At 67.4% G+C, this 57,201-nt stretch carries 49 protein-coding genes (1 of these 49 cut by a window edge); 29 read left to right on the forward strand and 20 right to left on the reverse strand.

The genetic code is table 11. From position 1 onward, the window contains the following. The 6 genes from AC5P7E_RS14975 to AC5P7E_RS15000 all read left to right on the forward strand — a co-directional run. Positions 1-2,294, forward strand: partial view of a GH92 family glycosyl hydrolase gene (locus AC5P7E_RS14975; protein WP_065183914.1) — the 3' portion only. Its footprint begins 172 nt before the window's first position; the window shows 2,294 of its 2,466 coding nt (coding positions 173-2,466); the start codon falls outside the window, past its left edge; the stop codon is at positions 2,292-2,294. A gap of 96 nt (positions 2,295-2,390) precedes the next feature. Then, positions 2,391-3,440: a LacI family DNA-binding transcriptional regulator gene (locus AC5P7E_RS14980; protein ID WP_005413180.1), complete on the forward strand. Its 1,050-nt coding sequence runs from the start codon at positions 2,391-2,393 to the stop codon at positions 3,438-3,440. Between the two features lie 60 nt (positions 3,441-3,500). Further along, entirely contained in the window at positions 3,501-4,814 is a 1,314-nt protein-coding gene (fucP, locus tag AC5P7E_RS14985; RefSeq protein ID WP_062605907.1) for an L-fucose:H+ symporter permease, read from the forward strand. A 7-nt stretch (positions 4,815-4,821) separates the two neighbouring features. Next, on the forward strand, positions 4,822-5,817 hold the full coding sequence (locus AC5P7E_RS14990) for a carbohydrate kinase family protein (protein WP_043035615.1): 996 nt from the start codon (positions 4,822-4,824) through the stop codon (positions 5,815-5,817). Beyond that, entirely contained in the window at positions 5,814-7,040 is a 1,227-nt protein-coding gene (locus tag AC5P7E_RS14995; protein ID WP_495222853.1) for an AGE family epimerase/isomerase, read from the forward strand. The genes AC5P7E_RS14990 and AC5P7E_RS14995 overlap by 4 nt, the downstream gene beginning before the upstream one ends. Positions 7,041-7,131: 91 nt before the next feature. Continuing rightward, positions 7,132-9,750, forward strand: a complete 2,619-nt coding sequence (locus AC5P7E_RS15000) for a beta-mannosidase (RefSeq protein WP_114618761.1) — start codon at positions 7,132-7,134, stop codon at positions 9,748-9,750. Positions 9,751-10,140: 390 nt separating this feature from the next. Here the strand turns inward: AC5P7E_RS15000 and mtnC are convergent, their stop codons facing one another. The 3 genes from mtnC to AC5P7E_RS15015 form a co-directional block, all read right to left on the reverse strand. Next, positions 10,141-10,836: an acireductone synthase gene (mtnC, locus tag AC5P7E_RS15005; protein ID WP_099497644.1), complete on the reverse strand. Its 696-nt coding sequence runs from the start codon at positions 10,834-10,836 to the stop codon at positions 10,141-10,143. Between the two features lie 3 nt (positions 10,837-10,839). After that, a complete protein-coding gene (locus AC5P7E_RS15010) occupies positions 10,840-11,397 on the reverse strand; it encodes a 1,2-dihydroxy-3-keto-5-methylthiopentene dioxygenase (RefSeq protein WP_005409451.1) in 558 nt (185 codons plus the stop codon). Positions 11,398-11,489: 92 nt separating this feature from the next. Then, complete coding sequence (locus tag AC5P7E_RS15015; protein WP_032966041.1) at positions 11,490-12,131, reverse strand: methylthioribulose 1-phosphate dehydratase; 642 nt, start codon at positions 12,129-12,131, stop codon at positions 11,490-11,492. A 252-nt stretch (positions 12,132-12,383) separates the two neighbouring features. Here AC5P7E_RS15015 and AC5P7E_RS15020 point away from each other — a divergent pair, with 252 nt between their 5' ends. Both AC5P7E_RS15020 and AC5P7E_RS15025 read left to right on the forward strand, forming a co-directional pair. Next, on the forward strand, positions 12,384-12,758 hold the full coding sequence (locus tag AC5P7E_RS15020) for a hypothetical protein (protein WP_005413186.1): 375 nt from the start codon (positions 12,384-12,386) through the stop codon (positions 12,756-12,758). Between the two features lie 198 nt (positions 12,759-12,956). After that, positions 12,957-13,451, forward strand: coding sequence for a hypothetical protein (locus AC5P7E_RS15025; RefSeq protein ID WP_227415210.1), 495 nt, complete (start codon positions 12,957-12,959; stop codon positions 13,449-13,451). A 152-nt stretch (positions 13,452-13,603) separates the two neighbouring features. Here AC5P7E_RS15025 and AC5P7E_RS15030 read toward each other — a convergent pair whose 3' ends face one another. After that, on the reverse strand, positions 13,604-15,031 hold the full coding sequence (locus tag AC5P7E_RS15030; protein WP_005409455.1) for an amino acid permease: 1,428 nt from the start codon (positions 15,029-15,031) through the stop codon (positions 13,604-13,606). Between the two features lie 82 nt (positions 15,032-15,113). After that, positions 15,114-16,589, reverse strand: a complete 1,476-nt coding sequence (locus tag AC5P7E_RS15035) for an amino acid permease (protein WP_005409456.1) — start codon at positions 16,587-16,589, stop codon at positions 15,114-15,116. Between the two features lie 133 nt (positions 16,590-16,722). Between AC5P7E_RS15035 and AC5P7E_RS15040 the strand changes: the two genes are divergently transcribed. Further along, positions 16,723-17,337: an NUDIX hydrolase gene (locus AC5P7E_RS15040; RefSeq protein WP_080356525.1), complete on the forward strand. Its 615-nt coding sequence runs from the start codon at positions 16,723-16,725 to the stop codon at positions 17,335-17,337. A gap of 79 nt (positions 17,338-17,416) precedes the next feature. On the opposite strand, the gene serA is transcribed toward AC5P7E_RS15040, so the two are convergent. After that, positions 17,417-18,658: a phosphoglycerate dehydrogenase gene (gene serA, locus AC5P7E_RS15045; protein WP_033833465.1), complete on the reverse strand. Its 1,242-nt coding sequence runs from the start codon at positions 18,656-18,658 to the stop codon at positions 17,417-17,419. Between the two features lie 169 nt (positions 18,659-18,827). On the opposite strand from serA, the gene AC5P7E_RS15050 reads away from it, so the two are divergent. The 3 genes from AC5P7E_RS15050 to AC5P7E_RS15060 all read left to right on the forward strand — a co-directional run bounded on the left by AC5P7E_RS15050 (position 18,828) and on the right by AC5P7E_RS15060 (position 22,409). Beyond that, a complete protein-coding gene (locus tag AC5P7E_RS15050; protein ID WP_024958330.1) occupies positions 18,828-20,216 on the forward strand; it encodes an FAD-binding oxidoreductase in 1,389 nt (462 codons plus the stop codon). 62 nt (positions 20,217-20,278) lie between these two features. Beyond that, complete coding sequence (locus tag AC5P7E_RS15055; RefSeq protein ID WP_005409460.1) at positions 20,279-20,578, forward strand: DUF2388 domain-containing protein; 300 nt, start codon at positions 20,279-20,281, stop codon at positions 20,576-20,578. A 34-nt stretch (positions 20,579-20,612) separates the two neighbouring features. After that, positions 20,613-22,409, forward strand: coding sequence for an Lnb N-terminal periplasmic domain-containing protein (locus AC5P7E_RS15060; RefSeq protein WP_062605893.1), 1,797 nt, complete (start codon positions 20,613-20,615; stop codon positions 22,407-22,409). Here the strand turns inward: AC5P7E_RS15060 and AC5P7E_RS15065 are convergent. Both AC5P7E_RS15065 and AC5P7E_RS15070 read right to left on the reverse strand, forming a co-directional pair. Then, positions 22,387-23,463, reverse strand: coding sequence for an ATP-binding protein (locus tag AC5P7E_RS15065; RefSeq protein ID WP_005409462.1), 1,077 nt, complete (start codon positions 23,461-23,463; stop codon positions 22,387-22,389). The genes AC5P7E_RS15060 and AC5P7E_RS15065 overlap by 23 nt on opposite strands. Beyond that, complete coding sequence (locus AC5P7E_RS15070) at positions 23,463-24,179, reverse strand: response regulator (RefSeq protein WP_005413196.1); 717 nt, start codon at positions 24,177-24,179, stop codon at positions 23,463-23,465. The genes AC5P7E_RS15065 and AC5P7E_RS15070 overlap by 1 nt, the downstream gene beginning before the upstream one ends. A gap of 129 nt (positions 24,180-24,308) precedes the next feature. Here AC5P7E_RS15070 and AC5P7E_RS15075 point away from each other — a divergent pair, with 129 nt between their 5' ends. From AC5P7E_RS15075 to AC5P7E_RS15090, 4 genes are all read left to right on the forward strand, one after another. Further along, positions 24,309-25,454 (forward strand): efflux RND transporter periplasmic adaptor subunit, encoded by a 1,146-nt coding sequence (locus tag AC5P7E_RS15075; RefSeq protein ID WP_114618763.1) that lies wholly within the window; start codon positions 24,309-24,311, stop codon positions 25,452-25,454. A gap of 36 nt (positions 25,455-25,490) precedes the next feature. After that, on the forward strand, positions 25,491-28,640 hold the full coding sequence (locus AC5P7E_RS15080; protein WP_062605891.1) for a multidrug efflux RND transporter permease subunit: 3,150 nt from the start codon (positions 25,491-25,493) through the stop codon (positions 28,638-28,640). Then, positions 28,621-29,013, forward strand: coding sequence for a nuclear transport factor 2 family protein (locus tag AC5P7E_RS15085; protein ID WP_087803366.1), 393 nt, complete (start codon positions 28,621-28,623; stop codon positions 29,011-29,013). Before AC5P7E_RS15080 ends, AC5P7E_RS15085 begins: the two co-directional genes overlap by 20 nt. Before the next feature lie 83 nt (positions 29,014-29,096). Continuing rightward, positions 29,097-29,789 (forward strand): COG3650 family protein, encoded by a 693-nt coding sequence (locus AC5P7E_RS15090; protein ID WP_005413200.1) that lies wholly within the window; start codon positions 29,097-29,099, stop codon positions 29,787-29,789. Between the two features lie 154 nt (positions 29,790-29,943). Here the strand turns inward: AC5P7E_RS15090 and yeiP are convergent, their stop codons facing one another. The 5 genes from yeiP to AC5P7E_RS15115 form a co-directional block, all read right to left on the reverse strand. Then, positions 29,944-30,510, reverse strand: coding sequence for an elongation factor P-like protein YeiP (gene yeiP, locus AC5P7E_RS15095; protein ID WP_005409468.1), 567 nt, complete (start codon positions 30,508-30,510; stop codon positions 29,944-29,946). A gap of 49 nt (positions 30,511-30,559) precedes the next feature. Further along, entirely contained in the window at positions 30,560-31,330 is a 771-nt protein-coding gene (locus AC5P7E_RS15100) for an SDR family oxidoreductase (RefSeq protein ID WP_005409469.1), read from the reverse strand. A gap of 100 nt (positions 31,331-31,430) precedes the next feature. Next, complete coding sequence (locus AC5P7E_RS15105; protein ID WP_012480063.1) at positions 31,431-32,327, reverse strand: hydroxymethylglutaryl-CoA lyase; 897 nt, start codon at positions 32,325-32,327, stop codon at positions 31,431-31,433. After that, positions 32,324-32,725: a VOC family protein gene (locus AC5P7E_RS15110; protein ID WP_114618765.1), complete on the reverse strand. Its 402-nt coding sequence runs from the start codon at positions 32,723-32,725 to the stop codon at positions 32,324-32,326. The genes AC5P7E_RS15105 and AC5P7E_RS15110 overlap by 4 nt, the downstream gene beginning before the upstream one ends. A 2-nt stretch (positions 32,726-32,727) precedes the next feature. After that, positions 32,728-33,516 (reverse strand): enoyl-CoA hydratase/isomerase family protein, encoded by a 789-nt coding sequence (locus AC5P7E_RS15115; RefSeq protein WP_087803362.1) that lies wholly within the window; start codon positions 33,514-33,516, stop codon positions 32,728-32,730. A 129-nt stretch (positions 33,517-33,645) separates the two neighbouring features. Here AC5P7E_RS15115 and AC5P7E_RS15120 point away from each other — a divergent pair, with 129 nt between their 5' ends. The 3 genes from AC5P7E_RS15120 to AC5P7E_RS15130 are packed head-to-tail and all read left to right on the forward strand — an operon-like array spanning position 33,646 to position 36,016. Next, positions 33,646-33,900 (forward strand): FeoA family protein, encoded by a 255-nt coding sequence (locus tag AC5P7E_RS15120; protein ID WP_005409473.1) that lies wholly within the window; start codon positions 33,646-33,648, stop codon positions 33,898-33,900. Next, complete coding sequence (gene feoB, locus AC5P7E_RS15125; protein WP_005413205.1) at positions 33,897-35,762, forward strand: ferrous iron transport protein B; 1,866 nt, start codon at positions 33,897-33,899, stop codon at positions 35,760-35,762. Before AC5P7E_RS15120 ends, feoB begins: the two co-directional genes overlap by 4 nt. Then, the gene (locus tag AC5P7E_RS15130; protein WP_099523818.1) at positions 35,762-36,016 is read left to right on the forward strand and encodes a DUF6587 family protein; all 255 of its coding nucleotides are present in this window, start codon (positions 35,762-35,764) and stop codon (positions 36,014-36,016) included. Before feoB ends, AC5P7E_RS15130 begins: the two co-directional genes overlap by 1 nt. A 54-nt stretch (positions 36,017-36,070) precedes the next feature. Here AC5P7E_RS15130 and AC5P7E_RS15135 read toward each other — a convergent pair whose 3' ends face one another. The 4 genes from AC5P7E_RS15135 to AC5P7E_RS15150 all read right to left on the reverse strand — a co-directional run bounded on the left by AC5P7E_RS15135 (position 36,071) and on the right by AC5P7E_RS15150 (position 38,478). Further along, positions 36,071-36,532, reverse strand: coding sequence for a DUF4304 domain-containing protein (locus AC5P7E_RS15135; RefSeq protein WP_012480065.1), 462 nt, complete (start codon positions 36,530-36,532; stop codon positions 36,071-36,073). A 147-nt stretch (positions 36,533-36,679) separates the two neighbouring features. Continuing rightward, positions 36,680-37,261 carry an NAD(P)H-dependent oxidoreductase gene (locus AC5P7E_RS15140; protein ID WP_099479816.1) on the reverse strand — a complete coding sequence of 194 codons (582 nt, stop codon included), beginning with the start codon at positions 37,259-37,261 and terminating at the stop codon, positions 36,680-36,682. 55 nt (positions 37,262-37,316) lie between these two features. Beyond that, positions 37,317-37,712: a MerR family transcriptional regulator gene (locus AC5P7E_RS15145; protein WP_059034362.1), complete on the reverse strand. Its 396-nt coding sequence runs from the start codon at positions 37,710-37,712 to the stop codon at positions 37,317-37,319. A gap of 4 nt (positions 37,713-37,716) precedes the next feature. Continuing rightward, a complete protein-coding gene (locus AC5P7E_RS15150) occupies positions 37,717-38,478 on the reverse strand; it encodes a 3-oxoacyl-ACP reductase (RefSeq protein ID WP_087803352.1) in 762 nt (253 codons plus the stop codon). 89 nt (positions 38,479-38,567) lie between these two features. Between AC5P7E_RS15150 and dapB the strand changes: the two genes are divergently transcribed. From dapB to AC5P7E_RS15175, 5 genes are all read left to right on the forward strand, one after another. Continuing rightward, complete coding sequence (gene dapB / locus AC5P7E_RS15155; RefSeq protein ID WP_099523820.1) at positions 38,568-39,287, forward strand: 4-hydroxy-tetrahydrodipicolinate reductase; 720 nt, start codon at positions 38,568-38,570, stop codon at positions 39,285-39,287. A 309-nt stretch (positions 39,288-39,596) separates the two neighbouring features. Then, on the forward strand, positions 39,597-40,724 hold the full coding sequence (carA, locus tag AC5P7E_RS15160) for a glutamine-hydrolyzing carbamoyl-phosphate synthase small subunit (RefSeq protein WP_005413213.1): 1,128 nt from the start codon (positions 39,597-39,599) through the stop codon (positions 40,722-40,724). 149 nt (positions 40,725-40,873) lie between these two features. After that, on the forward strand, positions 40,874-44,116 hold the full coding sequence (carB, locus tag AC5P7E_RS15165; protein ID WP_114618766.1) for a carbamoyl-phosphate synthase large subunit: 3,243 nt from the start codon (positions 40,874-40,876) through the stop codon (positions 44,114-44,116). A gap of 8 nt (positions 44,117-44,124) precedes the next feature. After that, positions 44,125-44,589 (forward strand): transcription elongation factor GreA, encoded by a 465-nt coding sequence (greA, locus tag AC5P7E_RS15170; protein ID WP_181453298.1) that lies wholly within the window; start codon positions 44,125-44,127, stop codon positions 44,587-44,589. Between the two features lie 4 nt (positions 44,590-44,593). Beyond that, a complete protein-coding gene (locus AC5P7E_RS15175; RefSeq protein WP_114618767.1) occupies positions 44,594-45,511 on the forward strand; it encodes a phosphoglycerate mutase in 918 nt (305 codons plus the stop codon). 113 nt (positions 45,512-45,624) lie between these two features. Here AC5P7E_RS15175 and AC5P7E_RS15180 read toward each other — a convergent pair whose 3' ends face one another. Then, on the reverse strand, positions 45,625-46,665 hold the full coding sequence (locus tag AC5P7E_RS15180; protein ID WP_114618768.1) for a DUF1176 domain-containing protein: 1,041 nt from the start codon (positions 46,663-46,665) through the stop codon (positions 45,625-45,627). A gap of 145 nt (positions 46,666-46,810) precedes the next feature. Here AC5P7E_RS15180 and recJ point away from each other — a divergent pair, with 145 nt between their 5' ends. Beyond that, the gene (gene recJ / locus AC5P7E_RS15185; RefSeq protein ID WP_049448357.1) at positions 46,811-48,568 is read left to right on the forward strand and encodes a single-stranded-DNA-specific exonuclease RecJ; all 1,758 of its coding nucleotides are present in this window, start codon (positions 46,811-46,813) and stop codon (positions 48,566-48,568) included. A 144-nt stretch (positions 48,569-48,712) separates the two neighbouring features. Next, a complete protein-coding gene (locus AC5P7E_RS15190) occupies positions 48,713-51,625 on the forward strand; it encodes a DUF2135 domain-containing protein (RefSeq protein WP_114618769.1) in 2,913 nt (970 codons plus the stop codon). A gap of 61 nt (positions 51,626-51,686) precedes the next feature. Here the strand turns inward: AC5P7E_RS15190 and AC5P7E_RS15195 are convergent, their stop codons facing one another. Further along, the gene (locus AC5P7E_RS15195; protein WP_049460697.1) at positions 51,687-52,673 is read right to left on the reverse strand and encodes a phosphatase PAP2 family protein; all 987 of its coding nucleotides are present in this window, start codon (positions 52,671-52,673) and stop codon (positions 51,687-51,689) included. Positions 52,674-52,682: 9 nt separating this feature from the next. Continuing rightward, positions 52,683-53,885 (reverse strand): acyltransferase family protein, encoded by a 1,203-nt coding sequence (locus tag AC5P7E_RS15200; protein ID WP_049475981.1) that lies wholly within the window; start codon positions 53,883-53,885, stop codon positions 52,683-52,685. A 175-nt stretch (positions 53,886-54,060) separates the two neighbouring features. Between AC5P7E_RS15200 and AC5P7E_RS15205 the strand changes: the two genes are divergently transcribed. The 3 genes from AC5P7E_RS15205 (at position 54,061) to AC5P7E_RS15215 (ending at position 57,188) form a co-directional block, all read left to right on the forward strand. Next, on the forward strand, positions 54,061-54,981 hold the full coding sequence (locus tag AC5P7E_RS15205; RefSeq protein WP_005409489.1) for a LytTR family DNA-binding domain-containing protein: 921 nt from the start codon (positions 54,061-54,063) through the stop codon (positions 54,979-54,981). 144 nt (positions 54,982-55,125) lie between these two features. Then, positions 55,126-56,251 (forward strand): peptide chain release factor 2 gene (prfB, locus tag AC5P7E_RS15210; protein WP_014037064.1). Its coding sequence is split into 2 segments (ribosomal slippage): positions 55,126-55,200 and positions 55,202-56,251, totalling 1,125 coding nucleotides; the frame shifts between segments, so codons are not numbered across the junction. A 154-nt stretch (positions 56,252-56,405) separates the two neighbouring features. Next, positions 56,406-57,188: a helix-turn-helix transcriptional regulator gene (locus AC5P7E_RS15215; RefSeq protein ID WP_005409491.1), complete on the forward strand. Its 783-nt coding sequence runs from the start codon at positions 56,406-56,408 to the stop codon at positions 57,186-57,188. Positions 57,189-57,201: the final 13 nt, after the last annotated feature.

Genomic DNA, 57,201 nt, shown 5'->3' on the forward strand with positions numbered 1-57,201 from the left:
CCGGCGCATCGGCACCGTTCGGCCTGATCCAGGTCAGCCCGATCGGCAGCCACTATTCGGGCTGGCGCTACGACGACGAGAAGATCCGCGGTTTCGGCCACTCCTTCATCTCCGGCGCCGGTTGCTGGGAGCAGGGCGGGCAGGTGTCGATCCTGCCGGTCACCGGCAGCATCGGTCCGGGCGGCGATTTCGATACTGCTGATGCCAAGAACTTCAACCACAAGACCTATGCCGCTTCGTACACGCATGACGGCGAGATCGGCCAGGCCGGCTATTACAAGGTGCGCCTGATCAGCTACGGCGGCATCGATGCCGAGGCCACCGCGCGTACACGTGCCGCGGCCGAGCGCTACACCTTCAGCCAGCGCCAGGGCGAGGGCCACGTGCTGGTCAATGTTGGCCAGGCCAACGAACGCCACTCGGTGATCGGCAGCGTGGTCGATGTGGTCGGCGACCGCGTGGTCGAGGGCAAGCTGGTGACCAAAAGTTTCTGCGGCGGCCATCAGTACACCACCTGGTTCCGCATCGAGTTCGACCGCCCGTTCAAGGCGCATGGCACCTGGGGCGAGGGCGGCGGCCTGCCGGGCGCGCGCCACAGCATGGAAGGCGAACAGAAGCCGAACGGTGCCTGGCTCAGCTTCGACCTGGCCAAGGGCCAGTCGGTAACGGCGGTCAGCGCGATCTCGCATGTGGATGCCGAAGGCGCGCGCATCAACCTGCGCGCGGAAGGCATGCAGGGCGGCGCGCTGCTCGGTTTCGACCGGATGCGTGCGCTGTCCCAGCAGTCGTGGCGCGAGCAGCTGGGCCGGGTGCGCGTGCAGGGCGGCACCGCCGACGACCGCGCCGTGTTCTACAGCGCTGTCTACCACGCGCTGCTGCAGCCGATGACCGGCAACGACGCCGACGGCCGCTACCGCGGCTATGACGATGGCATCCACCGTGCCGATGGTTGGACCTACTACGAGTACTTCTCGCTGTGGGATACCTACCGCGCGCAGAACCAGTGGTTGGCGCTGACCCGCCCGGACGTGGCGCGCGACATCGGCCGTACCCTGCTGGCGATCGACGAGCAGGGCGGCTGGCTGCCGCGCTGGGGCTATGCCAACTTCGAGACCAACATCATGACCGGCGACCCTGTCACCCCGTTCATGGTCGACCTGTGGCGCTTCGGTGCGCTCAAGGGCCGTGAATCGCAGGCCTGGGATGCGCTGCGCCGCAATGCCTTCGGCACGCCGCCGCTGAACTCACGCATGGCCGGCCGTTCCGGCAACCCGACCTACCTGGACAAGGGCTATGTGGTCTACGACCGCGCGTTCCCGTCCAAGGGCATGGACGTCGATCCGCACCACGGCGGTTCGGCTACCTTGGAATACGCACTGGCCGACTGTGCGCTTTCGCAGATGGCCGATGGCCTCGGCCATGCGCAGGACGCGGCGACGCTGCGTGAGCGCGGCCGCAACTGGCGCAAGGTGTGGGACCCGCAGGTGCGCGACGCCGAGACCGGCTTCACCGGTTTCCCGCGCCCGCGCACCGAGGATGGCCAGTGGTACACCCCGGCCGATGGCCACTACAGTCCGCGTTCGCACCACGGTTTCCATGAGGGCACGGCGTGGCAGTACCAGTGGCTGGCGCAGCAGGACGTGCCGGGGCTGGTCGAAGCGATGCAGGGCCGCGAACAGGCCGGCCGCCGCCTCGACGCGTTCTTCGCGATGGACGCGCTGCAGGCCGATCCGCTCAATGCCGCCCGCAAGGAGTGGGTGGTCGGGCCGTACAGCTACTACAACCAGTTCCGCTACAACCCGAACAACGAGCCCGACCTGCACTCGCCGTGGCTGTACACGCTGATCGGCCAGCCGTGGAAGACCGCGGCCGTAGTGCGTGCCGCGCAGCAGTTGTTCACCAATGCGCCCAATGGCGTGACCGGCAACGACGACCTCGGCACGATGTCGGCCTGGTATCTCTTCAGCGCCATCGGCGTGTATCCGGCGGTGCCGGGCAGCGGCCAGTTCCTGCTGCACACCCCGCGCTTCAGCAAGGTGGAACTGGACATGGGCAATGGCCGGACGCTGCGCATCGACGCGCCGGGTGCCGATGGCCGCCGCCTGCAGTACGTTCAGGGCGTGCAGGTCGATGGCCAGGCGCATGCGCCGGTCTGGCTGGACTGGAACCAGCTGCAGCAGGGCCCGCGCCTGCAGTTCGCGCTTGACGCGAAGGCGCCGGAGCAGGGCTGGGGTACGGCGGTGAAGGACCTGCCGGTGTCCTGGTGCGCGGCACCGGGCAGCCAGCTGCGCTGAGCCGGACTGTGCCGTTCGCGGTGACCCAGCGAACGGCACGGCACGACACGGCCCTGATCCATTAGGCTTGAGCCTCCAGCGGAGTCCGGGAAGACGATGAACGACAACGGCAGCAGTCCCAGCAAGCGCGCCGGCAAGGCAGTGACGGTGACCGACATCGCGCGTGCCATCGGCGTGTCACGGGCGACCGTGTCGCTGGTGTTGCGCGGCAGCCCGCTGGTCAACGTCGATACCCGTGCCAAGGTCGAGGCCGAGCTGCGCCGGCAGCGCTATGTCTACAACCGCGCTGCCGCCAACCTGCGCCGGCGTACCTCGTCGAGCATCGCGCTGGTGATCAACGATCTTTCCAACCCGTTCTTCGCCGAATTCGCGTCCGGCGTGGACGAGGCGCTGGGCGGACGCGGCTACGTGACCCTGCTCGGCAGCACTGGCGAATCGCCGGAGCGCCAGCAGGCGGTGCTGTCCACGTTGATGGAGCACACCCCGGCCGGCCTGATCCTGTCGCCGGCCGAGGGCAGCGATACCGTGCAGTTGCGACAGGCACTGGGTGCCAATGCCAACGTGCTGCTGTTCAACCGCGAACTGGAAGGGGCCGACTGGGACTTCCTGACCCTGGACAACCAGCACGGCGCCTATCTGGCCACGCGTCACCTGATCGAGCGCGGCCATCGCCAGATCGCCTTCTTCGGCGGCCACGCTGCATCGAGCTCGTGCCACCAGCGCCGTGCCGGTTTCCAGCAGGCGCTGGCCGAGGCCGGTCTGTCGCTGCCGCCGGGCTGGATGATCGAGTCGGCGCCGAACCGTCTGGAAGCCGCTGCGCGCACCGATGAGCTGTTTGCCGATGGCCATCGGCCGAGTGCGGCGGTCTGCTACAACGACACCGTCGCGCTGGGCCTGATGCTGGGCTTGAATTCACGGGGCATCCGTCCGGGAGGTGACTTTGCCGTTACCGGCTTCGACGATATTTCCGAGGCTGCGGTGGCGGTGCCGCCGTTGACCACGCTCACCGCCGATCCGCGCGAGCGGGGCCGGCAAGCTGCGGCGCTGCTGCTGCAACGACTGGACGAACCGGACGCGCCGCCACGGCGCACGGTCGCGCCGGTGCAGTTGCGCATCCGCGAAAGCAGTGCCGCACGACCGAACTGATTTATTCCATACACCCCTTCCACGCAACAACGACCTTCCGCGCATCGAGGCGCGTACCGCATGCCGATCTCCGCAACGCCCCGTCCAACGGGATCTTCGGGCAACGCACCTGCCGTCACCAACGGCAAGGCGCTGGCCGTGGTCACCACGATCTTCTTCATGTGGGGCTTCCTGACCTGCCTCAATGACATCCTGATCCCGCACCTGAAGGCGGTGTTCGAGCTGAACTACGCCAAGGCGATGCTGGTGCAGTTCACCTTCTTCGGCACCTATTTCCTGATGTCGCTGCCGGCGGGTCGGCTGGTGGCGGCGCTGGGTTACAAGAAGGGCATCGTGGCCGGCCTGGTGATTGCCGGTATCGGCGCGCTGGGCTTCTGGCCGGCGGCCGAGCTGCGCGTGTATGGCGCCTTCCTGGGCGCACTGTTCGTTCTGGCCACCGGCATCACCGTGCTGCAGGTTGCTGCGAACCCCTACGTCGCGCTGCTGGGCCCGGAGCAGACCAGCTCCAGTCGCCTGACCCTGGCGCAGGCACTGAACTCGCTGGGCACGGCCATCGCCCCGATCTTCGGCGGCATGCTGATCCTGTCCAACACGGTGAAGAGTGCCGATGACATCGCGGCACTGCCGGCCGCCGAACAGCTGGCCTACCGTGCCGCCGAGGCGCAGGCCGTGCAGGGCCCGTACGTGGGGCTGGCCGTTGCGCTGGTGCTGCTGGCGCTGTTCGTATACCTGTTCCGCCTGCCGGCACTGAGCGACGCCACCGAGCAGGCCGACAAGGGCCACCACCACAGCTACCTGGATGCGCTGCGCAAGCGCCACCTGCTGCTGGGTGTGCTGGGCATCTTCTTCTACGTCGGTGCCGAAGTTTCGATCGGCAGCTTCCTGGTCAACTACCTGTCGATGCCCAACATCGGCGGCTTCAGCGAGCAGGAAGCCACGCATTACGTGTCGGCCTACTGGACGATGGCGATGATCGGCCGCTTCGCCGGCTCGGCGCTGCTGGCGCGCTTCTCGCCCAGCCGCCTGCTGGCGATCTTCGCGCTGGTCAACGTGGGGCTGCTGGTCACGACCATGCTGACCTCCGGCAACATCGCGCTGTACTCGGTGGTGGCGATCGGCCTGTTCAACTCGATCATGTTCCCGACCATCTTCGCGCTGAGCATCGAGCGCCTGGGCCCGCTGACCAACAAGGGTTCCAGCCTGCTGATCATGGCCATCGTCGGCGGTGCGGTGGTGCCGTACCTGCAGGGTGTGCTGGCCGACCACATCGGTGTGCAGGCCAGCTTCATCCTGCCGCTGCTGTGCTACGGCTACATCATTTTCTACGGACTGGTCGGCGCACGTACGCCGGCTTCCGCAACGCAGGGAGGCTGAGTCCGGAATGGGTTCCATCGTTTGCTTCGGCGAAATTTTGATCGATCTACTAGCGCAGCCGCCGGCCTCGGCCGATACGCCGCGGGCGTTCCTGCAGTACGCCGGCGGTGCGCCGGCCAACGTTGCCGTGGCCGCTGCGCGGCTGGGCGCGAAGACCCAGTTCGTCGGCATGCTCGGCCGTGACATGTTCGGTGACTTCCTGGCCGACAGCCTGGTCGAGCACGGCGTGGGCACGGATTACATCGTGCGTACCGATGCGGCGAAGACCGCGCTGGCCTTCGTCGCCCTCGACGCCAGTGGCGAGCGCAGCTTCAGCTTCTACCGCCCGCCGGCCGCCGACCTGCTGTTCCGTGACAGCGATTTCCAGGCCGCCTGCTTCGACAGCGCGCAGTGCTTCCACGTCTGCTCCAACAGCCTGACCGAGCCGGGCATCGCCGAGGCGACCTTTGCCGGCATGGACCGTGCACGTGCGGCCGGAGCGGTGGTCAGCCTCGATCTGAACCTGCGTCCCGCGCTGTGGCCGGCGAACGAGGATCCGACGCCGCGCCTGTGGCAGGCGCTGGAACGCGCCGATCTGGTGAAGCTGTCGCGCGAGGAGCTGGACTACCTGGCCGCGCCGCTGGGCAGTGACGGCGAGGCGACGGTGCTGCGGCGCCTGCTGGCCGCGCAGGCGCGCTGGGTGATCGTCACCGACGGTGCGGCCACACTGCACTGGTACACCCGCGACAACCACGGCACGGTCACCAGTTTCCGCGTGGCCACGGTCGACACCACGGCGGCGGGCGATGCCTTCGTCGGTGGCGTGCTGGTCGGCCTGCTGGAGCGCGGTGGGGCGGGCGCTGGTTTCGCTGCGTTCTGCCAGGACCCGGAGGCGATCACCGCCACGCTGCGTTTCGGCGCCGCCGTGGGGGCGCTGGCTGTTACCCGCAAGGGCGCGTTCGCCGCAATGCCCTCGCTCGATGAAGTGCAGCAGCTGCTGCAGGCCCAGGACATTACCGCATGAGCACCTCGCCCGATTTCCGTTCGCCCGCGTTCCTGCGCGCGCACATCGCCGATACCATGGCGTTCTACCATCCGCGCTGCATCGATCCGGACGGCGGCTTCTTCCACTACTTCCGGGATGACGGCAGCGTCTACGATGCCAGCCACCGCCACCTGGTGAGCAGCACGCGCTTCGTCTTCAACTACGCGATGGCCTACCGCGAATTCGGCAATGCCGAGTACCGCGAGGCGGTCGAGCACGGCGTGCGCTACCTGCGCGAGGTGCACCGCAACCCGGCCACCGGTGGCTACGCCTGGACCCTGCGTGATGGCAAGGTCGAGGACGACATGAACCACTGCTACGGCGTGGCGTTCGTGCTGCTGGCCTACAGTTGCGCGCTGAAGGCCGGTATCGAACAGGCGCGTGTGTGGATGGACGAGACCTGGCAGCTGCTGGAAGCGCGCTTCTGGGAGCCACAGCACGGCCTGTACAAGGACGAGGCCGACGGCCAGTGGAACTTCACCGGCTATCGCGGCCAGAACGCCAACATGCACATGTGCGAGGCGATGCTGGCGGCGTTCGAGTCCAGTGGTGAGCAGCGCTATGTCGAGCGTGCGCTGCGGCTGGCCGACAACATGACCCGCCGCCAGGCGGCCAAGGCCGGCGGGCTGGTCTGGGAGCACTACGATGAGAACTGGGAGATCGACTGGGACTACAACCTGGACGACCCCAAGCACCTGTTCCGTCCATGGGGCTTCCAGCCCGGCCACCAGACAGAATGGGCCAAGCTGTTGCTGATCCTTGATCGCCACGTGCAGGCCGACTGGCTGGTGCCGACCGCGCAGCACCTGTTCGATGTGGCCGTGGCGCGCAGCTGGGACGAAGCGCGCGGTGGCTTGTACTACGGTTTCGCACCGGAAACGCGCCGACAGCCGGGCATGGACGGTGCGCCGATCGGTGGCGACAGCTTCGTCTGCGACGACGACAAGTATTTCTGGGTGCAGGCCGAAACGCTGGCCACCGCCGCACTGATGGCCAAGCGCACCGGTGATGACCGCTACTGGCAGTGGTACGAACGCATCTGGGCGTACTCGTGGGAGTACTTCGTCGACCACCAGTACGGTGCCTGGTTCCGCATCCTTGATGCCGACAACCGCAAGTACAGCGACGAGAAGAGCCCGGCCGGCAAGGTGGATTACCACACCATGGGCGCGTGCTACGAAGTGTTGGACGTGGTGCGCTGAAGATCGTTCGAAGGCAGTATTGCCAGGCCATGCCTGGCAATCCGGAATCGGTAGCGCCGGGCGACGCCCGGCGGAAAAACAGGAGCTCCGCGTGCATCGTCTTTCCCTCGTTGTCCGTCTGCTCCTGCTGCTGATCGCAGTCTCCGCCTTCCCGGCAACTGCAGCCCCGCTGCAGGCGCGATGGGAATTCCGCATGCTGCCCGGCGATGCGCAGGGCGCCGCCCACCCGGGCCTGCAGCAGTGGCGTGCGGCGAAGGTGCCGGGCAGCGTGCACACCGACCTGCTCGCCCATGCGCTGATCCGCGATCCGTACGTCGGTGCGCCTGAGGCAGAGCTGCAATGGATCGGGCTGGCTGCCTGGGAGTACCGCGCCCGCTTCGACGTGGATGCGGCGACACTGGCCAAGCCCAATGCCGAGCTGCGCTTCGATGGGCTGGATACCTATGCCGAAGTCAGCCTCAACGGCAGGCGGCTGCTGCGCGCGGACAACGCGCACCGCACCTGGCGTGCGCGCGTGGACGGGCGCCTGCGCGCGAATGGCAATGAACTGCAGATCGTGTTCCGTTCACCAATCCGCACACTACTTCCCGGTGTACAGGCGATGCCGCACAAGATCGCCGGCAACTATCCTTCGCCCTATGGCGATGAGCCCAAGGACGCGATGGTCGGCAACTTCGCGCGCAAGCCGGCCTATCACTTCGGCTGGGACTGGGGCCCGCGCTATGTCACCGCCGGCGTGTGGCGCGGGGTCGACCTGCAGGCCTGGGATGCGCACCGCCTGACCGATCTTGCCGTGCGTACCGATGCATTGAGCGCGGAGCAGGCGAAGCTGGCCGTGCTGCTGGAGATGGAGCAGGGCGCGGCGGCCGGTTCTGCGGTGGTCCATGTGAATGTGCGCGATCCGCAGGGTCGCAGCGTGGCCCAGGTGCAGCGCACGGTGCTGCTGAAGCCCGGCCAGAACGCCGTCGAAGTACCGGTCGAACTGGTCAAGCCGCAGCGCTGGTGGCCGGTCGGCCACGGTGCACAGGACCGCTACACCGTGCAGGCCCGCCTGGATGATGGCGCCGATGCAGCGCTGGTGCGCGAGCAGCGTATCGGCCTGCGCACGGTTGAACTGCGCCGCGAGGAAGACGGCAAGGGCGGGCAGGGCTTCGCTTTCGTCATCAACGGCGTGGAGATCTTCGCAAAGGGCGCCAACGTCATTCCGTTCGATGCCTTCCCCGCACGGGTCGACGCCGCGCGCCTGCGCCAGGTGCTGACCGCCGCACGCGACGCCAACATGAACATGCTGCGCAACTGGGGGGGCGGCTACTACGAGGACGATGCGTTCTTCGACATCGCCGACGAACTGGGCCTGCTGGTCTGGCAGGACTTCATGTTCGGTGGTGGCATGCAGCCGGGCTACGATCCGGCCTTCCGTGCCAGCGTGGTGGCCGAGGCACGCGACAATGTGCGCCGGCTGCGCCATCACCCCAGCATCGTGCTGTGGTGTGGCAACAACGAGGAAGAAACCGCCTGGAAGGACTGGGGCCACGGCCGCGACCTGAAGGCGGCCGACCCGGCGTTTGCAGCGAAGGTCTGGCAGGGCTATGTCGACCTGTTCGGCAATGACCTGCGCCGGGTGGTGGGTGAGGAGGGACTGGGCGTGCCGTACTGGTCCAGCTCGCCCAGTAACGACCTGGGCGAAAAGGCGAACGACTCTACCCGTGGCGACAAGCACTACTGGCAGGTCTGGGGTAATCCGGCGCTGCCGGTGCAGGCTTACCTGCGCGAGACGCCGCGCTTCATGTCCGAGTACGGCCTGCAGGCATGGCCGTCGGTGGCCACCGTTGACCAGATCGCCACCCGCGCCGAGCAGCGCATCGACAGCCCGGTGATCCGCGCGCACCAGAAATTCATGGCCGGCGAGGGCAACAGCCGCCTGCTGCACTACATCGAACTGGGCTACGGCACGCCGAAGGACTTCGAGGACTTCGTCTACCTCAGCCAGGTGATGCAGGCCGATGGCATCGCGCTGGCCGCGTTGCACCATCGCGCTTCGCGGCCGTACACCATGGGCTCGCTGTACTGGCAGCTCAACGACGTCTGGCCGGGTGCTTCATGGTCCAGCGTGGACTACTTCGGTCGCTGGAAGGCATTGCACTTTGCCGCGCGGCGCTTCTTCGCGCCGGCCACGCTGGCGGCATTGCGTGACGAGGGCAGTACGCGGGTGCGCCTGATCAATGATGGCGCTGCCGGAGATGCACGCTGGCGGCTGCGGGTGATGGATGTGGATGGCAAGGTGCTGCGTCGTCGCGAGGACGCGGTGACGTTGACGGCGGCGGGCGTCACCTCGATTGGTGATTTCCGCGATGCCGAGCTGCTGGCCGGTGCCGATCCGAAGCGCACGGTGGCCGTGTTCGAGCTGCTGCAGAACGGGGCGGTCAGTGCCCGCCAGATCGTCGGATTCGTCGAAGCCAAGGACCAGGTGTTGCCGCGGCAGAAGCTGAAGGCCACCCTGTCCATCGAAGGCGATCACTACCGTCTGCGCCTGGAAAGCGCGTCTTACGTGCGCGCGACGTGGATCGATTTCGGCGCGCTGGATGTGCAGGTCGAAGACAACCTGCTGGATCTGCTGCCGGGCGAAATCCGCGATATCGCGGTGCGTGGCCCGGTGGACCTGACGACCCTGCGCGAAGCAATGAAGCTGAAGACCCTCAACGATCGTTGAGGGCGGCGTATCCCGCATTGGCAGGTGCCAACCTTGGTTGGCACACACCGAACATGCTAACCAAGGTTGGCATCTACCAGACGCGGAGACGGGCAGGTGCGGACCGTTGGTCCGCCCACCTCGATCGTTGAGGGCGGCACATCCTGTTTGGGTAGGTGCCATCCTTGGTTGGCACACCCCGAACATGCCACCCAAGGCTGGCATCTACCAGACACGGAGCCGGGTAGGTGCGGACCGTTGGTCCGCGCACCTCGATCGTTGAGGGCGGCACATGCTGTTTTGGTAGGTGCCAACCTTGGTTGGCACACCCGGAACATGCCAACCCAGGTTGGCATCCACCAGACGCGGAGACGGGTAGGTGCTGACCGTTGGTCCGCACACCTCTCTTCTTTACAGCTGGATCTGCTGGAAGTTCTCGACCCGCTCGTGGCCGTTGGCGGCCTGGCCGATGCGCGGCATCGGGTAGTCATCCAGGCGATCAATCAGGCGGGTCTGCAGGCCGGCTTCGCGGGCGGCGTCCAATTCCTCCACCACATCGGACAGGAACACGATCTCGCCGGCCGGCACGCCGATCGCCTGCACGATGCGGTGGTAGCTGTCGGCCTCGCGCTTGCCACCGATCTCGGTATCGAACCAGCCCGACACCAGCGGGCTGAGGTCACCGGCATCGCTGAAACCGAAGAACAGCTTCTGCGCCGGCACCGAGCCGGAGGAGTACACGTACAGCGGCAGGCCGGCAGCGTGCCAGCCCTTCAGCACCGGCGCCACTTCCGGGTAGAAGTGCGCGGTGTAGTCGCCGCGGCGGTAGCCTTCATCCCAGATCAGGCCCTGCAGCGCCTTCAGCGCGGTGTGCTTGCGGTCCTGGTCGATCCAGCCCTGCAGCGTCTCGGCCACCAGGCTGTCCTGGCAGGCGCCGCCGATCTCGGTAGCCACCGCGTCCAGCCAGCGGCGGACCTCCGGCTGCTGGCCATGTTCGGCGACGAACGCCGGCAAGGCCTTGCGGGCATAGGGGAAAAGCACGTTCTTGACGAACGAGATGCTGCTGGTGGTGCCTTCGATGTCGGTCAGGATGACGCGGGGCTGCATGGATCAGGACGCCTGGGTAGGTACGTAACGGGGGAACTTCTGCGCGATGTCGGTGCCGGTGAAATGACCCACCCAGCCGTCCGGCTCGGTGAAGAAGCGGATCGCCACGAAGCTCGGTTCATCGCCCATGTCGAACCAGTGGGTGGTGCCATCGGGCACGGCGATCAGGTCGTCCTTCACGCACTCGATCTCATAGACCTTGTCACCCACGTGCAGGGTGAACAGGCCGGAGCCTGCGACGAAGAAGCGCACCTCGTCTTCCTTGTGGAAGTGCTCGTCGAGGAACTTCTTCCGCAGCTCGGCGCGGTTCGGGTTGTCCGGGGCGATCGAGGCGACGTCCACGCTCTTGAAGCCGCGCTCGGCGACCAGGCGGTCGATGTCCGCACGGTAGGCAGCGAACACTTCCTCCTGGCTGGCGCCCGGCGCGACTGGCGCGGTGGCCTGCCAGCGCTCGAAGGTGACGCCGATCTTCTGCAGTTCGGCAGCGATGACCGCGCCGTCCTGGGTGTCCAGCAGCGGCGATTCGGGGCGGGTGTCGTCGTAGATGCGCAGTCGGCTCATGGCGGCAGCTTGAACGTCTCGGGGGGAAGACAGGGTAGCAGGGTGGGGACGAGGCGCAGATTCCGGATCGGCATCTGCACCTGCGCACGGGTTCAGCCGCGCAGCTTGCGCAGTTCCAGTTCGCAGTGGAACAGGAATTCGAAGGCTTCCAGATGACGGCGCGCCTCGGCCATGTCACGGCCCCAGGCGTACAGGCCGTGGCCGTCGATCAGGTAGCCCCACAGGTTCTGGCGGTCGAGCAGATCATCGACCTGCTTCGAAAGCACGTTCATGTCCTGGGTGTTGGCGAACACCGGTACGTCGATGGCCATCTCGTGGGTGCTGTTGCCGGCGAAGGCCTTCAGCAGTTCGTAGCCTTCCAGGTGCACATGACCCTGCGGCGCGTACAGGCGCGAGGCAATGGTCTGCACCGGCGAATGGGTGTGCAGTACGCAGCCGATTTCCGGGAAGCGGCGGTACAGCTGGGTGTGCAGCAGGGTTTCGGCGGAGGGGCGCAGCGGGCGGCCGACGGCCTTGCCATCGAAGTCCACCACCATGATGTCGTCCTCGATCAGGCGGCCCTTGTCCTTGCCCGAGACGGTGATCGCGGCGTGGCGATCGTCCAGGCGGTGGGAGAAGTTGCTGCTGGTGGCCGGGGTCCAGCCGGCCTGGGCCAGTTCGCGGACGTTGTCGATCAGCAGCTGGGCCAGTTCGCCCAGGCGGGCGGTGTCGTAGGGGAAGGTGGTGGTGTCCATGGACGGCATTTTACGTGATCCGGCCCGATGCTGGGCCCGCGCGGCGACCTCCTGCCTGTTGCGTGGGCAACGCGAAGCGGTGTGCTGGCAGGCGGCGCGCAGGGGTTGGATCGAGGCAAGCACAGCGCTGGCTGAATGGGGAGGGCAGAGCTCCCGCTGGAAGCGATTCCGGTCGTGGACAGCCCTCTTGCCGCGAAACATCATCGGATTGCCGCAGAAGTTCCGGCGAGCGCCAAGGAAAGGAGTACTTCGATGATCGCGCGCGCGATGGGGATGATGGGGGTGATTGGCATCATGCTTGCCAGCAGTGGCTGCACGATGGAATGGGTGAAGATGGATGCGGGTGCGCGGTCATTCGGCCCCGCCCATTCGAGTTGCAGGGCGCAGGCCGACGATCACTGGCCGGTCAGGAATGAAGTGGCCACGCGCACCGTCTACGAAGACCGCAAGGTGCCCTGCAGGCTTGATGAAGTCTGCGCCATTGATGGCAAGTACAACATGGTACCCATGCCGAAAGAGGAGAGTTACATCGTGGACGTCAACGCGTCCGACCGCAGCAGCGAGTTCAATGCCTGCATGGCCGGTGCCGGCTGGCAGCAGCAGCTCATCTGGTTCAATCGCCGCTAGGCGGGGCCGGCGCAGCGGACGACAGGGGCTCGACCGATTGCTGGTCAACGGAGTCGAGGCAACAGGGGCCAGCGGAGAATGATCTGGCTCTGCGAACCGTTCAGGCGTTGAGGCTGGAGACGAGCAGGGGGCGGGACAAGAACACGTACGACGTGGACGGAAAGTACGAGCGCGTGCAGCGACCGGAAATCGAGAAGGATGATGGAGATGGCTACGTGTATGCGAATGGCCGTGGCTGCGGGGCTTGCGCTGTTGAGCGGCGGTTGTGCGACCGAATGGGCCCGCTTCAGTGATCATGCTGATCCGCTGGATGAGTCGCGGTGGCGCTGCAGGGCAGAGGCCAACGAGAAGTGGCCGGAGAAGATGGACGTTGTCGAGCGCACCGAGGAGATCGAGGTGCTGACCGTCTGCAAGGAAGGCGAGACATGCGACGTGGATGGCAAATACATGACGATGCTGATGCCAAAGACCGAGCGCCACACCGTGGACGTCAACGCCAAGGAGAATCACAGCACTTCATGGGCTGCATGGGCGGCGCAGGCTGGATACAGAAGACCATCTGGTTTGGCCGCAGATGATCATCGTCGGGCGCCCTGGTCGCTGGGAATGACCATCATCCACGCATGGCGTGGATCCACCGGACGCGCAGGGAGAGTGTCGAAGGTGGGGAGGGGTGAGGTTGCGGGGGCGTGAGCCGCATGGATGCGGCGACCGAGCTTACAGGGATGTACTTGCAGCGCCCCCCGCAATCTCGCCCCTCCCCGCCAAACCCTCAGACCCGCTGTTGCCGTTGCCGTTGCTCCGGCTTCAAAGGCGGGTGCAGGGCCGCAGGCCCTGCAATCCCTTTACTTACCCCGCAGGCGGCTGTGCCTGAAACCGTAGCAGAAATAGATCACGAAACCGACGAACGTCCACACCCCCATCAGCATCCAGTTGTGCATCGTCATCGCCGACAGCAGGGCAAGGCAGCTCAACACGCCCAGGCTGCAGATCAGCCACGCCATCGGCATGCGGAACGGGCGCGGCAGGTCCGGCTGGGTACGGCGCAGGATCAGCACGCCGGCGCAGACTGCGGCGAACGCGATCAGCGTGCCCATCGAGGTCAGCTCGCCGAGGATGTCCAGCGGGAACAGCGCCGCCAGCAGCGCGATGCCGATGCCGGTGATCACGGTGTTGATGTGCGGAGTGCGGTACTTCGGGTGGATCCTGGTGAACACCGGCGGCAGCAGGCCGTCGCGGCCCATGATCATGAAGATGCGCGGCTGGCCGATGATCATCACCAGCACGACCGAGGACAGGCCGACCAGCGCGCCGACCTCGACCACCCAGCGCAGCCAGCCCAGCTGCGGATGCGCGGCCACGGCAGTCACCACCGGCTCGTCGGTGCCGAGCAGCTGGAACGGCACCAGGCCGGTCATCACCGCAGCCATCGCGATGTACAGCACGGTGCAGATCACCAGCGACAGCATCATGCCGAACGGCATGTCACGCTGCGGATTCTTCGATTCCTGCGCCGCCACCGACACCGCTTCGAAACCGATGTAGGCGAAGAACACCATCGCCGCGCCACGCAGCACGCCTTCCATGCCGTACTTGCCGGGGCCTTCGTTGGCGGGAATGAACGGGGTCCAGTTGCTGGTGTCCACATACTTCCAGCCGACCACGATGACCAGCAGGATCAGGCCGGTCTTCAGCACGACCATCGCCATGTTCATCGCCGAGGACTTGCTGATGCCGACGTAGCACAGCCAGGTCAGCAGCAGTACCAGCGCAGCGGCCGGCAGGTTGGCGATCGCGCCGGTGGGGCGCAGCTGTGCATCGAGTGGGGCGCTGACCAGCGCCGCCGGTAGATGGATGTCGAACTGGCTGAGCAGGCTCAGGAAATAGCCGGTCCAGCTGACCGCGACCGCCGAGGCGGAGACGCCGTACTCGAGCACCAGCATCCAGCCGATGAACCAGGCCGAGAGCTCGCCGAAGGTGGCGTAGGTGTAGGTGTAGGCGCTGCCGGAGACCGGCACCATCGAGGCGAATTCGGCATAGGCCAGTGCGCAGAAGGCGCAACAGATGGCGGCCAGTACGAACGACAGCATGATGGCCGGGCCGGCGTGGTTGGCGGCGGCCTGGCCGGTGATGACGAAGATGCCGCCGCCGATCACCGCGCCGATACCGAGGGCAGTCAGGCCCCAGGGGCCGAGGTGGCGGCGCAGGCTCAGGCCGTTGGCCTCTTCATGGGCGGCATGCGGGTGCTTGGTGGCCCACAGTTGCTTGAACATGTGTGGTGGTCTTGTCGAAGCGCGCCACGGGCGGCGCGCGGGGAAAACGGACGGGCCGGCGCGAGGCCGGCCCGTCGGCGGATCAGGGCGACTTGGCAAGCTTGCTGTTGCGGATGCCGTAGCCCAGGTAGATCAGCAGGCCGAGCAGGGTCCAGCCAACGAACAGGTGCCAATGCACCACGAACGCCTGCCAGAACAGGAACAGGCAGGTGGCAGCGCCGAGCGGGCAGATGATCCAAACCATCGGCACGCGGAACGGGCGGTGCAGGTCCGGCTTGGTATAGCGCAGCACCAGCACGCCGACGCAGACGGTGGCGAAGGCCAGCAGGGTCCCCATCGAGACGAGTTCGCCCAGCACGTTCAGTGGCACCAGGCCGGCCAGCGCGGCAGCGATCACGCCGACCACGATGGTGGCGACGTACGGGGTGCGGAAGCGGGCGTGGACCTTGCCGAAGAACTTCGGCAGCAGGCCGTCGCGGGAGATGGTGTAAGCGATGCGGGTCTGGCCCATCATCATCACCAGCACCACCGAGGACAGGCCGGCGATGGCGCCGATTTCCACGAACGTCTTAAGCCAGGACAGGGTCGGGTAGGGCTCCAGCGCGGTGGCCACCGGCTTGTCGGTGCCCAGCAGGTGGTACGGCATCATGCCGGTCAGCACCGCACAGACGATGATGTAGACGATCGTGCACACCGCCAGCGAGCCGAGCAGGCCGATCGGCATGTTGCGCTGTGGGTCCTTGGTTTCACCGGCGGCGGTGGAGACCGCGTCGAAGCCGATGTAGGCGAAGAACACGATGGTGGCCGCGCGGAAGATGCCGCTCCAGCCGAACTCACCCGGCACGCCGGTGTTTTCCGGGATGAACGGCTGCCAGTTGGCCGGGTCGATATGGGCCGCGCCGATGCCGATGAACAGGCAGATGACGGTGACCTTGATTGCCACGATGATGGCGTTGACGAAGGCCGACTGGGTCACGCCCACGTACAGCAGGCCGGACACCGCCGCCACGATCAGCACCGCCGGCAGGTTGAACAGCTTGCCGGAGGAGACGAACTCGCTGCCGGTCCAGGCGATGGGCGCGGCGCTGAGCAGGTCCGGGAACGGCATGTGCAGGGTGGTGGTGATGAAGCTGATCAGGTACGCCGACCAGCCCACCGCGACCGAGGCCGAGGCGAACAGGTACTCCAGCACCAGGCACCAGCCGATGAACCAGGCCATGCCTTCGCCCAGGGTGGCGTAGGAGTACGAATAGGCACTGCCGGAGACCGGCATCATCGCCGCGAACTCGGCATAGCACAGGCCCGCCAGGGCACAGGCGAAACCGGCCAGCACGAACGAAAGCATCACCGCCGGGCCGGCATGGTTGGCCGCGGCCTGGCCGGTCAGCACGAAGATGCCAGCGCCGATCACCGCACCCACGCCAAGCAGGATGAGGTGTTTAGCCGTGAGGGTCCGTTTCAACGTGGCTTCGCCGTCCAGGCTGCCTTCGATGGGTTCGCCGGCATCGACGTGCCCGGCCGGTTCAACCGGCTTGACCCTCAACAGAGCTTTCAGCATGCAGTACTTCCTAGTGATCGGATGGGGTGGGCCGCCGATACGTTGCCGGCAACCCTGGAATGGTGAAGGCCGCGCGAACGGCCCGCTGTACCTTAGCCAAAGCTGAAGCCAACGCACAAGCGCAATCGCAACAATGAACGGCGATAATGAGCAGTATTTTTCCAGACCGCCCCCATTCATGCGCCAGACCGCCGAAACCCTTGCCGTGCTTGACGATCGCCTGCGTGGCCTGCTGCGGGACTATGCCCGCCGTGAGCCTGCCCACGACGCACTGGCTGCCGAATTCGGCACATTGTTGGACGATCCGGAAGATCCGTTCCGCCGCGAGCGCCTGGCCGGCCACTTCACCGCCAGCTGCTGGCTGGTCAGTGCCGATGGCCAGCGGCTGCTGCTGACCCATCACCGCAAGCTGCAGCGCTGGCTGCAGCTGGGCGGCCACGCCGACGGCGACCGCGACCTGGCCCAGGTGGCGCTGAAGGAAGCCGAGGAGGAGTCGGGCCTGAGCGGCCTGGTACTGGAAGACCCGGCCATCTTCGATCTGGACAAGCATTGGATTCCGGAGCGCAAGGACGTGCCGGGGCACTGGCACTACGACGTGCGTTTCGTGATCCGGGCGCTGGGGGGCGAAGCCTTCGTGCTCAGCGAGGAGTCACTTGAACTGGCATGGCGGCCGGTGACCGAAGTCGCGGCCGATCCGGAATCGGACGAGTCCATGCAGCGCATGGCGCGCCGGTGGCTGGCACGTTGAGGTAAAAAGGGGACGGAGGGGATTAAGTCGTTTATAGCGCATGTGCCGCAAACGACTTAATCCCCTCCGTCCCCTTTTTTCAATACAGGATGCGTGTCCGCAGCGTGCCCGGAATCGCGGCCAGCTCGTCGCGCACGGCGGCGGCCTGTTCCTCGCTGGCGGTGATGTCGATCACCACGTAGCCCACCTTCGGGTCGGTGCGCAGGAACTGGCCGTCGATGTTGACGTTGTGGCGCGAGAAGATCTCGTTGACCTTGGACAGCACGCCCGGCACGTTCTGGTGGATGTGCAGCAGGCGCAGGCTGTCTTCGTGTTCGGGCAGGGTCACTTCCGGGAAGTTGACCGCCGACAGGGTGCTGCCGTTGTCGCTGTAGCGCACCAGCTTGGCCGCCACCTCCACGCCGATGTTGTCCTGCGCCTCCAGCGTGCTGCCGCCCACGTGCGGGGTCAGGATCACATTGTCGTGGCGGGTCAGCGGCGATTCGAAGATATCGCCATTGCCCTTCGGCTCGACCGGGAACACGTCCAGCGCGGCGCCACCGACGTGGCCGCTGGCCAGCGCCGCGTCCAGCGCATCGATGTCGACCACGGTGCCGCGCGCGGCGTTGATCAGGTGCGCGCCCTTGCGCATCTTCGCCAGCTCGGTGCTGCCGATCATCCACTGCGTGGCCGGGGTCTCCGGCACATGCAGGGTGACGATGTCGGCGCGGGCCAGCAGGTCGTCCAGGCTGGCCGCAGCACGCGCATTGCCCAGCGCCAGCTTGGTTTCCACGTCGTGGAAGATCACCTGCATGCCCAGCGATTCGGCCAGCACGCCGACCTGGGTGCCGATGTGGCCATAGCCGATGATGCCCAGGGTCTTGCCACGCACCTCATGGCTGCCGCTGGCCGACTTCGACCAGCCGCCGCGATGGCACTCGGCATTCTTCTGCGGAATGCCACGGGTCAGCATGATGGCCTCGGCAATCACCAGCTCGGCCACGCTGCGGGTGTTCGAATAGGGCGCGTTGAACACCGGGATGCCGGCCAGCTCGGCCGCGTCCAGGTCGACCTGGTTGGTGCCGATGCAGAAGCAGCCCACCGCGATCAGGCGCTTGGCCTCGGCCAGCACCTCGGCGCTGAGCTGGGTGCGCGAGCGGATGCCGACGATGTGCGCCTCGGCGATGCGCGCCTTCAGTTCGTCCTCGGGCAGCGCCTTGGTGTGCGCCTCGATCTGGCTGTAGCCGGCGGCGCTGAACACCTCCACGGCGGTCTGGCTGACCCCCTCCAGCAACAGCACGCGGATATCCTGCTTGGGGAACGAGGTCTTCTTCGGCGACATGGGGCGACACGGCCAGTGGGACAGGGGCTGACCACTATGCCAGATCGAAGCGCCCATGGTGCAGTGCGCAATTGGTTGCATCCGTAGCTATCTGCAGCGCGGCAGGGCTGGACGCTGGCGCGTGCCGCTGGCACGCTTGCCCGTTCTTCACGCCCCGCGCTGGACCGTCATGACCGATTCCCGCATTGCCTCGCTGCAGCAGGCCTGTCCCGGCCTGAAGCTGAAGACCGACCCGGCCGACCTGGAGCATTACGGGCGCGACTGGACCCGGCGCTGGACGCCGGCGCCGTTGGCGATCGCACTGCCGGCCACGGTCGAGGAAGTGCAGGCGGTGATGCGCTGGAGTGCGGGCGAGGGCGTGGCCGTGGTGCCGTCCGGCGGCCGTACCGGCCTCTCCGGTGGCGCGGTGGCTGCCAACGGCGAGCTGGTGCTCAGCCTGGAACGGATGAACAAGGCGCTGGCCTACGACGCGGTCGATCGCACCCTGGTGGTGCAGGCCGGCATGCCGCTGGAAGCCGTGCACAACGCCGCGCTGGACCACGGCCTGATCTACCCGGTGGATTTCGCCGCGCGTGGTTCCTGCACGATCGGCGGCAACATCGCCACCAATGCCGGTGGCATCCGCGTGATCCGTTACGGCAACACCCGCGAGTGGATCGCCGGGCTGAAGGTGGTCACCGCCAGTGGCGAGTTGCTGGAGCTCAACAAGGGCCTGATCAAGAACTCCAGCGGCTATGACTTCCGCCAGCTGCTGATCGGTTCGGAAGGCACGCTGGGCGTGATCGTCGAAGCGACGGTGAAGCTGACCGATCCGCCGCCGGCCAGCAACGTGATGCTGCTGGCGCTGCCCAGCTTCGAAGTGCTGATGCAGGTATTCGCCGCGTTCCGCGCACGGCTGCAGCTGCAGGCCTTCGAATTCTTCACTGATCGCGCGCTGGAGCACGTGCTGGCGCATGGTGCGCAGGCACCGTTCGACGAGGTGCACCCGTATTACGTGGTCACCGAGTTCGCCGCCAACGACGAAGCGCAGGAAGCGGCGGCGATGGCGGCCTTCGAGGACTGCATGGGCAACGGCTGGGTCAGCGACGGCGTGATCAGTGCCAGCGATGCCCAGGCCGCCCAGTTGTGGCGCCTGCGCGAAGGCATCACCGAATCGCTGGCGCGCTACAAGCCCTACAAGAACGACGTCTCGGTGCGGATCTCGGCGATGCCGGCGTTCCTGGCCGAGACCCAGGCATTGATCGGGCAGGCCTACCCGCACTTCGATGTGGTGTGGTTCGGTCATATCGGTGACGGCAACCTGCACATCAACGTGCTCAAGCCCGATGACACCAGCGACGCCGATTTCGTGGCGCAGTGCGAGCATGTGACCAAGCTGCTGGCGCAGGTGCTGGCCCGGTTCGATGGCAGCATCTCGGCTGAACACGGCATCGGCCTGGTCAAGAAGGGCTACCTGGACAGCACCCGCGGCCCGGCCGAGATCGCCCTGATGAAGGCGGTCAAACGTGCGTTCGATCCCCAAGCGCGGCTGAATCCCGGCAAGCTGTTCGACGTTTGAGCCGGGCAAATCCTTCACGCACCCGTTACGCTCCACGCATCCTCACAACCGGCTTCGAACCGATGACCCGTCCGCTTCTGCTGCTCGCCCTGCTGTCCCTGCCGCTGGCCGGCTTCGCTTCCAGCTTCGCCGGCACCTCGGCCGGTTCCGCCACCGGTGCATCGTCGGGCTCTTCGGCCAGCAGCTCGGGCGACGACAAGGTGGTGCAGGCCGCACGCGACGATGCCGCCGCGTTCATCGCCAGCGACGGCCAGATCCGTGGCGCCCGCCTGCAGGCCGCGCTGGTCCACCTGCGTGAGCAGAGCGCTGCCGCGCAGCAGCAGAGCGACCTGGAACTGGCCCGCGCGCTGCTGGCGCGTTGATCCCGGGTAGTGCCGGCCGCTGGCTGGCAACGCCATGACATCTGCACGGAACGCAGCCAGGCATGGCCTGGCTCTACTGCTGGCCGTTCCGGCCGCACATGCCAGCAGCGACCTGCGCCTGGATCCGGAAGGGCTGAGCCCTGCACAGCAGCAGGTGGCGATGCAGACCCTGGCCGACGTGCAGTCCCTGCTGCCAGATGGCCTGCTGCGCTCACTGCCAGCACACGTGCAGGTGCGCTGGAGCGACCACCTGCCGGCCGATGTGCACGGTCGCGCTTTCGCCGGCCGCATCGACCTGCGTCGCGAGCTGCTGGATGATGCCGTGCCCGGCGCACGCCGTGCACGACGCAGCGCGCTGGTGCATGAACTGACCCATGTTGCAGACCGTAGCGGCGCGAACTGGTCGCGCAGTGCGCGCTGGCGCGACCTGGCCGGATGGCAGCGCAAGCCCTGGCATCTCGGCCGTGGTGGCAACGACTTCCGTGACCGTAGTCCGGATGCCTATGAACTGAAGGATCCGGCCGAGTACCTGGCAGTGAACGCCGAGCATTTCGTGCTCGACAGCGAGTTTGCCTGCCGGCGCCCGGCGCTGGCGCAGTGGTACCAGGCCCATTTCGGAACCCCGCCATCGCTGCCGCAGTCGCACTGCGCGGCCACGTTGCCATTGCTGCAGGCCGAATCGGAAGAGGGTGCGGCATCGCTGCTGCAGCTCGATCCTTCGCGCGTCTACGCCGTGGACTACCTGTTCGCCGAAGGCAGTGCGCAGCCGATGAGCCGCTGGGGGCACAGCATGCTGCGGCTGGTGATCTGCCGGCCGGGCCGTGCGCCGGGGCCGGACTGCCGCCTGGACCTGGAGCACCACCGCGTGCTGTCGTTCCGCGCATTCGTGGGTGATGTGCAGATTTCCAACTGGCGTGGCCTGACCGGCGGCTATCCCTCGCGGCTGTTCGTGCTGCCGCTGCAGCAGGTGGTGGACGAGTACACCAAGGTGGAACTGCGTGGGTTGCAGTCGCTGCCGTTGCAGTTGTCGCCCGGCGAGATCGCCGGCCTGCTCGAGCGCACTGCACAGGTGCACTGGAGCTACGACGGGCGCTATTACTTCGTCAGCAACAACTGCGCGGTGGAAACCGCAAAGCTGCTGCAGGCGGGCGTGCCGCGCCTGGGGGAGGCCGGGCTGGCCCAGCTGAGTCCGCGCGGGTTGAAGCGTCGGCTGGCGCGATTGCAGGTACTGGATGAGCAGGTGCTGGCTGATCGGGATTCCGCGCAGGCGCAGGGCTACTACTTCGCCTCGGCACGCGACCATTACCAGCAGTTGTTCGATGTGGCGGCTTCGCAGCTGGATCTGCCGGTGCGCGATGTGCGCGCCTGGCTGAAGCTGCCCGCACAGCAGCGTGCGCCCTGGCTGCTGCAGGGTGACCTGCGTGCCAGCGCCGGGCTGCTGCTGCTGGAACAGGCTGCGCAACGCCGCGCCGAACTGCGCGCGCGCGATGTGCTGAAACGGCGCCTGCTGGCGGCACCGGACAGTGCCGAGACGCGCGGCCTGCGCCAGCTGCTGGAGCAGGGTGGGCAATGGCTGCGCCCGGGTACGCTGCTGGTCGACGATGGCTACGGGTTGCCGCTTGCCGATGAGCAGGCGCTGTTGTCCGAGGTCGTGGCCACCGCCAGTGCGCAGGCGGTGCCGGCGTGGCAGGCGCTGCGCGTACAGCTGCGCCAGACGCTGCCGGCGCCGCAGCGCGACGAAATGGATGCGATCGACGCCAATCTGACCACACTCGGCGCGCACCTGCGCGAACAGGCCAGGCTGCCGGCTACTGGCGCGGAAGCTCGATGACGAAGCGGCTGCCGCCGGCGCTGCCGGGCGTGCAGTAGACGCGCCCGCCATGTGCATCGGCGATGGCCTTGACCACCGCCAGGCCCAGCCCGCTGCCGCCGCCCTGGCGCGAGCGCGAGCCGTCGGCGCGCATGAACGGAGTGAAGATGTCGGTGTGAAGTTCCGGGTCGATGCCCGGGCCTTCGTCCTCGATCGCCACCTGCACGTGTCCGGGCGTGTCGTGCACGGCAATCCGCACCTTGCCCGGGCTGGCGTAGCGACGCGCATTCTCCAGCAGTGCCAGCAGGGCCTGGCGCAAGCGTGTCGGGTCACAGTGCGCGTTGTGTTCCTCGCGGCTGGTTTCCAGCTCCAGCACGAAGCCGGCGGCGCGGAACTGCGGGTCGACCAGGGTCATCACCGAATGCACTTCGGCCACCACGTCGGTGCGCGCGCGGCGTACGTCCAACCGCGCGTTGTCGGACAGGCTCAACACGCGCAGATCCTCGATCAGGCGTGAGAGGCCTTCGACCTGTGCCAGCAGGCTGCGGAACTGGGATTCGTCTGGCTGGAACACGCCCTCGGCCAGCCCCTGCAGGCGACCACGCAGGATCGTCACCGGAGTCCTTAGTTCATGGGCAATGGCCGCATGCCACATCGCGCGCTCGCTCTCCATGTGCTGCAGGCGGCGCGCCATCGCATTGAAATCCTCGACCAGGGTGGCCACTTCGCCGGGCGAGTTTTCCTGGGCGCTGGCGCGCGCACCGAGGTCGCCGCCGGCAAGCGCGCGCACGCTGTCGACCAGCGAATTCAACGGCGACAGGATGCGGTGGGCAAGGCGGAACGAGGCGGCGATGGCCAGTGCCAGGCCGGTCAGGATCACCCCGACCATCCATGCCAGCTCCGGCCCGGTCGGCAGCCAGCTTTCCGGCTCTTCGGCACTGCCGGGGAAGAACTCGACCAGCACCGCGTACAGCAGCCACGATGACAGGATCATCATCACGATGACGCCGATCACCATCAGCGACATCGAGACGATGATGTGGCGACTGAGCCCGGAGCGGCGCAGGCGGGCCATCAGCGGTCGGCCATCAACCGGTAGCCGACACCGCGCACGCTGGCCGGAACATTGACCATGCCCACTTCATCCAGCTTGCGGCGCAGCTTGCTGACATGGCTGTCGACCGTGCGCTCCAGCGCCTCGCTTTCCGGCAGGCATTCGTGCATCAGTTCGCTGCGGCTGAAGATGCGGGTCGGCGCCAGCGCCATGCAGTGCAGCAGCTTGAACTCGGTGAGGGTGAGCAGCACTTCGTGGCTGTAGCCGTCGCCTTCCACATGCACGGCATGGGTGGCCGAGTCGATCAGCAACGGGCCCGCGCGCAGTGCGGTCGGTGCGTCCACGCGCGAGCCACGCAGCGTACGCCGCAGCACGGCGCGCACGCGCGCTGCCACTTCGGCTGGATTGAACGGCTTGACCACGTAGTCGTCGGCGCCCATGCGCAGCGCAGTCAGCTTGTCCAGGTCCTGGTCCAGCGCGGTCAGCATGATCACCGGCGTTTCGCCGCGCTGGCGTAGCTGGGTCAGTACGCTCCAGCCATCCAGCCGCGGCAGTTGTACGTCGAGCAGGACCAGGTCGGGGCGGGCGCTGCGGTGCAGGTCCAGTGCACTGTGGCCATCGGCGGCACGCAGGGTGCGTAGTCCTTCGCGTTCCAGGTAGGCGGTAAGAATATCGGCGATCTCGGCCTCATCCTCGACGATCAGGACGAGGGCGGCGAGGGCAGGGGAGGCATGCATGCAGGGGCGGGGCCTTAAGGTGCTTGCCTCCATCGTATCTCCACAGTTCCTCCATCGAAACCCCATCATCGCCCCGCAGACTGCACGCTTCAGAACCTATCAGCCGCCCGCGCGGCATTGTGCACAGCAATGAGAACCTTCAGGACTCCGGTCGCGTTGATCGCGGCCCTCGCCCTGGCCATGACGGCCTGCTCCGCCCCCGAAGCCACGCCCGAAGCGGCACCGCGCGTCAGCGTGGTCACTGTCGGCCCGCAGGTCGTGCAGCGCGATGACGAACTGCCCGGCCGCGTGGCCGCCGTACGCACCGCACAGATCCGTGCCCAGGTGGGCGGCATCGTGCAGCGCCGGCTGTTTGAGCAGGGTGCGGAAGTGCGCGCCGGCCAGGCCCTGTTCCAGATCGATCCGGCGGCGTTCCGTGCCGATGTCGACTCGGCACTGGCCGCGCTGCAGCGCAGTGAGGCAGCCCTGGGCCGCAGCCGCGTGCAGTCGCAGCGCCTGCATGCGCTGGCGGCCGCGCAGGCGGTCAGCCAGCAGCACCGCGACGATGCCAGTGCCGAGTACGAACAGGCCCGTGCCGCGGTGAACGAAGCGCGCGCGATCCTGGCGCGTCGCCAGCTCGATCTGCGCTATGCCACGGTCAGCGCGCCGATTGCCGGCCGCATCGACCAGGCGCTGGTGACCGAAGGTGCACTGGTCGGCGTGGCCGATGCCGAGCCGATGGCGGTGGTGCAGCAGATCGACCAGGTCTACGTCGATGTGCGCCAGCCAGCGGCGCAGCTCGAGTCGCTGCAACGCAGTGCCGGTGGCGGCGAGCTGCCGGTGACGATCATCGGTGCGGCCGGCAAGCCGCTACCCGAACGTGGCCAGATGCTGTTCTCCGGCATCAATGTCGATGCGCGCACCGGTGATGTGATCCTGCGCATCCTGGTCGACAACCCGCAGCGCCAGCTGCTGCCCGGCATGTACGTGCGCGCGAAGGTGCCGCGGGGTGCGCCGGCCAGCGCACTGACCGTGCCACAGCAGGCCGTGCTGCGCAGTGCCGGTGGCCAGGCCTATGCCTGGGTGATCGGTGGCGATGGCAAGGCGGTGATCCGCACGCTGGAAGTGGACGGTAGTGTCGATCGCCAATGGCTGGTGCGCGCCGGCCTGAAGGCGGGCGAAAAGGTGGTGGTCGAAGGCCAGGAACGCCTGCAGGAAGGCGTGGTGGTCGATGCGCGCGACTGGCAGATGCCGGTCGCCAGCGCCGGCGCGGTGCAGGCCGGCAGCAAGGGCTGAGCCTCTACCGGGCCGGTCCCTCCAGGAAAATCCAACATGGCACGTTTCTTCATCGATCGCCCGGTGTTCGCCTGGGTGCTGGCGATCTTCATCATCCTGGCCGGTGTGCTGGCGATCCCGCGGCTGGCGGTGGAGCGCTATCCGGCGGTTGCCCCGCCCAGCGTCAGCATCTACGCCAGTTACCCGGGTGCGAGCCCGCAGACGCTGAATGACGCGGTGGTCGGCCTGATCGAGCGCGAGCTGTCCAGCGTCAAGCACCTGCTGTACTTCGAGTCGTCGGTGGACACGTCCGGCGAAGCCTCGATCACCGCCACCTTCAAGCCGGGCACCAACCCGGAGCTGGCGCAGGTGGACGTGCAGAACCGGATCAAGGCGATCGAGCCGCGCCTGCCGCGCAGCGTGCGCCAGAACGGCCTGTTCGTGGAGGCCGCCGATTCCGGTTTCCTGATGCTGGTCGGCCTGCGTTCGCCGGATGCCAGCGTCAGCGAGGCCGCACTGGGCGACTTCATGGCGCGCAACATCATCGAGGAGCTGCGCCGCATCGATGGCGTCGGCCGCGTGCAGCTGTTCGGTGCCGAACAGGCGATGCGCGTGTGGCTGGACCCGACCCGGTTGACCGGCTATGGGCTGACCATGGGTGACGTGGCCGCTGCCATCGAGCAGCAGAACCTGGAGATCTCGCCGGGGCGCATCGGCGATTCTCCGGGTGTTCCGGGCCAGCGCATCACCGTGCCGCTGAGTGCCGATGGCCAGCTGTCCACGCCGGAGCAGTTCGCTGCCATCGTGCTGCGCGCCGGGGCCGACGGCTCGCGGGTGGTGCTGGGCGATGTCGCCCGCGTTGAACTGGGCGCGCAGAGCTATGCCTGGGGCACCCGCGAGGATGGTCATCCGGCCACCGCCGCCGGCGTGCAGCTGCGTCCTGGCGCGAACGCGGTTCGCACCGCGTCGGCGGTGCGCGAGCGCATGGCCGAGCTGGCGCCGCTGTTGCCGCGCGGCGTGGAGGCGAGCATTCCGTTCGACACCGCACCGTTCGTCAAGATCTCGATCCAGAAGGTGGTGCAGACGCTGCTGGAGGCGATGCTGCTGGTGTTCGCAGTGATGTACCTGTTTCTGCAGAACTGGCGCTACACGCTGATTCCGGCACTGGTCGCACCGATCGCGTTGCTGGGCACCTTCGCGGTGATGCTGGCGCTGGGCTTCTCGATCAACGTGCTGACCATGTTCGGCATGGTGCTGGCGATCGGCATCATCGTCGACGACGCCATCGTGGTTGTCGAGGGCGTGGAACGGATCATGGCCGAGGAAGGCCTGCCGCCGCGCGAGGCCACCATCAAGGCGATGCGCGAACTGACCGGTGCGGTGATCGGCATCACCCTGGTGCTGACCGCGGTGTTCATTCCGATGGCGCTGGCCAGCGGCTCGGTGGGTGCGATCTACCGCCAGTTCACCGTGGCGATGGCGGTGTCGATCCTGTTCTCGGCGCTGCTGGCATTGAGCCTGACGCCGGCGCTGTGCGCGACCCTGCTGCGCCCGAACACCCATGGCCACCATGGTCGGGGCGGTCTGTTCGGCGCCTTCAATCGTGGCTTCGAACGGATGACCGGGCGCTACCAGCGTGGCGTGGCGTCGGTGCTGCAGCGGAGCGGGCGGGTCATGGGCGTGTTCGCCGCGCTGGTGGCGGCGCTGCTGCTGGGCCTGCACTGGCTGCCGGGCGCCTTCCTGCCGGAAGAGGACCAGGGCTACTTCATGACCTCGATCCAGCTGCCGGCCGAAGCCACCGCCGAACGCACGCTGGCCGTGGTCGAAGCCTACGAACGGCACGTGGCGTCACGCCCGGGCATCGGCTCCAACCAGTCGATCCTCGGCTACAGCTTCTCCGGTTCCGGCCCGAGCGCGGCGCTGACCTACACGATGCTGAAGGACTGGGGCGAGCGTGCAGGGGCCACCGCGGCCGGCGAAGTGGAGGCCGCGCAGAAGGCGATGGCGACGATTGCCGAGGGCGAGGTGATGAGCGTGATGCCGCCGGCGATCGACAGCCTGGGCCGTTCGTCCGGCTTCTCGCTGGCGCTGCAGGCGCGCACCGGGCAGAGCCAGGCCGAGCTGCGTGCGGCCCTGCAGCAGCTGCTGAAGCTGGCCGAGGCCAGTCCGCTGCTGTCGGAGGTGCATGCCGATGGCCTGCCGGCAGGTACCAGCGTGCGGCTGGACATCGATCGCGCCAAGGCCGAGGCGATGGGCGTGGGGTTCGAGCAGATCAGCAGCACGCTGTCGGCGGCGATGGGCTCGCAGTACGTCAACGACTTCCCCAACAAGGGGCGGCTGCAGCAGGTGATCCTGCAGGCCGATGCACCCCACCGGATGGAGCTGGAGGATGTGCTGAGGCTGTACGTGCGCAACAGCGAAGGCGGCATGGTGGCGTTGTCGGAACTGGTGACGCCGCACTGGACCGAGGCGCCGCTGCAGCTGCAGCGCTATCTCGGCTTCCCGGCGCTGAACCTGTCCGGCGCACCGGCCTCCGGCGTGTCGACCGGCCAGGCCATGGCGGAGATGGAGCGGTTGGCGGAGAAGCTGCCGTCCGGTTTTGCCCTGCAGTGGACCAGCCAGTCGCTGCAGGAGCGGGAGTCCGGTGCGCAGGCGCCGTGGTTGCTGCTGTTGTCGATGCTGGTGGTGTTCCTGGTGCTGGCGGCACTGTACGAGAGCTGGTCGATCCCGCTGGCGGTGATGCTGGTGGTGCCGCTGGGCCTGCTCGGTGCGGTTGCTGCGGTGCTGTTGCGGGGCATGCCCAACGACGTGTTCTTCAAGGTCGGCATGATCACCGTGATCGGGCTGTCGGCGAAGAACGCGATCCTCATCGTCGAGTTCGCGCGCCAGCTGCAGCAGCAGGGTCGCGGCCTGGTTGAAGCAGCGCTGGAGGCGGCGCGGCTGCGCCTGCGGCCGATCGTGATGACCTCGTTGGCATTCGCGCTGGGCGTCGTGCCGCTGATGCTGGCGCAGGGCGCGTCGAAGGAAACCCAGCAGGCGATTGGAACCGGTGTGTTCGGCGGCATGGTCAGTGCGACGGTGCTGGCGGTGTTCTTCGTGCCGGTCTTCTATGTAGTGGTGCAGGGCGCGCGGCAGTGGATCGCGCAACGCCTGCGCAGGCGCCGGCCGATGCCGGAAGGATCCGTGGATGGAACGGGACATCGTTGAAGACCTGCATGAGCGGCAGTTGGCAGCGCTGGAACAGCGCCTGCGGCAGGCATTGCTGGATGACGACCACGATGCGCTGACCGCGCTGGTATCGCCGGCATTGTTCATGATGGACGGGCAGGGCGGACGCTTGCTCGACCTGCCGTGGCTGGGCGACTGGCTGGCCGGAAACCTGCACGTGCGCTGCCTGCAGTCGTACGCGGTGGAAACGCTGCTGTGCGGACGCCTGGCATTGTTGTCCAGCGACGTGCGCTTGTCGGTGCGCGGGCAGGGCCAGGAGCGCGAGCTGAAACTGCGCCTGCTGCGGGTGTGGACCTGCAGTTCCGGCGAAAGCGGCGCGCAGCTGTTGTCGATGGCGGTACTGGCCGCATGAGTGCGGTCAGGCCGCTTTCAGGCCCCGCTCACCGACAGGTGGTAGGGTCGAGCCTCTCTGTAGTGTCGACAAGGAGTCGAGCCATGCGTGTAGTTCCCAGTCTGTTGGCAGCCTCCCTCGGGTTGGTGCTGGCCGCGTGCCAGCCGGCCCAGCCGCCCGCCGCAGGCGGCAATGACGCCCCGCCTGCCGCGCCGCAGCCGAGCGCCAGCACCGAAGGTGGCAGCGAGACCACGTACCAGTGTGGTGATCTGAGCGTGCGCGCGACCTTCAATGGCGAGGATGCGGCCACGGTGGTGATCGGCGAACGCACCTTCGCCATGAGCTCCGAGCGTGCGGCGTCGGGTGCCAAGTACGGCGATGGCAAGGGCAACAGCTTCTGGACCAAGGGCAGCGATGACGGCCTGTTGAGCCTGAAGGGCGAAGCCGATCGCGAGTGCCATGCGGTCGAAGCCACTGAAGGCGATGGCAGCGCCGGCAATGCCGCGTTCCGTGCCACCGGCAATGAGCCGGGCTGGCTGGCGGTTGTCGACGGCGACACGCCGGGCCTGCAGGTGGAAGTGGATTACGGTGAGCGTCGTTTCGATGTCGCCCAGCCCACCGCAGGTGCTGACGGCTGGAGTGGCAAGGCGTCCGATGGCACCGACGTCAAGCTCAGCTTCCAGCGCACGACCTGCCAGGACGACATGAGTGGCGAGGCGTTCGATGCCAAGGTGAACCTGACCATCGGCACCCGCCAGTACCACGGCTGCGGCAATTTCGGCGCGAAGCAGCCGTAAGCTACCTGTAGAGCCGAGCCACGCTCGGCTGCAGTCCCTGTCCAACGCACAGCAGCCGAGCGTGGGCTCGGTGCTACACGACTGCTACATCCGATGGCCTGCCTGCGGCGAATGCGCCGCAGGCAGGGACAGGCAGCCGATCAGCGCGAGGCGATTAGTCGGCACGGCCCGCGAATTCGCCGGTGGCGGTGTTCACCAGCACGCGTTCGCCGTTGACGATGTACTCCGGCACCATGATCTCGATGCCGGTGTTGAGCTTGGCCGGCTTCGGGCGCTTGGTGGCGGTGCCACCCTTCAGTTCCGGCGGCGTCTCGATCACTTCCAGCACCACCGAGGCCGGCAGCTGGATCGCCACCGGCTGCTCGTCGATCACCTGCACGTAGATGCCGGTCAGGCCATCGGTGATGTAGCCAGCGTCGTCGCCGATCACGTCCGCGTCCAGGGTGTAGGGGGTGTAGTCCTCGTCATCGAGGAACACGAACGCGTCGCCGTCCTTGTACGAATAGGTGGACTGGCGGCGCAGCAGTTCGACCTCGACCAGGTTGTCGTCGGCATCGAAGCTGGCATCGAGCTTGTTGCCGCCCGGCACGCTGTACATGATGAAGCGGAAGCGGACGTTGCCGCCGCGACCCTGCGGCGAGCTGCGCTCGATGTCGCGGATCTGGTACACGCCGTTGTTGTACTCGACGACGTTGCCCTTCTTGATGTCGTTGGCTTTCATGGTGATCTAGGTCGTTGGGGGAGGGCGCCGTCCCGGCGCCCGTGGGGAATCACTTCGGAGCGAGGCGGGTAGCGCCGTCCAGGCGGATGGTCTCGCCGTTGAGGTAGGTGTTGCCGAGGATGAAGCCGACCAGGCTGGCGAAGTCTTCCGGCTTGCCCAGGCGCGACGGGAACGGAATCGAGGCGGCCAGCGACTGCTGCACGGCTTCGGGCATGCCGTCGACCATCGGCGTCCAGAACACGCCCGGAGCAATCGTATTGACGCGGATGCCGAAGCGCGACAGTTCGCGTGCCATGGGCAGCGTCATCGAGACCACGCCACCCTTGCTGGCCGCATACGCGGCCTGGCCGATCTGGCCTTCATAGGCGGCGATGCTGGCGGTGTTGATGATCACGCCGCGCTCGCCGTCAGTGCCCGCTTCGTTGTGCTGCATGCGGTTGGCCGCGGCCTTGGCCACGTTGAAGCTGCCGACCAGGTTCACCATCACCGTGCCCTGGAAGCCGGCCAGCGGCATCGGGCCTTCCTTGCCCAGCACGCGGCCGGCGCCCAGGATGCCGGCGCAGTTCATCGCCACGTTCAGGCCGCCGAGGAAATCGTGGGCCTGGTCGATGGCCGCGGTCACCGCCGCCTCATCGCTGACGTTGACGTTGAAATAGCGGGCCTTGTCGGCACCCAGCCCGGCAATGGCGGCAGCGCCCTTGTCGTCGTTGAGGTCGAACAGGGCCACCTTGCCGCCCTGGGCGACGAGGTGCTGGGCCACGGCCAGGCCGAGGCCGGAGACGCCGCCAGTGATCACGGCACGTACGGAAGACAGCTGCATTGAACGGTCCTGCAGGTTCGAGAACCGCCGATTCTAACGGAAGCCGCGACCGCCGCTGTTGTGCACTGCGCCGCCTTTGCGGGGCGGCGCAGTGCGGCGGTCAACCGGCGGCGGCCAGCGCCTGCCCGGTGCGGCTGGCGGTGGCGCGGCCGAGCAGGCCGGCCAGCCAGCGGCCGGTCTCGGCCAGTGCCGGCAGGTCCACGCCGCTGTCCAGGCCGAGGCCCTGCAGCAGGTAGACCACGTCTTCGCTGGCCACATTGCCGCTGGCGCCCTTGGCATACGGGCAGCCACCGGCACCCGACACCGCACTGTCGACCACGCGCACGCCTGCTTCCAGGCAGGTGGCGATGTTGGCGATGGCCTGGCCGTACGTATCGTGGAAGTGCACGGCCAGTGCTTCCATCGGAATCTCGGCAGCGACCGCCTGCAGCATCGCCCGTGCCTTGCGTGGGGTGCCGACGCCGATGGTGTCGCCCAGCGAGATTTCGTAACAGCCCATCTGGTGCAGGGCGCGTGCAACGCGCACCACATCAGCCAGCGGCACTTCGCCCTGGTAGGGGCAGCCGAGCACGGTGGAGACGTAGCCGCGCACGCGCACGCCATCGGCGGCGGCACGGCGCAGGATCGGCTCGAAGCGCGCCAGCGATTCATCGATGCCGGCATTGGTATTGGTGCGGTTGAATGCCTCGGACGCGGCGGTGAACACCGCTACTTCCTCGACGCCCACCGCACGGGCGCGGTCGTAGCCCTGTTCGTTCGGCACCAGTACCGGGTAGTGGATGCCGGGCCGGCGCTGGATGCCGGCATAGACCTCGGCGGCATCGGCCAGCTGCGGGATCCACTTCGGGCTGACGAAGCTGGTTGCCTCGATGCTGCGCAGGCCGGTGGCCGACAGGCGGTTGATCAGTTCGATCTTGTCGCCGGTGGAGACCGACTGCTTCTCGTTCTGCAGGCCGTCACGCGGCCCGACCTCGACGATGCGGACGTAGTCACTCATGCGGTTGCCCCATTGGCAGGGCGGTGGCAGACCGCCTCGATGTTGTTGCCATCCGGGTCCAGCACGAAGGCGCCGTAGTAGTCCGGGTGATACCACGGGCGCAGGCCCGGGGCGCCGTTGTCGCGGCCACCGGCGGCGAGGGCGGCGGCATGGAAGGCGTCCACCTGGTCGCGGCTGGCGCAGGCGAAGGCCACATGCACGCCATGGCTGACGGTGCCGCCATTGCCAAGCCAGAAGAACGGCTTGCCGTCGCTGCCGAAGCCGATGTGGTCGTGCGCGCCGGTCTGTTCGGCGGTCACTTCCATCACCACGCCGATCTGCAGTGGCGCCAGTGCCTGCAGGAAGAAGGCCTTGCTGCGCGCCAGGTCGGCGCTGGTCAAACCAAGATGATCGAGCATGTTCAGGCTTCCGTGACCCAATGGGGGGCGCGCTTGTCGAGGAAGGCGCCCAGGCCTTCCTGGCCCTCGGCGGACACCCGCAGGCGCGCGATCAGGGCGGCATTATCGCGATCCAGGGTGTCGCGGTCATGGCTGTCGCGGACCTGGCGGACCAGTTGCTTGGCGGTGGACGAGGCGATCGGGCCGGCCTTGTCGAGCAGGGCCAGCTGGCGTTGCACGGCCTCGTCCAGGCGTTCGGGCTCGACCAGCTGGTGGACCAGGCCGATGCGCAGCGCAGTGTCGGCGTCGAAATGCTCGCCGGTGGCGAACCAGCGGCGGGCCTGGCGCGGGCCGATGGCTTCGATCACATAGGGCGAGATCACCGCCGGCAGCAGGCCGAGGCGGCTTTCGGTCAAGCCGAAGCGGGCCGAGGTGCTGGCGATGGCGATGTCGCAGCAGGCGACCAGGCCGACGCCGCCGCCGAAGGCCGCGCCATGGACCCGGGCCAGGGTCGGCTTGGGCAGCTCGTCCAGGGTGCGCATCAGCCGGGCTAGGGCCAGCGAGTCCTCGCGGTTATCGGCTTCGCTGGCCGCCGCCATGCCGCGCATCCACTGCATGTCGGCACCGGCCGAGAAGGAGGCGCCGTGGCCGGCCAGCACCACCGCGCGCACCGAAGCATCGTGGCCGGCGGCCTCCAGTCCGGCGGTCAGCCGGGCGATCAGCCCGGCGTCAAAGGCGTTGTGCAGCTCCGGCCGGTTCAGCCAGAGAGTGAGGACGGCGCCGCTGCGCTCGATCTGCAAAGCATCGTTCATGGGATTCCAAGGTCACTCCATACCTGTATGGACCTGTATGGATCATAGCGGGCCATTGGTCATGGGCCATGACGCGACGCGGGAATGTTAGAATCGAGAACCATTTACATCCAGCAGAGAACACGCTAGATGACGCTGTCCGAACTGCCGCTGCACACCTCGGCCGTGGTCGAGTCCGTGCAGGACCTGCATGCCAACGATGCCATCGCCCGTCGCCTGCGCGAGCTGGGTTTCGTGAAGGGCGAGGAAGTGCGCCTGGTGGCCAAGGGTCCGGTGGGGGGAGAGCCGCTGCTGGTGCAGGTCGGGTTCACCCGTTTCGCGCTGCGGATCAGTGAAGCCAAGCGGGTCGTGGTCGACGCCGCCAGCCAGGAACGACGCGCATGACTGCTACTGCCACTACCGCCCCCCTGCGCGTTGCGCTGGTTGGTAACCCCAACAGCGGCAAGACCGCACTGTTCAACCAGCTGACCGGCAGCCGGCAGAAGGTTGCCAACTACACTGGCGTCACCGTCGAGCGCAAGGAAGGCCGTCTGCGTGCGCCGTCCGGCCGCGAGTTCGCGGTACTCGACCTTCCGGGCGCCTACAGCCTGCATCCGGCCAGCCTGGACGAGGCGATCACCCGTGACCTGTGCCGGGGCTTCTACCCGGGCGAAGCCGCGCCGGATGTGCTGCTGTGCGTGATCGACGCCACCAACCTGCGCCTGCACCTGCGCTTCGCGCTGGAACTGCGCGAGCTGGGCAAGCCGATGGTGGTGGCGCTGAACATGGTTGATGCGGCCCAGCGCCGTGGCATCCAGGTGGACGTGGCCGCGCTGGAGCGCGAGCTGGGCGTACCGGTAGTGGAGACCGTGGCGGTGCGCAAGCAGGGCGCCAAGGCCCTGGTCGAACGCCTGGATGCGATGGTCCCGCACCTGGATGCACCGGTGCCGGGCCCGGAAGGTGGCATCGATTACCACGCCAAGGTGCGCGAGATCCTGTCGGTGGCCGTGCGCATGCCGGCGCGGACCGCGAAGATCGACGACGCGCTGGACCGCTGGCTGCTGCACCCGGTGTTCGGCCTGGTCAGCCTGGCGGTGGTGATGTTCCTGATCTTCCAGGCCGTGTACGCCTGGGCGACGCCGCTGATGGACGCCATCGAGGCCGGTTTCGCCTGGCTCGGCGCCTTCGTCGGCAGCGTGCTGCCGGAAGGCCCGCTGGCCAGCCTGCTGACCGACGGCATCATCGCCGGTGTCGGTGGCGTGGTGGTGTTCCTGCCGCAGATCCTGATCCTGTTCTTCTTCATCCTGGTGCTGGAGGAATCCGGCTACCTGCCGCGTGCGGCGTTCCTGCTCGACCGCATGATGGCCGCTGCCGGCCTGTCCGGTCGCTCGTTCATCCCGCTGCTGTCCAGCTTCGCCTGCGCAGTGCCGGGCATCATGTCCACGCGCAGCATCCAGGACCCGCGTGACCGCCTGGCCACGATCCTGGTGGCGCCGCTGATGACCTGTTCCGCACGCCTGCCGGTGTACGCGCTGCTGATCGGTGCGTTCATTCCGCAGAAGACGGTATGGGGCGTGTTCAACCAGCAGGGCCTGGTGCTGTTCGGCCTGTACGCGGCCGGCATCCTCAGCGCGCTGGCGATGTCGTGGATCATGAAGAAGTGGCGCCGCGACAAGAGCGAGCATCCGCTGATGCTGGAACTGCCGTCGTACCGCCTGCCGCACGTGCGTGACCTGGCGGTCGGCCTGTACGAACGCGGCATGATCTTCCTCAAGCGCGTTGGCGGCATCATCCTGGCGCTGACCATCCTGCTGTGGGTGCTGCTGTCGTTCCCGGCAGCGCCGGCGGGGGCCACCATGCCCGCGATCGATTACAGCTACGCCGGCCAGATCGGCCATGCGATGGCGGCGTTCTTCGCGCCGCTGGGCTTCAATTGGCAGATCTGCATCGCGCTGATCCCGGGCCTGGCCGCGCGTGAGGTGGCGGTGTCTTCGCTGGCCACCGTGTATGCGCTGTCGGCAGCCGATGACGATGCCGCCAGCCAGGCACTGACCCCGCTGATCAGCGATGGCTGGTCGCTGGCCACCGCACTGTCGCTGCTGGTCTGGTACATCTACGCCCCGATGTGCATCTCGACGCTGGCCACCATCAAGCGCGAGACCAACTCGTGGAAGCAGATGGGCTTCGCTGCGTTCTACCTGTTCGCGGCGGCCTACGTGGCCGCCCTGATCACCTACCAGGTGACCAGGGCGCTGGGAGGCGGCTGATGGATGCCGGCCTGCTGATCCAGTACCTGATCATCGCGGTGGCCGTGCTGGTCAGTTCCTGGGTGGTGCTGAAGAAGCAGTTCCCCGGTACGGTGCGCAAGCTGCGCGGTGCGTTGGCGCTGGCCCTGCTGAAGCCGGGCCGTGCTGCCTGGCTGCAGGCGCTGGGGCGGAAGGTCGCGCCGCCGGCGAGCGGGAGTGGTGGCGCCTGTGGCGGCTGCGACAGCTGCGGGCCGACTCCGCCGAAGCAGCACTGACGCTGCTTTTCCTGCGCAGGTGGGTGCGAACCTTGGTTCGCACGCTTCCGGGGTTCAGACCTCTCTGCGGATGATCGCCCGGAAGCGTCCATCCCGATTCAATCGCCGCACCGATTCCCGGTTCCCATGGGTTGCCGCGAAGCCGGCCACGTCGGCAAGGGCATCGAGCAGCAGGCCTTTCAGTCCGTCGCGGTTACCAGCCTGCAGCAGGTCTTCAAGATCCTGCTGGATGAAGGCCCGGCGCAGGCCTGGTGTCTCTTCGATCCGCCAGTCGACGTGGGGCGTGGGAATGCTGGAGCGGTACCTGAAAGCCGTTTCAAGATCGTCAGGTGCGAGGGGATGCTCGAGCAGCTCTGGAAAGTAGAGTCCAGCATTCACATAGAAACCCCGGCTTTCGCTGGCACGCTGGTGATTCACGACAAGGAGGGCGTCATCCAGCAAGCGGTAGCGGGTAGTCGTGGTCCCGGCAAAGCCGGTCTTCCTAGCGCACTTGCTGAAGACAGTCGAGGATTTCATGGGCTTTGCCCGGGCCGGAACAGGGGGCCACAGCCTTGAGGCGCGGTGCCTGGCGGTCAATTGGCAAACGCGACACCCGCAACGAGCGCCCCAGGTGCGTGCGAACGCCCCGGGTGGGTGCGAACCTTGGTTCGCACGCTCTTCTGGCTAGTTGGCCCGTGAGCCCAGCTCCGCCGCCAGCGCCAGCCACTTGCTGCGTTGTGCCGGTGTACTGCTGCGTACAGCGCCAAGGCGGCTGACACGCACCGGGCGGATGCCGCAGAACTGCAGGATGGTGGCGCGGATCTGGGCGATGCCCGGGTCGCGGTAGATCCAGCGGTAGTACCAGGGCGGCGTATCCAGCGTGGTGATCACCCGCGCGCTGCGCCCGGCCAGCAGCCGGTCCCACCACACCGAATCGCGCCGGTAGCGGAAGGCGTACCCCGGCAGCAGCACGCGATCGAAGAAGCCCTTCAGCAGTGCCGGCATCGCGCCCCACCAGGTGGGGTAGACCAGCACCAGGTGATCGCAGGCCTCGATCGCTTCCGCGGCGTCCTGCAGGTCGGCTTCCAGCGGCTGGATCTGACGGTAGCCGTGGCGCAGTACCGGGTCGAACTGGAGGTCACCCAGCGCGATCAGGCGCACCCGGTGGCCAGCATTCTCGGCGGCGGTGGCATAGCGCTGGGCGAGGGCGCCGCACAGGCTGTCACGGTCAGGATGGCCCAGCAGGATCAGGATGGAACGGGACACGGCAACCTCGCGCAATGGAAAGTGCGCGAGGTTAGGGTCTGCCCCAGGGGCAGAGTCAAACCGGGGTGGTGCAGCCGCTGGGTTCCAGGATGCAGTCGCCGCTGCCGGAGTGCAGCCACTGCTGCAGTTCGTCGCTGACCAGCTGCAGGTCGCGCTCGACCTGTGCCAGCCGCATCCGCTCGTCGGCGATGCGGCCGCGCTGCTGCTCCAGCAAGGCCAGTACCGCTGGCCAGTCGAGCCGTCCATCGCGGCCCTGCAGGCGTGAGATCGCGGCCAGGGTGATGCCCAGCCCCAGTGCCTGGCGGATCAGCTGCACCCAGGCCACGTCCTGTTCGCTGTAGTCGCGATAGCGGTTCAGGCGTGGCACCGGCGGCAGTAGTCCGCGCGCCTCGTACAGGCGGATGGCCCTGGCACTGGCGCCGGTCAGGCGGCTGACTTCGGAGATGCGCATCGACTCAGTCCCGCACCAGCCCGCCATCGACCACCAGGTTCTGACCGGTCACCGCGCGCGACCAGGGGCTGGCGAAGAACAGCGCGGCATCGGCGAACTCGACCGGCGTGGTGACGCTGCGCAGTGGCGTGTTGGCGGCGATGTAGTCGAACACTGCTTCCGGCGTGGCGGCGCTGGCATCGGTGGTGCGCAGCAGGCCGCCCGACAACATGTTCACGGTGATGCCATGCGGGCCGAGGTCGCCGGCCAGGGTGCGGGTCAGCGACAGCAGTGCGGCCTTGGCGGCGGTGTAGTCGTGATAGGGCACCACCGGATTCTGGAACAGGTTGGTGCCGATGTTGATCACCCGACCGAAGCGACGGGCCTGCATGCCGGGCAGGGCGGCCTGCACGGTGTTCAGCGCGCCGCGCACGCTGCCCTCGAACTGCGCCTGGAACGCCGGCCAGCCGATGTCGGCGGCGCCGTCGCGGGCATCACCATTGAACGAGAACGCTGCCAGTGCGTTGTTGACTACGGTGGTGACGCCCTGGCCGAAGTGGGCCAGGGCGTGCTGCAGCATTGCATCGACCTCGGCGCGCTCAGTGACATCGGCCGGCAGCGCGATCGCCTGTCCGCCCAGCTCGGCAGCCAGAGCACGTGCGGCGCCTTCGCTTCGGTGGTAGTTGATGATGACGCGCGCGCCCTGTGCGGCGAAGGCGCGGGCGATGTGCTGGCCAAGTCCGCGCCCGGCACCGGTGACCAGCACCAGCTGTTCGCTGATCTGCATGAGGGAACTGCCATCCATTGCATGAAGGGCATGCAGCGTAGCAGCGATGGCGCTTGCCGGAGCGGGCGTGCTGCCGCTAGCCTGCAGGCATGAACCAGACTCCCCTGCGATTGCTCATCCACGGTGCCTCCGGGCGCATGGGCCAGGCCCTGCTGCGGCTGGCCGCCGAACATCCCGAAACCCTGCAGATCGCCGCTGCGGTGACGGGTCGTGCGCCGGCCCAGCGCGTGGTCGATGGCGTACCGTTCTTCGCGGCCAGCGAGCTGCCCGGTGCGCCGGCATTCGACGTGGCGATCGACTTCAGCCTGCCGGAGGGTTTCGACCCGATGCTGGCACTGTGCGTGGAACGTGGTGCGGGGCTGGTCTCGGGCACTACCGGCATCTTCAGCACGCAGCGCCAGGCGCTGGAGGCGGCGGCGGCGAGGATCCCGCTGGTCTGGGCCTCGAACTTCAGCCTGGGCGTGGCGGTGCTGGACGAGCTGGTCGAGCGCGCGGCGCAGGCGCTGGCCGGCTGGGACTGCGACATCGTCGAGTCTCACCACACCCAGAAGAAGGACGCGCCGTCGGGCACTGCACTGACCCTGGGCGCGGCCGCGCAGCGGGGCGGGGCGGAGCCGCACTATGCCAGCCTGCGCGCTGGTGACATCGTCGGCGAGCATCTGGTGCAGTTCACCGGGCTGGGCGAGCGCATCGAGCTGGTGCACCGGGCCACCAACCGCGACATTTTCGCCCGCGGCGCCCTGTTCGCCGCCCGCCAGCTGCAGGGCCGCGCCCCGGGCAGCTACCGGGTACGGGACCTGTTGCAGTAGGGCGGTAGTGCCGGTCGCTGGCCGGCAGCTTCCGGGCGCCCGAAGGCGTGGGGATAGCCGGCCAGCGGCCGGCACTACCAGGCGGCGGACCGCGCATACGCCGCCGGATTGAAATGAATGCGCAATCGCCCGTTCATGAAGCGCGATAACCGCTGGCGCGAGCGCCCCGGCAGCGCTACAATTCGCACTCGCCGAATCACGAAAGCCGGACCGGTCCCAGACCGCACGTCCGCGCTTTTTTGCAACCGGATTTCCGTGAAGCGCAGGCGTGACTTCGGCAGCCCCCTCGGTAGCCAAAGTGAGATTCCCGTGACCCAAGCCGCAATCCTCGTCCTCGAAGACGGCACCGTATTCGAGGGCGAATCCGTAGGCGCGCCCGGCCTGTCCGTCGGTGAGGTGGTGTTCAACACCGCCATGACCGGCTACCAGGAAGTATTGACCGACCCGTCCTACGCCCGGCAAATGGTCACGCTGACCTATCCGCATATCGGCAACACCGGCATGACCGACCAGGACAATGAAGCGTCCAAGGTGTGGTCGGCCGGCCTGATCGTGCGCGATGTTCCGCGTCGCCCCAGCAACTGGCGCAGCCAGGTGTCGCTGCAGGACTGGCTGATCCAGCGTGGCGTGGTTGCCATCGCCGGCATCGACACCCGCAAGCTGACCCGCATCCTGCGCGAGAAGGGCGCGCAGAACGGTGCGCTGATGGCCGGCGACATCGACGTGGAAAAGGCACTGGAAGCCGCCCGCAAGTTCCCGGGGCTGAAGGGCATGGATCTGGCCAAGGTCGTCACTACCGAGAAGACCTACACCTGGACCGAGGGCCAGCTGGACCTGGATGCCAATGCCTTCGTCAGCGTGCCGGCCAAGTACAAGGTCGTGGCCTACGATTTCGGCGTGAAGACCAACATCCTGCGCATGCTGGCCGAGCGCGGCTGCGAAGTGACCGTGGTACCGGCACAGACCCCGGCCGCCGAAGTGCTGGCCCTGAAGCCGGACGGCGTGTTCCTGTCCAACGGCCCGGGTGACCCGGAACCGTGCGACTACGCCATCGAAGCGATCAAGACCTTCATCGACGTGAAGATCCCGACCTTCGGCATCTGCCTTGGCCACCAGCTGCTGGGCCTGGCCTCGGGCGCGCAGACCATGAAGATGGGCCACGGCCACCACGGTGCCAACCACCCGGTGCAGGACCTGGACAGCGGCCGGGTGATGATCACCTCGCAGAACCACGGCTTCGCGATCGATGAAGCGACCCTGCCGCCGACCCTGCGCGTGACCCACCGCTCGCTGTTCGATGGCACCAACCAGGGCGTGGCCCGCACCGACGTGCCGGCGTTCTCGTTCCAGGGCCATCCGGAAGCGTCGCCGGGCCCGACCGATGTCGGCCCGCTGTTCGACCGCTTCGTGGTGCTGATGGAGCAGGCCAAGGCGTGATCAGTACGCCGCCGGCCCCCCGGTGGCGTCGCGATGGACCGTAAACCCCGCATCGCTGCTGCCCCTGGCGCGGCGCTGCGGTTCAAGATTCCTGATCGACAGCGTGCGATCACTCCCCCTTGTCACGCTGTACTGACTTAGAGAAGAAAATGCCCAAGCGCACTGACCTCAAGACCATCCTCATCATCGGTGCTGGCCCGATCGTCATCGGCCAGGCCTGCGAGTTCGACTACTCCGGCGCCCAGGCCTGCAAGGCCCTGCGTGACGAGGGTTACCGCGTGGTGCTGGTCAACAGCAACCCGGCCACGATCATGACCGACCCGGAGATGGCCGACGCCGTCTACATCGAGCCGATCAACTGGCAGACGGTCGAGAAGATCATCGCCAAGGAAAAGCCCGATGCGCTGCTGCCGACCATGGGTGGCCAGACCGCGCTGAACTGCGCGCTGGACCTGGCCGACAACGGCGTGCTGGAGAAGTACAACGTCGAACTGATCGGCGCCAAGCGCGAAGCGATCCGCATGGCCGAAGACCGCGAGCTGTTCCGCGTGGCCATGGGTGAGATCGGCCTGGAATGCCCGACCGCCGCCGTCGCCCACACCCTGGACGAAGCGCTGGAGATCCAGACCCGCGTTGGCTACCCGACCATCATCCGCCCCAGCTTCACCCTGGGCGGCAGCGGTGGCGGCATCGCGTACAACCGCGAAGAGCTGGTCGAGATCGTCAGCCGTGGCCTGGAACTGTCGCCGACCACCGAAGTGCTGGTGGAAGAGTCGGTGCTGGGCTGGAAGGAGTTCGAGATGGAAGTGGTCCGCGATACCGCGGACAACTGCATCATCGTCTGCTCGATCGAAAACCTCGACCCGATGGGCGTGCACACCGGTGACTCGATCACCGTGGCCCCGGCGCAGACCCTGACCGACAAGGAATACCAGCGCCTGCGCGATGCCTCCATCGCCGTGCTGCGCAAGATCGGCGTCGATACCGGTGGCTCGAACGTGCAGTTCGGTATCAACCCGAAGACCGGCCGCGTGGTCGTCATCGAGATGAATCCGCGCGTGTCGCGTTCCTCGGCGCTGGCCTCCAAGGCCACCGGCTTCCCGATCGCCAAGGTCGCCGCCAAGCTCGCCGTGGGTTACACCCTGGACGAACTGAAGAACGAGATCACCGGCGGCCTGACTCCGGCCTCGTTCGAGCCGTCCATCGATTACGTCGTCACCAAGATCCCGCGCTTCGCCTTCGAGAAGTTCCCGGCCGCCGACGCCCGCCTGACCACCCAGATGAAGTCGGTGGGTGAGGTGATGGCGATGGGCCGCACCTTCCAGGAGTCGGTGCAGAAGGCCCTGCGTGGCCTGGAAACCGGCAAGGTCGGCTTCGACCCGACCGGCCTGGACCTGGGCAACGAAGACGACCTGCAGACCCTGCGCCGCGAACTGAAGGCACCGGGTCCGGAGCGCCTGTTCTTCGTCGCCGATGCATTCCGCGCCGGCATGAGCGTGGAAGAGATCTACGCGCTGTCGTTCATCGATCACTGGTTCCTGGACCAGATCGAGGAAATCATCGCTGCCGAAGCTGACGTCGCCGCCGGTGGCATCGACGCACTGGACGCCGCACGCCTGCGCAAGCTGAAGCGCGCCGGCTTCTCCGACGCACGCCTGGCGCAGCTGACCGGCACCAACGAAGCCGCCATCCGCGCGCTGCGTCGTGCGCACAAGGTGCGCCCGGTCTACAAGCGCGTGGACTCCTGTGCCGGTGAATTCTCCACCGGTACCGCCTACCTCTACTCGACCTACGAGGACGAGTGCGAGGCCGCGCCGAGCAACCGCGACAAGATCATGATCCTGGGCGGTGGCCCGAACCGCATCGGCCAGGGCATCGAGTTCGACTACTGCTGCGTGCATGCGGCACTGGCGCTGCGCGAGGATGGCTATGAAACCATCATGGTCAACTGCAACCCGGAAACCGTGTCGACCGACTACGACACCTCCGACCGCCTGTACTTCGAACCGCTGACCCTGGAAGACGTGCTGGAAATCGTCGAACTGGAACAGCCGAAGGGCGTGATCGTGCAGTACGGCGGCCAGACCCCGCTGAAGCTGGCGCGGGCGCTGGAAGCCAACGGCGTGCCGGTGATCGGCACCAGCCCGGATTCGATCGACCTGGCCGAGGACCGCGAGCGCTTCCAGCAGCTGGTCGACAAGCTGGGCCTGAAGCAGCCGCCGAACCGCATCGCCCGCAACGACCAGGAAGCGCTGCTGCTGGCCCGCGAGATCGGCTACCCGCTGGTGGTGCGCCCGAGCTACGTGCTGGGCGGCCGTGCGATGGAAATCGTCTACGGCGAAGCCGACCTGGCCCGCTACGTGCGCGACGCGGTGAAGGTGTCCAACGATTCGCCGGTGCTGCTGGACCGCTTCCTCGACAACGCCGTGGAGTGCGACGTCGACATCATCGCCGACAAGGATGGCAACGTCCTGATCGGTGGCGTGATGGAGCACATCGAAGAAGCCGGCGTGCACTCGGGCGATTCCTCGTGCTCGCTGCCGCCGTACTCGCTGTCGGCTGAAACCCAGGCCGAACTGCGCCGCCAGGTGGTGGAGCTGGCCAAGGCCCTGAACGTGGTCGGCCTGATGAACACCCAGTTCGCGATCCAGACCAGCGACGAAGGTGCCGACACCATCTACCTGCTGGAAGTGAACCCGCGTGCCTCGCGCACCGTGCCGTTCGTGTCCAAGGCCACCGGCATGCCGCTGGCCAAGATCGCCGCGCGCTGCATGGCCGGCAAGAGCCTGGCCGAGCAGGGCGCGACCAAGGAAATCGTGCCGGACTATTACTCGGTGAAGGAGGCGATCTTCCCGTTCGCCAAGTTCCAGGGCGTCGACCCGATCCTCGGGCCGGAGATGCGCTCCACCGGTGAGGTGATGGGCGTGGGCCGCAGCTTCAACGCCGCCTTCGCGCGTGCGCAGGAAGCCGGTGGCATCAAGGCACCGCCGGTCGGCAAGGCCTTCGTTTCGGTCCGCGATCCGGACAAGAAGCGCGTGCTGCCGGTGGCCAAGGCGCTGCTGGCGCGTGGCTACAGCCTGGTCGCGACCCGTGGCACCGCCGCGTGGCTGCAGCAGCACGGCATGGACTGCGAGATCATCAACAAGGTGGTCGAAGGCCGTCCGCACATCGTCGACTCGATCAAGAACGGCGAGATCGTCTACATCGTCAACACGACCGAAGGTCGCTCGGCGATCAACGACTCGTTCTCGATCCGTCGCGAGGCGCTGCAGCATCGCGTCACCTACTCGACCACCATTGCCGGCGCCAAGGCGCTGGTGGATTCACTGGAATTCCGCGGCACCGGCCCCGTCTGGTCGCTGCAGGAGCTGCACAAGGAGTTGAATGCATGAGAGCCCCCATCACGATGAAGGGCGCGCAGAAGCTGCGCGACGAACTGGATCACCTGAAGTCGGTCAAGCGCCCCAAGGTGATCGCCGCCATCGCCGAAGCACGTGAGCATGGCGACCTGAAGGAGAATGCCGAGTACCACGCCGCGCGCGAGGAACAGGGCTTCATCGAAGGCCGCATCAAGCAGCTCGAAGGCGAGCTGTCGCACGCCGAGATCATCGACGTGAGCAAGCTCAATGCCGGCTCCAAGGTGGTGTTCGGCGCCAGCGTGACGCTGGCCGACGTGGAAACCGACGAAGAGAAGAAGTACCAGATCGTCGGTGACCTGGAGGCGGACATCAAGCAGGGCCTGATCGCGATTTCCTCGCCGGTGGCGCGCGCGATGATCGGCAAGCTGGAAGGTGATTCGATCGTGATCGACGCCCCGGCCGGCCAGCGCGAGTACGAGATCGTCAGCGTCAGCTACGTGGACTGACCCGGTGGCAACGGCGACCCTGCTGTTGCCGGCACGCAGCCGCTTTGCCGCGGCTGCGCTGCCGGACGATGTGGCGCGCGCGCTTGGCCGCGCCACGACGGTGCAGGTCGCACCGGGTGAACGCGCGCAGCTGACGCGCCATTTCACGGTCGCCGCGCCGCAATGGCCGGTGGCCGCGTTGACCCGCCAGCGCGACGTCGGCGATGCCGCTGGCGCCAGCTGGCTGCGTGCCGATCCGGCCTGCATGGTGCCGGACATGCATGGCGCGCGGATGATGGCCTACGGCGAAACGCTGCGACCGACCCTGGCCGACTGCCTGGCCCTGCTGCCGGTGCTGCAGCCGTTGTTCGCCGATGCCGGATTCGTGCTCGACGCACCGGACCCTTCGCGCTGGTACCTGCGCCTGCCGATCGACCTGGCCCTGCCGGACTTCGACAGTCCGGACGAGGTGCTGGGCGATGACCTGTTCTCGCACCTGCCGGAAGGCGAGGGCGGCCGCCGTTGGCGGGCGCTGATGACCGAAGCGCAGGTACTGCTGCACAACCATTCCTGGAACCAGCAGCGCGCCGCGCAGGGACAACAGCCGATCAATTCGCTGTGGTTCTGGGGTGGTGGCGTGATGCCGGTATCGGTCAGCACGCCGCATGCGCAGGTGCGCAGCCGCGATGCGCTGCTGCAGGGCTTGGCTCTTGCGGCTGGCGTAGCCGTGGATGGCGAGCAGGCGGTCGATGCACTGGTTGATCTGCGCCAGCTGCGCTCGCTGCAGCAGCTCGGCAACGATGCGATCCGTCCGCTGCTGGCCGCGATGAAGCGCGGCGAGCTGCAGCGGCTGGTGCTGGATTTCGAGGACGGCCTGCAGTTCCAGCTGGATCGCGGACAGCGCTGGCAGTTCTGGAAGAAGCCGCGCCAGCTTCACGACTGATCGGGGCTCGGCCGAGCGGGGTCGGATCCGTTTTCCATCGGAAAACGGCGCTGACCCCCAGGGTTTGCCGGGGTTGCCGGCCAGCGGCCGGCACTATCGCAGGTAGCGGCGCCTCAACGGACCTCGCTGACCACCGTCGGCAGCTGCCAATGCCCACCCGCCACGCCGCGGCACTGCCCGGTGGTGAACTCGCCGCTCTTCACGAATCGCGCGCCATCCCAGGCCCAGTCGTGGCCGGAGAAGCAGTCACCGATGCCGCGTCCACGGAAGCGCCCGCGCAGCGTCGCGTCATCGCGATCAAAGTCCTCCGCGTTGGAGGTCACGAACTTCGCCTGGTACGGCGCCTTGTCCTGCACTACCCAGTAGCCGCTGCTGAAGTTGTAGGCACCCATGAAGCAGCTGGTGCTTGCCAGTACATGCTGGGCGTCCAGTCGCTGGATCTCGATCTCGTCTGTCCCGCCCTCGCTCAGGCGGCCGCACTCATCCGGCTTCGGCAGGCTGGCGATCAGTGCCTTGCGCAGGCCCGGTGCGTTCGCCAGTGCCGCGTCCGAGGCGCGCGGTGCCATCAGCGTGCCGCGCATGATCACTGGCACCGGCAACGCCGCAGGCACGCTCGCTTCGGGCTTGTCGCCACGCCGCACCAGCGCACCGGGTGTGCCCAGCCGGCCCTGGGCCTCGTCCATCTTCAGCAGTACGGCCGCTGCACCGCTGTCGGAGATCGGCCACGCCTTGCCCTTGCCGTCGATGATGTCGATGCGTGCGTGGCGCGGCAGCGCGGCGACCAGCGCATCGGTCTGTCCCTGCTGCAGCAGTACTTGATCTCCGTCGCCGGTGTCGCGCACCGGGCCCAGGTCCTTGCCGTTCAGGCGCAGGCGCAGCGCCCCGGTCGGCGTCGCGCTTTCGCCATCCTCGCCGTTGCGCAGCCGCGCGAGCACCTTCGTACCCGGGCCGCCCACGCGTTCCAGCATCAGGCTGAGCAGATTGCCGGGTTGTTCCGGACTGTAGCCGGCGGCGCGGCAGGTGCCGGTGTTGTCACAGGCCAGCGACCAGTCGTTGTGTTGGAACTGCACGCCGGCCTTCGGTTCGGGCGTGGCGGCGTGGGTGGCCGGGGCCAGGGCGAGGCCCAGCAGCGCGGGAAGGAGCGTACGATGCATGCGTTGAAGTCCATTTCCGGGCCGACAAGCATGGAAGATAGGCTGGCAGATTCCAAATGCCAGCGATCGGGGTGGAGCCTCCTGCGGGCAGAGAGATCCGACCCCGCGCTATCATGGGGATGTCTTCCGCAACCCGGCGATGCCGATGTCCCTTGCCGCCGATGCTGCGCAGCCGTCCTCTGATACGCCGATGATCCGCCGCCGCGATGCGGTCGTACCCGGCAGCTGGCCAGACGGCACGCTGCCACTGCTGGCGCGACTCTATGCCAGCCGCGGCGCCGGTACGCCAGAGCTGGCACTGCCGAAGCTGGGCAGCCTCCACGCGCCGGAGCTGCTGACCGGCATCGATGATGCGGTGGGTCTGCTGATCGAGGCCATCGCCAACGACAAGCGCATCCTGGTGGTCGGCGATTTCGATTGCGATGGCGCCACCGCCTGTGCGGTCGGCGTGCGTGGCCTGCGCATGCTCGGCGCGCAACACGTCTTCCACGCGGTGCCGAACCGCATGGTGCACGGCTACGGCCTGTCACCTTCTCTGGTGGAGGAGCTGGCCGCGCTGCAGCCGGACCTGCTGGTCACGGTCGACCACGGCATCGCCTGCCATGCGGGCGTGATCGCGGCCAAGGCGCGGGGCTGGCAGGTGCTGGTCACCGACCATCACCTTCCCGGGCCGCAGCTGCCGCCGGCCGATGTCATCGTCGATCCCAATCTCGACGGTGATGCGTTCCCCAGCAAGTCGCTGGCCGGCGTCGGTGTGATCTTCTACGTGCTGATGGCGCTGCGCCGTCACATGCGCGAGGCCGGCGTCTTCGCCGATGGCAAGGGGCCGGACCTGACCACGCTGCTGGACCTGGTGGCGGTCGGCACCGTCGCCGACCTGGTGGCGCTGGATCCGAACAACCGGGCACTGGTCAGCGCGGGCCTGCGCCGTCTGCGCGCGGGGCAGGGCTGCGTCGGCCTGCGAGCGCTGATCGAAGCCAGCGGCCGTGACGCGGCGCGGCTGACCGCCACCGACATCGGCTTCGCACTCGGCCCACGCCTGAACGCGGCGGGCCGGCTGGAAGACATGGCGCTGGGCATCGCGCTGTTGCTGACCGAAGACCCGCGCCAGGCACGCGAGATCGCGCAGACGCTGGAGCAGATCAACTCGGAACGGCGCGCCGTCCAGCAGTCGATGACTGACGACGCCGAGCAGGCGTTGAGCCGCGTGGTGCTGGACATGGCCGGGCAGCGACCGGTCGCGGCCTGCCTGTTCGATGCCGACTGGCATCCCGGTGTGGTCGGCCTGGTCGCTTCGAAGATGAAGGATCGCCTGCACCGTCCGGTGATCGCCTTTGCCCCGGCCGAACCCGGCGCCGACACCCTGCGCGGCTCGGCGCGCTCCATTCCCGGCCTGCACATCCGTGACGCGCTGGCGTTGGTCGATGCGCGCCATCCGGGCCTGATCGAGCGCTTCGGTGGGCATGCCATGGCGGCTGGGCTGAGCATGCGGCTGGATCACATCGATGACTTCAAGGCCGCCTTCGTCGCCGTGGTGCTGGAGATGCTCGATCCGGCCGCATTGCAGCAGCAGGTGCTCAGTGACGGCGAACTGGCGGCAGATGAGCTGGACCATCGCCACGCCGATGCGCTGCGCCTGGCCGGGCCGTGGGGCCAGGGTTTCCCCGAGCCACTGTTCGACGGCCACTTCGAAGTGGCCAACTGGCGCGTTCTGAAGGAACGCCACCTCAAGCTGGAGCTGCGCCTGCCCGGCGTGCCCGGCACCATCAACGCCATCCATTTCGGCGGCTGGCACGGCAATGCGCCTGGCCGCCACGTGCACCTCGCCTACCGCCTGGCCTGCGACGACTATCGCGGTGGCAGCGCCATCCAGCTGATCATCGAACACTGCCTGCCCGCCTAGAAAAAGGGGACGGAGGGGATTAAGCCGCTTTTGCCTTGTTTGCCAATTGCGACTTAATCCCCTCCGTCCCCTTTTTGGGGGGCCGCCAACCCCGTTACGGTTGCTGGTGCGTTCAACGATCCACGATCCCACTGGAGTCCGGTCATGGTCTTCGCCCGTTGCTGCACTGTGTTGTTGCTGGCCCTTGTGGCCTGGCCCGCTGGCGCGCAGTCGCCGCTGATCTCCCGGCCGCAGGCCAGCACGCCGTTGCTGATTGCCCCGGCTGCCGAGCAGGCGGTCCAACTGCGACACGCCCGCATCGAAGGCGAGGTCCAGGCCGGCGTTGCCCAGACCCGGATCACCTTGGAATTCCACAACCCAAACCGTCGTGTGCTGGAGGGTGAGCTGCAGTTCCCGCTGGCTGATGGCCAGCAGATCACCGGCTTCGCGCTGGATATCAACGGCGAGATGCGTGACGCGGTGCCGGTGGCCAAGGACCGTGGCCGCCAGGTGTTCGAGGAAATCGCCCGCCGTGGTGTCGATCCGGGCCTGCTGGAACAGACCGCCGGCAACCAGTTCCGCCTGCGCGTCTACCCGCTGCCGGCCGGTGGCAGTCGGCGCGTGCAGCTGGTGATCCGCGAACCGCTGGCCTTCGCCGGCCAAAGCTGGCAGTGGACGCTGCCGCTGCAGTTCGCCGCCGGTGCAGCCTCGGTTGAACTGAAGGTGCATGCTCCCGACGCGGCCACCGCAGGTACTGCGCCATTCCGCATCAGCGCGGGCCAGCTGCAGTGGCAGGGCAAGGGTGCGCAGCTGCCGAAGCAACTGCAGTGGAGCCTGCCGGCAGCCCGCCACGCACAGGTGCAGGTGGCGCCCTGGCAGGATGGGCACTACCTGCTGGCACAGCTGCCGGTGGCGGCCAGCAGTACACCCCGCACGTTGCCGAGCGAGATCGGCCTGCTGTGGGACGGCTCCGGTTCGGCGGGGCAGCGCGATCGCACACGTGAGTTCGCCCTGCTGGATCGCTATTTCGCAGCGCTGGGTGACGGCACCGTGGCCTTGACCGTCCTGCGCGATCGCGCCGAGCCGGTGCGTCGATTCCGTATCCGCGCCGGCAACTGGAACGAGCTGCGCGCAGCGTTGCAGGCGGTGCGCCCTGACGGTGCCAGCGCGCTGGCGCAGTGGCAGCCGCAGCCGGGCGTGAAGGAGTACCTGCTGGTCAGCGATGGGCTGTTGACCTACGGGCCGCAACAGCTGCCGGCGATGGCGCCGGATCAACGCTTGTTTGCGGTCAGCAGCGCCGGTGCGCGCACCGATGCCGTGCGACTGCGTGGTTGGAGCGAAGCGCGTGGCGGCCGCTTCGTTGCGCTGGGCGAGGATGTCGATGCGGCGGCGCGCGAGCTGCTGTCGTCGCCGCTGGATGTGCAGGTCGATGCGGGGCGCGGCGTGCAGGACGTGGTGATCGATCGTCGCAGTGAAGCCCAGGGCTGGCTGTGGCTGCACGCACGACTGGCGGCCGACGGTGTGCCGATGCGGGTGCGCGTGGGTGGCGGCGAATGGCAGGCGCTGCCCGCCACGCAGAAGAGTGAAGACGGCGAGCTGCTGGCCGGCTTGTGGGCGCAGGCGCGCCTGCAGCAGCTGGCTGCCGACCGCCGTGGCAACCGCGAGGCGATGCAGCGGCTGTCGCAGCAGTTTGGCCTGGTCGGCCCGGACACCTCGCTGATCGTGCTGGAGACGCTGGAGGACTACCTGCGCTATGCGATCCGCCCTTCGGGCACGCTGCGCGCCGGGTACGACGCCAGGTTTGCAGTGCAGGTAAGAGATCGCGCCGCTGCTGATCGCCAGCGCCTGGATGAGGTGGCGGCACGCTGGAAGGAGCGCCAGCAGTGGTGGAGCCGCAGCTGGCCGAAGGGTGTGCCACCGCAGGCGAAGGGCGGGGCACTGGAAGTGGCCTCGGCGGACCATGCGATGGAATCGGCGCCGGTGGCGATGCTCGCCGCGCCGGCCCCTGCGGCACCGCCCGCCCCGGCACCGATGGCCGCCGCCGCCGAGCAGCGCATGGAAGCCAGCAGCGCGCGTGCACGTCGCTCGGCGCCTGCATCGAACAAGGCCCTGGATTCAATCACGGTCACGGGTGGCCGTGTCGCTGCGCCCGCTGCCGCCAACGACGGCCAACTCGGCATCCAGCTGGCGGCCTGGCAGCCAGACTCGGCCATCGCCCGGCGTCTGCGCCAGGGCCCGCCGTCGCAACTGTATGACCGCTACCTGGCCGAGCGCGATGCGCATGCCGACAGCAGCGCCTTCTTCCTTGATGTGGCCGACCTGCTGCTGGCGCAGGGTCAGCGCGACCTGGCGCTGCGTGTGTTGTCGAACCTGGCCGAGATGGACCTGGACAATCGCCACCTGCTGCGCGTGCTCGGCTATCGGCTGATGCAGGCCGATGCCCCCGCGCTGGCGGTGCCGGTGTTCGAGCAGGTGCTGGCGATGGGCCAGGAAGAACCGCAGAGCTTCCGCGACCTCGGCTTGGCACTGGCGGCGGCCGGCAAGCCGCAGCAGGCGCTGGCGCCGCTGTACCAGGTGGTGGTGCGGCCGTGGGACAGCCGCTTCGATGGCATCGCCCTGATCGCATTGGATGAACTGACCAACCTGGTGGCCCGCAGCACGCCCCGGCTGGATACCACCAGCATCGACCCGCGCCTGCTGCAGGCAATGCCACTGGACCTGCGCGTGGTGCTGTCGTGGGACGCCGACAACAGCGACATGGACCTGTGGGTGACCGACCCGAACGGCGAGCGCGCCTACTACGGCAACCGCCTGACCTACCAGGGCGGGCAGATGTCGCAGGACTTCACCGGCGGCTATGGTCCCGAGCAGTTCTCGCTACGCAATGCCAAGCCGGGCAAGTACAAGGTGGAGGCGAACTACTTCGGCAGCCGCCAGCAGCTGGTGACCGGGGCGACGACGCTGATGCTGCGCCTGACCACCCACTGGGGCACGTCGAAGCAAAAGGACCAGATGGTCACGATGCGGTTGAAGGATCGCGCCGAAACCGTGCTGGTGGGCGAATTCGAGGTGCGGTAGTGCCGGGCCATGCCCGGCGGCTGCACAGCCGGGGAAGGGCCTGTCCGCGCATGGCGTGGATCTACCGCACGTCTTCGACTGCTGGAAGGCGCTGGCGCGGAATCCACCGCGTCAGCGCCACGCCGCCGCCGAGGATCAACAGCGTGCCCACGGTCTGCCACAGCAGCTCGGTCGCCGGTACCTCCGGCAGCGCCGCAGTTCCGGCAAGCCAGTCGATCAACGGCCGCGCCAGCAGGTAGATCAGCACCACGCCCAACACGCGCAATATCCGCTGCACGATACCCTGCGGGTCCTTCGGCCAGCCACGCCATTGCAGCCACGCCACCAGCAGGCCCAGTGCGAGCAGTCGACCGGCTTCACCCACCGGAACGAAGCGGGTGGTTACCGCCGCCCAGGCCATCAGCACGCCCAGCCCCGGCAGGACCGGCAGCTGCCAACGCTGGTTTGAGCGCATGCCTGGCATCAACTGCCACGCCAGCAACGCAACACCGATGCCGACCAGCCAGCCGGCCAGCACGTCGGCCAGGAAATGCCGGCCCAGGTACATCCGTGACACCGCCATCAGCAGTGGCCAACCGAACGCCAATGCCCAGCGCAGCCAGCGGCGGCGGATGCCGAACGCCAGCAGCAGGCCCACGCCGGCGGCGGTGGCTACGCCGACGTGGCCACTGTTGAAGCCATAGTCGGCATCGGGCTGCGCGCGCAGCATCGCGGTGGCCCGGGAATCAGGCAGGGACCAGAACGTGTGCCCTCCGCCATCGACCACGAACGGATGCGACGGCACCCCTTTGTCCAGCACGCGTGCATCCACGTCCGATGGGCGGGGCAGGGCGGCACCCTGCTTGATCGCGTGGGTGGCGCAGGCCATCATCAGTACCGCCAGCATCACGCACAGGCCGGCGCGCAATCGTGCGCCGAACGCGCAGAGCAGGATCAGCGCGGTGTAGGCCATTTCGTAGCCGAGCAGGCTGATGAACTGCATCAGCGCCAGCATCCAGCCGCCGTCGAAGGTCTGCTGCAGCCACAGGTGCCAGTGGGTCTGGAACATCCGTTGTCCTCATCGCGCCGTGGCGGCGCGTACCGCCGGTGACGATAGCGGATCGGCCTTCAGGCCGAACAGGGGCCGCAGCCAGCGGGAGCGTCGGATCAGCAGTTCGTGGATCAGCATGCAGCCGCCGACGGTGCCGCCCAGCAGTAGCGACGGCTCCAGCCAAGGACCCAGTTGCAACGGCTTGAGCCAGAACAGCAGGGCGATGATCAGGCTCTGGTGCAGCATGTACCAGGGATAGATCGCCTCGGTGCAGTACGGCAGCCAGCGGAACGGGCGGTCGAGGAAGACTTTGCCCCAGCCGAGGATGCTCAGCAGCGCGGTCCAGACGTACAGCGACTGGCTGGCCCGGCCCTGCAGGTCCCAGAACGGTTCGGGCCATTGCCGCAGCGGTGAGTCGGCGGGCAGCACCTGGCCGAGGATGCGCAACCCCAGATACCAGCCAACGGCAGCAAGCGCCAGCCACAGAGTGGTGCGGCGCAGGGCGACCACGCGCTGCCAGAACACCGGCTCACGACCCAGCAGGTAGCCGGCCAGGAATACGGTTGCGTACTTCGCGTGCTGGTACCAGTCGCTGAGCAGGGCATTGGTGGACGGGTAGATCGGCTCCAGCCAGATCACCCAGGCCAGCAGCAGGGCGGACGGAAGGCCGATCAGCAGCATCGGCGATGCTGCGCAGAACGCCACCGCGCGGCGCACCACCGCCGTTCCCAGCAACGGCATCAAAAGGGCCAGGGCCAGCGTGTAGTTCCAGAGATACGCCAGGTACCACAGATGGTTCCAGGTGATGCCGTACTGCCAACCGGCAAAGCTCCCTTCCGGCCACGGCCGCACCTGCCAATAGCGCAGCAGGAAGTGGCCGAAGCCGGGTGCCACGTGGCCGTTGGCTACGCCTTCGCAGTAGGGCTGGATCGGCACGATCACGAACATGCCGAACAGCAGCGGCAGCAGCAGCCGCCAGGTGCGCAGGCCGGCGAAGCGCAGCAACCTGCCTTCCGGCCGCATCAGCGCGATGGCGATACCCGAGATCAGGAACAGCAGCGACATCCGCCAGCGGTTGACGAACAGCATCGGCCACTGCAGCCATTCGGCGGTATGCACGCTCTTGAGGTGAAAGCCCCAGTCGTCCACGTAGGCCATGGCGGTGTGGTAGAGGATCAGCAGGGCGAAGGCGAACACGCGCAGGGCGTCGATGTCGTAGCGTCGGGTCATGGTGGTGGTGTGCCGGAGAGTCGAGCCAAGGTGACGCCGTCCGGTCCGTGCGGCGACCGGCAAGGGGCCGCTGGAACCGACGCAGTGACCAATGGCGGGGGTGGTGGGACCAATGGAGCCGCTACCCTTTGTCCCTTGAGGCAGGCTGGAGCACCGCAACGACATGGATGCAGCAATGACCCAGGGCCGACCATCGCGCTGGCGTACTTCAACCCGCCTGCTGGTATGGGCGGCGATCCTGTCGGCCTCGGCAGTGACCAATGCGCTGGTGGAAGTGATGGACGCCAGTCGCCGCGGCGCCGATCTCGGGCTGTGGGAGCCGATGATCTGGGAGTTCAGCAGCCTCGCCCTGATCCTGTTGACCCTGCCGTTGCTGTGGTGGGGCTGCGAGCGCTGGCCGCTGCATGCTGATACCTGGAGGCGGCGGTTGCCGCTGTATCTGCTGGCCAGCGTCGGCTGGTCGCTGCTGCACGTGGTGGGGATGATGCTGCTGCGGCATCTGGCCTACGCGTCGCTGGGCTACCGCTACCAGGACGATGCCGGCTGGCTGGAGCGTTTTGCCTACGAATACCTGAAGGATGTGCGCACGTTCGCGATGTTCGTGGCCCTCGAGCACTTTGCCAGCTGGTTCGGCAGGCGCAGGCAGGGCGAAGCGAGCCTGCTGGCCGAGCCCGACGTCGGCCCGCCGGTGGAGCCGGTCGAGCGCCCCCAGCACTTCCTGGTGCGCAAGCTGGGCAAGGAATTCCTGGTTGCCACCGCAGATGTGGAGTACGCGCAGGCCGCGGGGAACTACGTGAACCTGCGGGTACGCGGCCACGACTACCCGCTGCGCATCACCATGGCGGTGCTGGAGCAGCGGCTGGACCCGGGCGAGTTCCTGCGCCCGCATCGCAGCTGGCTGATCAATCGCGGTCAGTTGCGCTCGATCGAGCCGCTGGACGGAGGCGAGGCCCTGCTGCACATGGCCGATGGAGCCAAAGTGCCCTGCAGCCGGCGCCAGCTGCCGGTCCTGCGGCAGGCGCTGGGCGGCGCGGGCGCGGGTAGAGTCGACTGTTGGTCGACTATCGCGCGCAGCGCGGGCTCCACCGCAACCTGAATGAAAAGCAGTCGACTGACAGTCGACTCTACAGAGGCGGGTCTACCAGTGGTTGGCTCCCAGCGGCAGGCCTGGTCCCTCATTCCGGGCGCCCCCGGCCTGCGGTATCATTGGCAGTCATCTTTTGAATGCATAACCGCCGACATGATCGAACTGAATCCTGTCCGCCAGCGCATCACCGATCTGACCGATCGCGTGCTGTCGCTTCGGGGGTATCTTTGACTACGACGCCAAGAAAGAGCGTCTTGAAGAAGTAACGCGGGAGCTGGAAAGCCCCGACGTCTGGAACAACGCCGAGTACGCCCAGAACCTGGGCCGCGAACGTTCCAGCCTGGAAAAGACCGTGGGCGGCATCGCCTCGGTGCTGGATGGCCTGAACGACGCCACCGAACTGCTCGAGCTGGCCGAGTCCGAGCAGGACGAGGACACCGCACTGGCGGTGGTCGCCGACCTGGACAAGCACCAGGCGCACGTGGAAAAGCTGGAGTTCCAGCGCATGTTCTCCGGCGAGATGGACAATGCCGCTGCGTTCGTCGACATCCAGGCCGGTGCCGGTGGCACCGAAGCCCAGGACTGGGCCGAGATCCTGCTGCGCATGTACCTGCGCTGGTGTGAATCGCGCGGCTGGAAGACCGAGCTGATGGAAGTCTCCGGCGGCGACGTCGCCGGCATCAAGTCGGCCACGCTGCGCGTGGAAGGCGACTATGCCTATGGCTGGCTGAAGACCGAGACCGGCGTGCACCGCCTGGTGCGCAAGTCGCCGTTCGACTCGGACAATCGCCGCCACACCAGCTTCACCTCGGTGTTCGTGTCGCCGGAAATCGATGACAACATCGACATCACCATCAATCCGGCCGACCTGCGTACCGACGTGTACCGTTCGTCGGGTGCCGGTGGCCAGCACGTCAACAAGACCGAGTCGGCGGTGCGCATCACCCACATCCCGACCAACATCGTGGTGGCCTGCCAGACCGGCCGCAGCCAGCACCAGAACCGCGACAACGCGATGAAGATGCTGGCCGCCAAGCTGTACGAGCTGGAGATCCAGAAGCGCAACGCCGAAAAGGACGCCGTGGAAGCGACCAAGTCCGACATCGGCTGGGGCAGCCAGATCCGCAATTACGTGCTCGACCAGAGCCGCATCAAGGACCTGCGCACCGGCATCGAGCGTTCGGATACGCAGAAGGTGCTGGACGGCGACCTGGACGAGTTCGTCGAGGCCAGCCTGAAGGCCGGCCTGGCCGTGGGCTCCAAGCGCGTCGATGCCTGATCTGCGCGCCTGCGCGGATATCGTCACCCTCGTGCGCAACGCCGAGGGTGGCTGATCACGCTTCCGGTAGAGCCGAGCCCATGCTCGGCTGCTGTTGGCGCAGTAGCAGATGCGTCGAGCATGGCTCGACGCTACAACGGGTACGGCGGTGGCGATGATGCGCAGCGAAAGTGAACGCAAGGAACTTGGCGGCTTCCTCAAGGCCTGCCGCGCCCGTGTCGACCCCGCCACGCTCGGCCTGCCGGCCGGGCGGCGGCGCACCCCGGGCCTGAAGCGCGAGGAAGTGGCGCTGGCGATCGGGGTCAGCGTGAGCTGGTACACCTGGATCGAGCAGGGCCGCGAAGTGCGTGCCTCGCCCGAAGTGCTCGAGCGCCTGGCACAGGTGCTGCGCATGAGCGACGACGAACGCGCCTATGCATTCGCGCTGTCCGGCTACGGCGTACCGCTGGAATCACCGGACGAGAGCGTGACCGACGGCCTGCGCCAGCTGGTGGAGGCGATGCAGCCGATCCCGGCGTACGTGCGCAACACCCGCTTCGACATCCTGGCCTGGAACCCGGCCATCGCCGATCTGTTCGTGGACTACAGCCAGCTGGCGCCGCACGAGCGCAATACGCTGCGGCTGATGTTCCTGTACCCGCCGTACCGCACGCTGATCCTCAACTGGGAAGAAATGACCCGCGGCCTGCTGGCAGGCTTCCGCGCGGCGATGGCGCAGGCGCCGGACAAGGCTCCGTTCCTGGCGCTGGTCGAGGACATCTCGGCGCACAGCGAGGAGTTCCGCCAGTGGTGGCCGGAGCACGATGTGCGCCGATTCGATGAAGGTGCGAAGAAGTTGAACCATCCCACGCGCGGGTTGCTGGACCTGCAGTACGTGGCGCTGGTGCCGGAGAGCCGGCATGACCTTTCCCTGGTGACCTACCTGCCGCGGAAGTAGGGGGAGTTCGGCA

The organism is Stenotrophomonas sp. YJH_SMC_25 (assembly GCF_059369595.1).

Coding starts and splice junctions, on each gene's coding strand:
- AC5P7E_RS14980 (WP_005413180.1), top strand. CDS start 2,391: ATGAACGACAACGGCAGCAGTCCCAGCAAGCGCGCCGGCAAGGCAGTG.
- fucP (WP_062605907.1), top strand. CDS start 3,501: ATGCCGATCTCCGCAACGCCCCGTCCAACGGGATCTTCGGGCAACGCA.
- AC5P7E_RS14990 (WP_043035615.1), top strand. CDS start 4,822: ATGGGTTCCATCGTTTGCTTCGGCGAAATTTTGATCGATCTACTAGCG.
- AC5P7E_RS14995 (WP_495222853.1), top strand. CDS start 5,814: ATGAGCACCTCGCCCGATTTCCGTTCGCCCGCGTTCCTGCGCGCGCAC.
- mtnC (WP_099497644.1), bottom strand. CDS start 10,836: ATGCAGCCCCGCGTCATCCTGACCGACATCGAAGGCACCACCAGCAGC.
- AC5P7E_RS15010 (WP_005409451.1), bottom strand. CDS start 11,397: ATGAGCCGACTGCGCATCTACGACGACACCCGCCCCGAATCGCCGCTG.
- AC5P7E_RS15015 (WP_032966041.1), bottom strand. CDS start 12,131: ATGGACACCACCACCTTCCCCTACGACACCGCCCGCCTGGGCGAACTG.
- AC5P7E_RS15020 (WP_005413186.1), top strand. CDS start 12,384: ATGATCGCGCGCGCGATGGGGATGATGGGGGTGATTGGCATCATGCTT.
- AC5P7E_RS15025 (WP_227415210.1), top strand. CDS start 12,957: ATGATGGAGATGGCTACGTGTATGCGAATGGCCGTGGCTGCGGGGCTT.
- AC5P7E_RS15030 (WP_005409455.1), bottom strand. CDS start 15,031: ATGTTCAAGCAACTGTGGGCCACCAAGCACCCGCATGCCGCCCATGAA.
- AC5P7E_RS15035 (WP_005409456.1), bottom strand. CDS start 16,589: ATGCTGAAAGCTCTGTTGAGGGTCAAGCCGGTTGAACCGGCCGGGCAC.
- AC5P7E_RS15040 (WP_080356525.1), top strand. CDS start 16,723: ATGAACGGCGATAATGAGCAGTATTTTTCCAGACCGCCCCCATTCATG.
- serA (WP_033833465.1), bottom strand. CDS start 18,658: ATGTCGCCGAAGAAGACCTCGTTCCCCAAGCAGGATATCCGCGTGCTG.
- AC5P7E_RS15050 (WP_024958330.1), top strand. CDS start 18,828: ATGACCGATTCCCGCATTGCCTCGCTGCAGCAGGCCTGTCCCGGCCTG.
- AC5P7E_RS15055 (WP_005409460.1), top strand. CDS start 20,279: ATGACCCGTCCGCTTCTGCTGCTCGCCCTGCTGTCCCTGCCGCTGGCC.
- AC5P7E_RS15060 (WP_062605893.1), top strand. CDS start 20,613: ATGACATCTGCACGGAACGCAGCCAGGCATGGCCTGGCTCTACTGCTG.
- AC5P7E_RS15065 (WP_005409462.1), bottom strand. CDS start 23,463: ATGGCCCGCCTGCGCCGCTCCGGGCTCAGTCGCCACATCATCGTCTCG.
- AC5P7E_RS15070 (WP_005413196.1), bottom strand. CDS start 24,179: ATGCATGCCTCCCCTGCCCTCGCCGCCCTCGTCCTGATCGTCGAGGAT.
- AC5P7E_RS15075 (WP_114618763.1), top strand. CDS start 24,309: ATGAGAACCTTCAGGACTCCGGTCGCGTTGATCGCGGCCCTCGCCCTG.
- AC5P7E_RS15080 (WP_062605891.1), top strand. CDS start 25,491: ATGGCACGTTTCTTCATCGATCGCCCGGTGTTCGCCTGGGTGCTGGCG.
- AC5P7E_RS15085 (WP_087803366.1), top strand. CDS start 28,621: ATGGAACGGGACATCGTTGAAGACCTGCATGAGCGGCAGTTGGCAGCG.
- AC5P7E_RS15090 (WP_005413200.1), top strand. CDS start 29,097: ATGCGTGTAGTTCCCAGTCTGTTGGCAGCCTCCCTCGGGTTGGTGCTG.
- yeiP (WP_005409468.1), bottom strand. CDS start 30,510: ATGAAAGCCAACGACATCAAGAAGGGCAACGTCGTCGAGTACAACAAC.
- AC5P7E_RS15100 (WP_005409469.1), bottom strand. CDS start 31,330: ATGCAGCTGTCTTCCGTACGTGCCGTGATCACTGGCGGCGTCTCCGGC.
- AC5P7E_RS15105 (WP_012480063.1), bottom strand. CDS start 32,327: ATGAGTGACTACGTCCGCATCGTCGAGGTCGGGCCGCGTGACGGCCTG.
- AC5P7E_RS15110 (WP_114618765.1), bottom strand. CDS start 32,725: ATGCTCGATCATCTTGGTTTGACCAGCGCCGACCTGGCGCGCAGCAAG.
- AC5P7E_RS15115 (WP_087803362.1), bottom strand. CDS start 33,516: ATGAACGATGCTTTGCAGATCGAGCGCAGCGGCGCCGTCCTCACTCTC.
- AC5P7E_RS15120 (WP_005409473.1), top strand. CDS start 33,646: ATGACGCTGTCCGAACTGCCGCTGCACACCTCGGCCGTGGTCGAGTCC.
- feoB (WP_005413205.1), top strand. CDS start 33,897: ATGACTGCTACTGCCACTACCGCCCCCCTGCGCGTTGCGCTGGTTGGT.
- AC5P7E_RS15130 (WP_099523818.1), top strand. CDS start 35,762: ATGGATGCCGGCCTGCTGATCCAGTACCTGATCATCGCGGTGGCCGTG.
- AC5P7E_RS15135 (WP_012480065.1), bottom strand. CDS start 36,532: ATGAAATCCTCGACTGTCTTCAGCAAGTGCGCTAGGAAGACCGGCTTT.
- AC5P7E_RS15145 (WP_059034362.1), bottom strand. CDS start 37,712: ATGCGCATCTCCGAAGTCAGCCGCCTGACCGGCGCCAGTGCCAGGGCC.
- AC5P7E_RS15150 (WP_087803352.1), bottom strand. CDS start 38,478: ATGCAGATCAGCGAACAGCTGGTGCTGGTCACCGGTGCCGGGCGCGGA.
- dapB (WP_099523820.1), top strand. CDS start 38,568: ATGAACCAGACTCCCCTGCGATTGCTCATCCACGGTGCCTCCGGGCGC.
- carB (WP_114618766.1), top strand. CDS start 40,874: ATGCCCAAGCGCACTGACCTCAAGACCATCCTCATCATCGGTGCTGGC.
- AC5P7E_RS15180 (WP_114618768.1), bottom strand. CDS start 46,665: ATGCATCGTACGCTCCTTCCCGCGCTGCTGGGCCTCGCCCTGGCCCCG.
- recJ (WP_049448357.1), top strand. CDS start 46,811: ATGTCCCTTGCCGCCGATGCTGCGCAGCCGTCCTCTGATACGCCGATG.
- AC5P7E_RS15190 (WP_114618769.1), top strand. CDS start 48,713: ATGGTCTTCGCCCGTTGCTGCACTGTGTTGTTGCTGGCCCTTGTGGCC.
- AC5P7E_RS15195 (WP_049460697.1), bottom strand. CDS start 52,673: ATGTTCCAGACCCACTGGCACCTGTGGCTGCAGCAGACCTTCGACGGC.
- AC5P7E_RS15200 (WP_049475981.1), bottom strand. CDS start 53,885: ATGACCCGACGCTACGACATCGACGCCCTGCGCGTGTTCGCCTTCGCC.
- AC5P7E_RS15205 (WP_005409489.1), top strand. CDS start 54,061: ATGACCCAGGGCCGACCATCGCGCTGGCGTACTTCAACCCGCCTGCTG.
- AC5P7E_RS15215 (WP_005409491.1), top strand. CDS start 56,406: ATGATGCGCAGCGAAAGTGAACGCAAGGAACTTGGCGGCTTCCTCAAG.